General features: G+C 67.6%; 37 protein-coding genes, 2 tRNA genes and 4 pseudogenes (1 of these 43 only partly in view). 20 read left to right on the plus strand and 23 right to left on the minus strand.

What is annotated here, in order from left to right; genetic code table 11:
- Positions 1-1158: the 5' portion of an FAD-dependent monooxygenase gene (locus AB0C33_RS47040; RefSeq protein WP_358301008.1), read on the minus strand. It extends 12 nt beyond the left edge of the window; only the first 1158 of its 1170 coding nucleotides appear in the window; the start codon lies at positions 1156-1158; the stop codon falls past the left edge of the window.
- Positions 1159-1225: 67 nt separating this feature from the next.
- Between AB0C33_RS47040 and AB0C33_RS47045 the strand changes: the two genes are divergently transcribed.
- Positions 1226-1795: a helix-turn-helix domain-containing protein gene (locus AB0C33_RS47045; protein ID WP_358301011.1), complete on the plus strand. Its 570-nt coding sequence runs from the start codon at positions 1226-1228 to the stop codon at positions 1793-1795.
- 24 nt (positions 1796-1819) lie between these two features.
- On the opposite strand, the gene AB0C33_RS47050 is transcribed toward AB0C33_RS47045, so the two are convergent.
- Entirely contained in the window at positions 1820-2242 is a 423-nt protein-coding gene (locus AB0C33_RS47050) for a hypothetical protein (protein ID WP_358301013.1), read from the minus strand.
- Positions 2243-2396: 154 nt separating this feature from the next.
- Between AB0C33_RS47050 and AB0C33_RS47055 the strand changes: the two genes are divergently transcribed.
- A complete protein-coding gene (locus tag AB0C33_RS47055) occupies positions 2397-3059 on the plus strand; it encodes an RICIN domain-containing protein (protein ID WP_358301016.1) in 663 nt (220 codons plus the stop codon).
- Between the two features lie 449 nt (positions 3060-3508).
- Here the strand turns inward: AB0C33_RS47055 and AB0C33_RS47060 are convergent, their stop codons facing one another.
- Positions 3509-4168 (minus strand): helix-turn-helix domain-containing protein, encoded by a 660-nt coding sequence (locus AB0C33_RS47060; RefSeq protein WP_358301019.1) that lies wholly within the window; start codon positions 4166-4168, stop codon positions 3509-3511.
- A gap of 98 nt (positions 4169-4266) precedes the next feature.
- Between AB0C33_RS47060 and AB0C33_RS47065 the strand changes: the two genes are divergently transcribed.
- Positions 4267-5235 (plus strand): NAD(P)-dependent alcohol dehydrogenase, encoded by a 969-nt coding sequence (locus AB0C33_RS47065; protein WP_358301022.1) that lies wholly within the window; start codon positions 4267-4269, stop codon positions 5233-5235.
- A 35-nt stretch (positions 5236-5270) separates the two neighbouring features.
- On the opposite strand, the gene AB0C33_RS47070 is transcribed toward AB0C33_RS47065, so the two are convergent.
- Positions 5271-5798 carry an NUDIX domain-containing protein gene (locus AB0C33_RS47070; protein ID WP_358301024.1) on the minus strand — a complete coding sequence of 176 codons (528 nt, stop codon included), beginning with the start codon at positions 5796-5798 and terminating at the stop codon, positions 5271-5273.
- Positions 5799-5993: 195 nt separating this feature from the next.
- Between AB0C33_RS47070 and AB0C33_RS47075 the strand changes: the two genes are divergently transcribed.
- Positions 5994-6758 (plus strand): SDR family oxidoreductase, encoded by a 765-nt coding sequence (locus AB0C33_RS47075; protein WP_358301027.1) that lies wholly within the window; start codon positions 5994-5996, stop codon positions 6756-6758.
- 41 nt (positions 6759-6799) lie between these two features.
- Here AB0C33_RS47075 and AB0C33_RS47080 read toward each other — a convergent pair whose 3' ends face one another.
- Complete coding sequence (locus AB0C33_RS47080; RefSeq protein WP_358301030.1) at positions 6800-7993, minus strand: MFS transporter; 1194 nt, start codon at positions 7991-7993, stop codon at positions 6800-6802.
- Positions 7990-8454, minus strand: a complete 465-nt coding sequence (locus AB0C33_RS47085) for a GNAT family N-acetyltransferase (RefSeq protein ID WP_358301033.1) — start codon at positions 8452-8454, stop codon at positions 7990-7992. Before AB0C33_RS47085 ends, AB0C33_RS47080 begins: the two co-directional genes overlap by 4 nt.
- A 26-nt stretch (positions 8455-8480) precedes the next feature.
- On the opposite strand from AB0C33_RS47085, the gene AB0C33_RS47090 reads away from it, so the two are divergent.
- Together AB0C33_RS47090 and AB0C33_RS47095 are read left to right on the plus strand one after the other, a co-directional pair.
- On the plus strand, positions 8481-9008 hold the full coding sequence (locus AB0C33_RS47090) for a CGNR zinc finger domain-containing protein (protein ID WP_358301036.1): 528 nt from the start codon (positions 8481-8483) through the stop codon (positions 9006-9008).
- A gap of 363 nt (positions 9009-9371) precedes the next feature.
- Positions 9372-10205 (plus strand): NAD(P)H-binding protein, encoded by an 834-nt coding sequence (locus tag AB0C33_RS47095; RefSeq protein WP_358301039.1) that lies wholly within the window; start codon positions 9372-9374, stop codon positions 10203-10205.
- A gap of 296 nt (positions 10206-10501) precedes the next feature.
- Here AB0C33_RS47095 and AB0C33_RS47100 read toward each other — a convergent pair.
- The 3 genes and pseudogenes from AB0C33_RS47100 to AB0C33_RS47110 form a co-directional block, all read right to left on the minus strand.
- A pseudogene (locus AB0C33_RS47100) lies at positions 10502-10726 on the minus strand (S8 family serine peptidase); the annotation flags it as partial.
- A gap of 25 nt (positions 10727-10751) precedes the next feature.
- A pseudogene (locus AB0C33_RS47105) lies at positions 10752-11513 on the minus strand (S8 family serine peptidase); the annotation flags it as partial.
- A gap of 401 nt (positions 11514-11914) precedes the next feature.
- Positions 11915-12406 carry a hypothetical protein gene (locus tag AB0C33_RS47110; protein ID WP_358301042.1) on the minus strand — a complete coding sequence of 164 codons (492 nt, stop codon included), beginning with the start codon at positions 12404-12406 and terminating at the stop codon, positions 11915-11917.
- A gap of 311 nt (positions 12407-12717) precedes the next feature.
- On the opposite strand from AB0C33_RS47110, the gene AB0C33_RS47115 reads away from it, so the two are divergent.
- Positions 12718-13110, plus strand: a complete 393-nt coding sequence (locus AB0C33_RS47115) for a ribonuclease E inhibitor RraB (RefSeq protein ID WP_358301045.1) — start codon at positions 12718-12720, stop codon at positions 13108-13110.
- A 64-nt stretch (positions 13111-13174) separates the two neighbouring features.
- Here AB0C33_RS47115 and AB0C33_RS47120 read toward each other — a convergent pair.
- From AB0C33_RS47120 to galU, 7 genes are all read right to left on the minus strand, one after another.
- Positions 13175-13248: transfer RNA gene (locus tag AB0C33_RS47120), tRNA-Ala, on the minus strand.
- Between the two features lie 49 nt (positions 13249-13297).
- Positions 13298-13870 carry a hypothetical protein gene (locus tag AB0C33_RS47125; RefSeq protein ID WP_358301048.1) on the minus strand — a complete coding sequence of 191 codons (573 nt, stop codon included), beginning with the start codon at positions 13868-13870 and terminating at the stop codon, positions 13298-13300.
- Positions 13871-13994: 124 nt separating this feature from the next.
- A complete protein-coding gene (locus tag AB0C33_RS47130; RefSeq protein ID WP_352366396.1) occupies positions 13995-14648 on the minus strand; it encodes a GNAT family protein in 654 nt (217 codons plus the stop codon).
- Between the two features lie 58 nt (positions 14649-14706).
- Positions 14707-15186 carry a MogA/MoaB family molybdenum cofactor biosynthesis protein gene (locus AB0C33_RS47135; RefSeq protein WP_352325746.1) on the minus strand — a complete coding sequence of 160 codons (480 nt, stop codon included), beginning with the start codon at positions 15184-15186 and terminating at the stop codon, positions 14707-14709.
- On the minus strand, positions 15183-15659 hold the full coding sequence (gene moaC / locus AB0C33_RS47140) for a cyclic pyranopterin monophosphate synthase MoaC (RefSeq protein WP_358301051.1): 477 nt from the start codon (positions 15657-15659) through the stop codon (positions 15183-15185). The genes AB0C33_RS47135 and moaC overlap by 4 nt, the downstream gene beginning before the upstream one ends.
- A complete protein-coding gene (glp, locus tag AB0C33_RS47145; protein WP_358301054.1) occupies positions 15656-16831 on the minus strand; it encodes a gephyrin-like molybdotransferase Glp in 1176 nt (391 codons plus the stop codon). The genes moaC and glp overlap by 4 nt, the downstream gene beginning before the upstream one ends.
- Positions 16818-17720: a UTP--glucose-1-phosphate uridylyltransferase GalU gene (gene galU, locus AB0C33_RS47150; protein WP_358301057.1), complete on the minus strand. Its 903-nt coding sequence runs from the start codon at positions 17718-17720 to the stop codon at positions 16818-16820. Before galU ends, glp begins: the two co-directional genes overlap by 14 nt.
- Before the next feature lie 24 nt (positions 17721-17744).
- On the opposite strand from galU, the gene AB0C33_RS47155 reads away from it, so the two are divergent.
- The 3 genes from AB0C33_RS47155 (at position 17745) to AB0C33_RS47165 (ending at position 20218) form a co-directional block, all read left to right on the plus strand.
- Entirely contained in the window at positions 17745-18314 is a 570-nt protein-coding gene (locus AB0C33_RS47155; protein WP_358301060.1) for a 5-formyltetrahydrofolate cyclo-ligase, read from the plus strand.
- Between the two features lie 23 nt (positions 18315-18337).
- A complete protein-coding gene (locus AB0C33_RS47160; RefSeq protein ID WP_358301063.1) occupies positions 18338-19843 on the plus strand; it encodes a potassium/proton antiporter in 1506 nt (501 codons plus the stop codon).
- Between the two features lie 69 nt (positions 19844-19912).
- The gene (locus AB0C33_RS47165) at positions 19913-20218 is read left to right on the plus strand and encodes an FmdB family zinc ribbon protein (protein ID WP_352366385.1); all 306 of its coding nucleotides are present in this window, start codon (positions 19913-19915) and stop codon (positions 20216-20218) included.
- Between the two features lie 31 nt (positions 20219-20249).
- Here AB0C33_RS47165 and AB0C33_RS47170 read toward each other — a convergent pair whose 3' ends face one another.
- Entirely contained in the window at positions 20250-22217 is a 1968-nt protein-coding gene (locus AB0C33_RS47170) for an MFS transporter (protein ID WP_358301066.1), read from the minus strand.
- Positions 22218-22349: 132 nt separating this feature from the next.
- On the opposite strand from AB0C33_RS47170, the gene AB0C33_RS47175 reads away from it, so the two are divergent.
- The 3 genes from AB0C33_RS47175 to mscL are packed head-to-tail and all read left to right on the plus strand — an operon-like array spanning position 22350 to position 24169.
- Entirely contained in the window at positions 22350-23159 is an 810-nt protein-coding gene (locus AB0C33_RS47175; protein WP_358301069.1) for an S-methyl-5'-thioadenosine phosphorylase, read from the plus strand.
- Positions 23156-23737 (plus strand): RcpC/CpaB family pilus assembly protein, encoded by a 582-nt coding sequence (locus AB0C33_RS47180; protein ID WP_358301072.1) that lies wholly within the window; start codon positions 23156-23158, stop codon positions 23735-23737. Before AB0C33_RS47175 ends, AB0C33_RS47180 begins: the two co-directional genes overlap by 4 nt.
- Before the next feature lie 33 nt (positions 23738-23770).
- Complete coding sequence (gene mscL / locus AB0C33_RS47185) at positions 23771-24169, plus strand: large conductance mechanosensitive channel protein MscL (protein ID WP_358301075.1); 399 nt, start codon at positions 23771-23773, stop codon at positions 24167-24169.
- Here mscL and AB0C33_RS47190 read toward each other — a convergent pair.
- Positions 24166-25179 carry a D-alanyl-D-alanine carboxypeptidase family protein gene (locus tag AB0C33_RS47190; RefSeq protein WP_358301078.1) on the minus strand — a complete coding sequence of 338 codons (1014 nt, stop codon included), beginning with the start codon at positions 25177-25179 and terminating at the stop codon, positions 24166-24168. The genes mscL and AB0C33_RS47190 overlap by 4 nt on opposite strands.
- Positions 25180-26909: 1730 nt before the next feature.
- Between AB0C33_RS47190 and AB0C33_RS47195 the strand changes: the two genes are divergently transcribed.
- Both AB0C33_RS47195 and AB0C33_RS47200 read left to right on the plus strand, forming a co-directional pair.
- Positions 26910-26982, plus strand: a tRNA-Arg gene (locus AB0C33_RS47195).
- A gap of 634 nt (positions 26983-27616) precedes the next feature.
- Positions 27617-28570 carry an HNH endonuclease gene (locus AB0C33_RS47200; protein ID WP_358301081.1) on the plus strand — a complete coding sequence of 318 codons (954 nt, stop codon included), beginning with the start codon at positions 27617-27619 and terminating at the stop codon, positions 28568-28570.
- Positions 28571-28749: 179 nt separating this feature from the next.
- Here the strand turns inward: AB0C33_RS47200 and AB0C33_RS47205 are convergent, their stop codons facing one another.
- The 4 genes from AB0C33_RS47205 to AB0C33_RS47220 form a co-directional block, all read right to left on the minus strand.
- Positions 28750-29682: a hypothetical protein gene (locus AB0C33_RS47205; RefSeq protein ID WP_358301084.1), complete on the minus strand. Its 933-nt coding sequence runs from the start codon at positions 29680-29682 to the stop codon at positions 28750-28752.
- 66 nt (positions 29683-29748) lie between these two features.
- Positions 29749-31935 (minus strand): hypothetical protein, encoded by a 2187-nt coding sequence (locus tag AB0C33_RS47210; RefSeq protein WP_358301087.1) that lies wholly within the window; start codon positions 31933-31935, stop codon positions 29749-29751.
- Entirely contained in the window at positions 31928-33976 is a 2049-nt protein-coding gene (locus tag AB0C33_RS47215; RefSeq protein WP_358301090.1) for a DEAD/DEAH box helicase family protein, read from the minus strand. The genes AB0C33_RS47210 and AB0C33_RS47215 overlap by 8 nt, the downstream gene beginning before the upstream one ends.
- A gap of 2 nt (positions 33977-33978) precedes the next feature.
- Positions 33979-34371 (minus strand): hypothetical protein, encoded by a 393-nt coding sequence (locus AB0C33_RS47220; protein ID WP_358301093.1) that lies wholly within the window; start codon positions 34369-34371, stop codon positions 33979-33981.
- 773 nt (positions 34372-35144) lie between these two features.
- On the opposite strand from AB0C33_RS47220, the gene AB0C33_RS47225 reads away from it, so the two are divergent.
- From AB0C33_RS47225 to AB0C33_RS47245, 5 genes and pseudogenes are all read left to right on the plus strand, one after another.
- On the plus strand, positions 35145-36992 hold the full coding sequence (locus AB0C33_RS47225) for an ATP-dependent endonuclease (RefSeq protein WP_358301096.1): 1848 nt from the start codon (positions 35145-35147) through the stop codon (positions 36990-36992).
- 808 nt (positions 36993-37800) lie between these two features.
- Positions 37801-40704: a hypothetical protein gene (locus AB0C33_RS47230; RefSeq protein WP_358301099.1), complete on the plus strand. Its 2904-nt coding sequence runs from the start codon at positions 37801-37803 to the stop codon at positions 40702-40704.
- A 339-nt stretch (positions 40705-41043) separates the two neighbouring features.
- The gene (locus AB0C33_RS47235; RefSeq protein ID WP_358301102.1) at positions 41044-41913 is read left to right on the plus strand and encodes a hypothetical protein; all 870 of its coding nucleotides are present in this window, start codon (positions 41044-41046) and stop codon (positions 41911-41913) included.
- Positions 41914-41949: 36 nt separating this feature from the next.
- Positions 41950-43824 (plus strand): hypothetical protein, encoded by a 1875-nt coding sequence (locus AB0C33_RS47240; RefSeq protein WP_358301105.1) that lies wholly within the window; start codon positions 41950-41952, stop codon positions 43822-43824.
- A gap of 11 nt (positions 43825-43835) precedes the next feature.
- A pseudogene (locus AB0C33_RS47245) lies at positions 43836-44642 on the plus strand (IS5 family transposase).
- A 270-nt stretch (positions 44643-44912) separates the two neighbouring features.
- Here the strand turns inward: AB0C33_RS47245 and AB0C33_RS47250 are convergent.
- Positions 44913-45065: pseudogene (locus AB0C33_RS47250) on the minus strand (IS256 family transposase); the annotation flags it as partial.

Here is a 45065-nt window from a genome sequence, read left to right on the forward strand (position 1 = left end):
GCTGTAGTCCGGCAAGGGGCGGGCGGTCCTGGTCCGGAGGCGGCGTTCCACCGCTCCCATGGCCTTCAGCAGCGGGAGGCGGACCAAGGTGTCCCGGACGCATCGGCCGCCCTCGGTTCTCGGCACCATGAGCCGGACGTTCGGGCCGATCCGCTGCTTCCTGGCCACCAGCGGACGATGGACGGCCTCGTACCGCGCGAAGGCGACACGGTGATCACCGCCGGCGGCGGCGAGCTCCCCCGCCAGCCGGTACGCCCCCACCAGGGCCAGCTCCGCGCCCGCCCCGGAAGCCGGCGAGGCGCACCAGGCGGCGTCGCCGACGAGCACGACGCGGCCCTTCGACCACGAGTCCATGTGCACCTGGCCCAGCGCGTCGAAGTAGAAGTCGGGGTCGGCCAGGGCCGAGTCGAGCAGCTCCCGGGTACGCCAGGACGTCTCGTCCCCGAACGTCCGGCTCACCAGCCGCTTGTGCTCGGCGACGTCCCGGTGGTCGTGGTCCAGCGGCGCGGAGCGGAAGATGAAGTACGCCTTGGCCTGCGCGTGGTTGCCCGACCGGTAGATGCCGGCCATGCGGCCGGGCGTGTTGAACATCGTGACCCAGCGGTCCTCCCCGAGCGCGGCGTCGGCGTCGGCGAAGGCGAAGTAGTGGTCCTTGTGCCGGACGAACTCCTCCTCCGGCCCGAAGGCCAGCCGCCGCACGTGGGAGTGCATGCCGTCGGCGCCGACGACCAGGCCGAAGGCGCGGGCGGGCGCGTGCTCGAAGGCGACCCGCACACCGTGCTCGTCCTGGTCCAGGCCGCTGATCGCGTCGCCGAACATGATCTCCACGTCGGTCGCCTCGCGCAGCAGCGCCACCAGGTCGCCGCGCATGATCTCCACCGAGCCGGGGTCGCGGGTGTCGACGCGGGCGACGGGCCGGCCGCCGGCGTCCACGAACTTCATGCCGTGCACGTCGGTGGCCAGCGCGCGCGCCTGCGGCATGATGCCCATCCGCGCGGCCACCTCGACGGCGTCGCCGCGCAGGTCCACACCGTTGCCGCCGGCGCGCAGGCGCGGGGCGCGCTCGACGACGGTGGGCCGGAAGCCCAGCCGGGCCAGCCAGTGAGCCAGGGCCAGCCCGGCGATGCCGGCTCCGGAGATCAGGATGCGCTCGTCCACTGAGGCTCCTCGGGGTACAGTAACTGAAATAAGCGTTCCAGTTAACTATGTGGAATGAGCATTTCAGTTGTCAACACCCACCGAGCCCAAGCGCCGTGCCGACGCCGTGCGCAACCGCCGACTCGCCCTCGACGCCGCCATGACACTGCTGGCCGAACCCGGCGCGACGCTCACCGTCGAGGCCATCGCCAAGCAGGCGGGGCTGGGGGCCGCGACCGTCGTACGCGCCTTCGGCGGCAAGGACGCCCTGCTGGACGCCGCCGTCTCCCGCCTGCTCGAACCGGTCGTCCAGCACGCCCGCGACCTGCTCGCCGAGACCACGGCCCACCAGGCCCTGCAGACCTTCCTCCGTGAGCTGATCGCGTTCCAGACCGCCCACCACGCCGTCAACGACCAGCTGGACGGCCTGGACCTGCCGGCCACCACCGCCCTGCGCGCCGGGCTGGCCGCCGCCGTCGAGGAGATGATCGAGGGGGCGCGGCGCGAGGGCGCGATCCGCACCGACATCGAACCCGCCGTCGTCACGACGCTTCTCGGCCGGACCGCTCTCGCCGTCGCCCGCGCCCAGCCCCCTTCACAGGCCCTCGCCGACGCCTACCTCACCGTGTTGCTGGACGGCCTGCGCCCCACCAGGTGACCGCTCGGCCTGCCTGCCGCATCACTACTTGACGCAGTATTCGATCTTCGCGGCGGCCATCGTGATATTGACGACCCGCTTGCCCAGCCACTTGTCCTGGAAATCGCAGAAGTAATCCCAGGTGCCATCGCTGTAGTCGATGTAACCGGACCAGCCGCCGGGCTCCAGCTTGTAACCCTTGGAATTGAGCGAGTGGTCACCGGCGCAGTTCTGGCTCCAGCGGCCGATGGTGCCGTCCGACTTCCAGTACTTGTAGACCAGGTAGCTCGACTGGCACCAGGCCGACGCCGACGCGGCGGCCGGGCCGGGAGTGGCCACGATCGTCAGGGCCGCGCAGGTGGCGGCCGCCGCGGCGAGCAGTTTCCTCGTCCGCTGTCCCGTTCCGAACATTTCTCGTCCTCTCCGGCCGTGCGGAACCACGGCGACCCGAATGTTCAGCGATTTCACCGGGCCCTGTTAGCCCCGATGACGGAGAGCCTGCCCCACTGGAAACCCGGCCCACAATGCCTTTTAGCCCAGGCTAAAAGGGCCGCCACCTGCCCCCGGAGCCCCACTTGATTGGCGATTCATTGAATACGCCTTGACCCGGACCGAGATAGGCTTGAGCACCACCTCTGCGGATAAGAGCAGTGAGGGGGGAATCGAAATGCCGAATCCCAGAACATTCCTCAACGCGATCGCCGCGGCATTCTTGGCATTCGCCGTTCAACCGCCCGCTCTCGCCGACGCGGACAGCAGTCGCGACCGAGGCCCCGACACCTGGATCACCAACCCGATCACCGGCGGACAGCTCTTCGTCGACATCCCCAACACCTGCCGCTACAACTTCGAGAACCCCGATTGTGTCCTCGGCTCACGCGTTCGGCTGGGTGCCCGGGTCGGCGGAAACTACCACTCCTTCTTCTTCGAAAGCCCGCCCGGCGGCGGCAGCGGTGACCTGATCAAATGGACCAACCTGAACGGCACGAAATGCCTCGACGTCGCGAACGACGGCAGGGGCAACGGCACACCCGTGGTCCTGTGGGGCTGCCACGGAGGCCCCAACCAGCAGTGGGTGACGCAGGCGTTCTACAAGGGCCCGCACAAGGGCTTCAGGATTCTGGTGAACGTCAGCAGCGGCAAGTGCCTCGACGTCGAGAACGGGGCCTACCCCGACTGGCCGCGCCCCGACGCCCCGCTCCAGATATGGGACTGCTTCCACCCCACCGACCTGCGAAAGGCGGCCAACCGCGTCAACCAGGTCTGGGAGTACCGGCGGAGATGACACCAAACTGCTGCCGGCCCCGCTCCGGCGTGCGTGACCTGCGGGCCTGGCTGGTGACCGTGGCCGCCCGCGCGTCCTGCAGCGTGCTCGGGTCGGCGCGGGCCCGGCGGGAGTCCTGGCCGCCGCGGTCAAGGAGCGGCCCAGGGCGTCCAGGGCCGAGACAGAACGCCTGCTGAGGGCGTTCAAGGCGGCCGCCGACGCGGGGAACATCGCTGAGCTGGTCGAGCTGCTGCACCCCGAGGCGGGTTTCGCCGGCGTGTGGAGCGCGGCGGGCGCGGCCCCGGCCCGCGTCCGGAGATCGAGGCGGCACTGGACGAGCTGGGCGTCGAACGCCGTCTCGGGACGACGGTGACCGTCGCGCGGCGGCACGCCGAGCCTGGACCTGGGCGACGCCAGCGGGATCTTCACCCGCGGCTGGGACCGCAGGGTGATGGCCTCGGGTGTCGGCGTCAACGGCCGCTCCGCGCGTTCGCCGGCCTCGCCGCCGAGTGGGCCGTACTGGACGACGTCGGGGCCATGTGACCGAGCGTGAGGGGCGGCGGGGGTGGCAGGGGCTCGGCGTGGTCGGCACGGAAGGACTGCAGCAGATACGCAACCAGCCGCCGCGACGCCGCCGCCACCCCCTCCCCGGCGCCGGCGACGATGCCGCAGTTGGCCCTCAACAGCAGCGCCAGGTCCGCGGAGGCGAAATCGGCCCGCAGCCGCCCGGCGGCCTTGGCCCGCCGCACCACCTCCGCGAAGCCTCGCTCGGCCCGCTCCCGTGTGCGCTCGTAGTCGACCGCGTCGGGGAACGCGGTCAGGAAGGCGTCGGTGAACCCGCGGTCGGCGACCTGCATCGCGCACACCTTCTCGATCGCCCCGCAGAACCCGTGCCAGGGATCCGGGTCGGCCAGCGCCTCGTCCACGACCGACGCGCACGCCGCCAGCTCATCCGCGAACACCTCGGTGATCAGGGACTCGCGTGACGGGAAACGCCGGTAGAGGGTGGCCACGCCGACCCCGGCGCGCCGCGCGATCGCCACCATCGGCACGTCCAGACCGCGCCTGGCGAACGTCTCGCGCGCGGCCTCCAGGATGCGCGCCCGATTGTGCCGCGCGTCGGCCCGCATTTCCCTGCCGGGCGCCAACTGAGAGCGAGGAATGGGCATCTTTCTCACATTAGCCTAAATGGAGAGCCCCGTCCGTTTAGCGGGCTAGCGTCGTCCACATGGAGACGAACGAGATGCGCGCGGCCCTGTTCGACCGGTACGGACCGCCGGAGGTCCTGTACGTGGGCACGGTGCCGAAGCCGGTCCCCGCCCCCGGACAGGTGCTGGTGCGGGTGCACGCCGTCAGCGTGAACGGCGGCGAGGTGCACGGCCGGACGGGCCGGCTGCGCCTGGTGACCGGGCTGATGCAGCGGGGCTTCCCGAAACGGGTCGGGATCGACCTCACCGGCGAGATCGTCGCCCTGGGGGCCGGGGTGACCGGCCCCCGGGTCGGCGACCGGGTGTGGGGCACGCTGGGCCGCGCGTTCGGAAGCGCCGCCGAGTACGTGGCGATCCACCCCCGCCGCCTGTCCCCGGCCCCGGCGTCCGTCGACCTGGTGGCGGCCGCGGCGCTTCCGGCGGGCACGACGGCCATCACGGCGCTGCGCGACCAGGCCCGGCTCAGGCCAGGCGACCGGCTGCTCGTCCGCGGCGGCAGCGGTGGGGTGGGCGCTGTCGCGGTGCAGCTCGGCAGGGTGCTCGGCGCCCACGTCACCGCCCTCGCCGGGGCACGCAACCTCGACCTCGTCCGCGACCTCGGCGCGCACGAGGCGTATGACTACGCCACCGTCGCCCCGGCGGATCTGGGCAGGTTCGACGTGATCCTGGACACTGCCGGCACCGAGCACGCCGCCTTCCGCCGCCTGCTGACACCGTCCGGCCGCATGGTGGCGATCGCCTTCGATCCGCGCAGGATCGCGGGGTCCGTGGCGTACATCGCCGCCTCGGCCGTCCACGGCCGGCGGCGCGTGCGCTTCTTCAGCGGCAACCCCACCACCCGGCTCCTCACCGACCTCGCCCGGTACGTGGACGGCAGCGCCATCCGCCCGGTCGTGGACACGGTCTTCCCCCTCGACGACATCGCCGCGGCGCACCGGACATTGGAGGCGGGCGGCGTACGCGGCAAGGTCGTCGTGCGCATCGCCTGAGAGCCGTACCGGCCCCGGCCGGGCCGGTACGGCTCTCACGAGGGACGAGGGCCGTCACCTGCCCCTGCCTCTTCCAGAGCGCGGAAGGAGATCCGGGTCGCGGCCAGGTCGGGATCGCGGACGTGCTTCTTCGCCTCGGACTCCGGAACCACCCGCCGGTGCTGCACCTCGAACTCCGGCGCCCACTCCCTGAGCCGGACCTCCGCACGCCAGTAGGAGCGGACGAGGACCAGGCCGAGCTCGCGCCCGCGCACGCATTCGCTGCGGGCATACCCGAGCAGGCGGCTGCCGATGACCGTGACGCACGCTTCTTCGAGCATCTCCCGGCGCAGGGTCTCCTCGATGGTCTCCGCTCCTTCGGGCCGCCCGGCGGGGAAACCCCAGTGCTCACCGTCATGGCTGATGAGGACCAGCTCATCGGCAGCCGTGACGCAGATGCCGGCGGCTCCGTGAGACCTGCCTTCCGGCGGGTCGTCGGCCGGGTGCCAGGACACCTGCCAGTCCTGGCCGTTCGAACGCACGGGCATCCGCTCCCCGTCACGGGCAGGGACGACAGCTGCCATACGACTCTCCCCGGACACGTCTGATCGCTCCCAGACATTCAAGACGACATTCGGGCCACTCGGCAGCCCGTTTCGCAGCGGCCTCCCGCCCGGTGACGCACACCACACGGGCACAGCGTCACAGGATCCCGGGGAGCGGAGTCTCCATGGACAACGCGGACACATCACCCGCCCAGCACGAAAGGAAACCCCACCATGAACGAGCACACGTCACAGCCGAAGGTGGCCCTGATCACCGGCGCGAACAAGGGAATCGGCCGCGCGGTTGCCGAACTGCTGGCCGCACGGAAGGTGACCGTCCTGGTCGGCGCCCGTGACGCGCGCCGCGGCGAGGAGACCGCGGCGGCGATCCGCGCCACGGGAGGGGACGCGCACGCGCTCGAACTGGACGTCACCGCCCCCTCCACCGCCCAGGCAGCCGCCTGCTGGATCGACGACCGCTTCGGCCGTCTGGACGTGCTGGTCAACAACGCCGGTATCACCGGATCGGGCCAGGCCGCGCCCCAGGATGCCCTCGACCGCGTCCCCAGCGCCGTGGACGTGGAGCTGGTCCGCGAGGTGTTCGAGACCAACGTCCTCGGAGTGATCAACGTGACCAACGCGGTGCTCCCGCTGCTGCGGCGATCCCCCGCTGCCCGGATCGTCAACCTCTCCAGCCACGCCGCTTCGCTGACGCTGACCGCCGAGGTCGACGGGCCCTTGTCGGGGCTGCCGTCAGCGGCCTACTCGCCGTCCAAGGCCGCGCTGAACGCGCTGACCCTGCAGTACGCGAACGAGCTGCGTAAAGAGAACATCCTGGTCAACGCCGCCGCCCCCGGTTACGTCGACACCGACATCAACGGCCACAGCGGCTTCCTCACCCCGGCGCAGGGCGCGGCCGTGGTGGTGCGCCTGGCCACCCTCGGCGAGGACGGCCCGACCGGCGGATTCTTCAGCGAGGACGGCCCACTGCCCTGGTGACGATCCGGCGAGAGGATGCGGCCGACGACCGTCCGAACTGGTCACGGCCGGGCGGTCGTCGCCATGGTGACAGCGGTCAGCGCGGCGAGCAGGGCCCAGGCGGGCGCGAAGCTGCCGGTCAGGTCAGTGAGCAGGCCGAGCACGGGCGGCGCCAGGACGACCGCCACCTGGTTGACGGCCATGGCCAGGCCAAGAGTGAATCCGGTGTGGTCCGGCGGCGCCGATTCGGCGGCGTAGGCGACCCAGGGGCCGTACCAGCCGATTCCGAAGAAGCCGAGCCAGACGAACAGCAGGCAGGCCGCGACAGGGGATCGGCCGACGGGGGTGGTCAGCAGCGTCATCCCGATGATCACGGCGGCCAGGCAGGTCAGGACGCAGGCGTAGCGGCCGGACCTGTGCCGGTCGCTCCACGCCGCCAGGCAGACGCGGCCCAGCGCGCCCGCGCACTGGACCGCGACGTAGACCAGGGCCGCCGAGGCGGCGTCCATGGACGTCACCTCGTGCAGGTACAGCACGGTGAGAACGCCCACGCCGCTGTGCACCGACACCATGCTCGTGCCGGACAGGACGATCTTCTTCAGGTACGGTTCGCGCAGCAGTTCCAGCCGCACGCGGGACGCGGCCGGCACCGGGCGCCGGTCCGGCGGGCGGCGGTCCGGCGGGCGGCGGTCCGGCGGGCGGCGGTAGAAGGCCATGAAGACGACGGCGCCCGACAATGCGACGAGCGCACCGGCCACGAGCGTCGACCGCCAGCCGAAGCTCGTCGCCAGCGCGGGAAGCGCGAACGCGGCGAGGACGCCGCCGAGCGGAAGCCCCGCCTGACGGATGCCCATGGCCAAACCACGCTTCGAAGCATCGAACCAGGACGCCACCGACTTACTGCCGCCCGGCTGAATGGCGCTGTACCCGGCACCGACGACCAGCAGGACGACGAGCAAGGAGACGTACCCCGGAGCCGCGCTGCCGGCGGCCAGCGCGGCGGCGACCACGAGAGCGCCGATCCCGACGACCCGGCGTTCGTCGTGGCGGTCCAGCAGCCGTCCCGCCACGATCAGCCCGGCCAGCGGAAGCAGCTGGGCCGCCGACTGCAGCAGGCCCAGCTGGGTCGTGTTCAGCCTCAGGTCCCGTTGCAGGTGGACGCTCATCGCGCCGAGGCCCTGCACGAAGAACGCGGCCGTGGCCTGCGTGAAGGTCGCGACCCCCAGAATGATCCAGCGGTATCGCGACGTCCTCACGGCTTCCAGCACAACAGGGGGTCGGGGTGGTCGGCGAAGCCGAGTCGCCGGTAGAGCGGTTCCGCCTCGCGGGAGGCGGTGAGATCGACGCGTACGGCGTCCCGCTCGCGGAACCAGTCGAGCAGACCGAGCATGATCGCCCGGCTGTGCCCACGCCGCCGGTACGACGGGTCGGTGACCATGCCGATGACGTGGCCGATCCTCCCGTTGCGGGAGTGGGGGCCGGGGAACCACTGTTCGATCGTGCCGATGCCGCAGGCGGCCAGGCCGGTGTCGCCCTCCACGACCAGGATCCGGCAGTCGGGTTCGACCAGCTTCTGCCTGAAGACCCGGGCGAGCGCGTCGCGCCAGTCGTCATCGGCGTCCGCGGGGTGGAAGAAGTCGCCGCCGAGGTCGTCGAAGAGCAGCGCCCGGAGGCGGACGAGTTCCGGAACATCCTGCTCCGTTGCTGTTCGCGTCATGACGTACAGGCTGATGTAATGACCTTGTGCACCTCAACCCTTACGGCGCGGACGTGGTGAACTTCGCCGCGGAACTGGCGAACCGCCCACCGGCGAGCGCCGAGGAACTCGCCCACCGCTGCCGCACGGCCGGTTTGGTGCTGGAACGCCCGGTCGAACCGTCGGATCTCGACCAGACCCTCGCCGTCATCGCCGCCTGGACGAACGTCGTCGACGCCACGGGCGAGCGCGAGAAGGCCAAACTGGTCAACGAGATGCTGGCCCGGTCGGCCGCCTACCCCCGGCTGACCGACCACGCCCATGGCTGGCACCTGCACTATCGCGACGACCTGCAGCCGCTCGGCGCGGTGCTGTTCGCCCTCATCTCGGTCGGCACGGCGATGCACCTCGTCAGCCGAGGCATGGACCGGCTCGGACGGTGTGCCGCCGCCGGTTGCGACACGATCTTCGCGGACACCTCACGCACCGCACGTCAGCGCTACTGCTCCCCCTCGTGCGCCAACAGAGACGCAGTACGCCGCCATCGCGCCCGTCACTCCACGCCTGCCGGCTGACTGCCCGGCAGGCCAGCGCAACCGCTGCTCCTGCGAGAGCCCCTCTTCCACACGAGCGAGCCACCCCACAACTGTCCCGGGCCGGCTTGTCCACCATCACGCTCACATCCAGGCCAGTGAGCCGCAGGTCCCGGCTTTCGTCGCGAGGTTGTGGCTTTCGTCGCGAGGTTGTGGCGCGCTCAGCGCCCTGCTGGCGCACGTCCTCGACCGCACGCCCTCATGAGCCTCCTCCGCTCGGCGCCGACCCCCTGGACACAGGCGGACTCCTAGAAAGTCAGTCATCTGACTAACTACAGGGACCTCGATCGTGCTAAGTTCTACTCAGTCAGTCAGCCAACTAACTGTCAGATCGAGGTGTTCATTGTGATCGTCGTAACCGGAGCCACCGGAAATGTCGGCCGCACGCTGGTCCGCATCCTCGCGGAACAGGGCCATGAGGTGACCGCCGCCTCCCGCCGCATCACCAATGGCGACGTGCCGCCCGGCGTCCGCACGGTCGCCGCCGACCTCTCCCAGTCGTCCGCCGACATGCCTTCCGCGGCGGATGCGGTCTTCCTCCTCGTCGGCGGGGACCTGATGATGGCCGGCGACCCCGCTCGGGTCGTCGCCCAGTTCGCGGGCGCCGGAAAGATCGTCCTGCTCTCTTCCCAGGGAGTGGCCACCCGCCCGGACTCCTTGTCACACGGGCAGGCCTTCGCCGCCTTCGAACAGGTCGTCATGGAGTCCGGCGCAGACTGGACCATCCTGCGCCCCGGCGGCTTCGCCTCCAACGCCTACGCCTGGGCCTCGTCCGTCAAGGCGACCCGCACGATCGCCGCGCCCTTCGGCGAGGTCGGCCTGCCGGTCATCGACCCCGACGACATCGCCGCCGTGGCCGCCGCCGCCCTGACCCAGCCGGGCCACACGAAGGCGATCTACGAACTGACCGGCCCCACGCCAACCACCCCACGCCAGCGCGCGGCCGCCATCGGGGACGCCATCGGCGAGCCCGTCGCCTTCATCGACCAGCCCCGGGAAGAGGCCCTCGCCCAGATGCTCACCTTCATGCCCGCCCCGGTGGCCGACACCACCCTCGACATTCTCGGCACCCCAACCCTGCGCGAGCAGACCGTCAGCCCGGATGTCCAGAAGATCCTCGGCCGCGCCCCCGCCACCTTCGCCGACTGGGCCAAGCGCAACGCCGCAGCCTTCCGCTGACGGCATGAACCTGTGAGTTCCGAGGACACGGCTGTGGGCTTGTCGGCCGCATGCCGTGCGGAGCAAGAGGCGTCGAGAAGATCGCTTCCCGAGAAGGCGGTGATCGCTTTGCGGCGCACGCCGTCCAGGTGGTTGTCGTCCCACTTGCCGGTTGGAGTACGCCAGGCACCCGCATACCCCGACCGGCTTATGGTCAACGGCCGGCCATCTCCTTCACCAGCGTTGCGCCGTCGGTCGCCCTTCCACTCGGGGTGCTGCCCCGCCAGCAGCGCGGCCGTGCCCGTCACGTGCGGCGTCGCCATCGAGGCACCGGATTTGGCGACGTAGGAGCCGGTCCTGGGGCTGTCCTTCCCCCGCGCGGCCGTGATGTCCATCCCGGGAGCGGTGATATCCGGTTTGAGCCCGCCGTCGCCCGGCCTTGGCCCCCTGTTGGACAAAGCGGCAAGCCTGTCCGACTTGTCGACTGCGCCAACTGCCAGCGCGGCGTCCGCCGTAGCCGGGCTGCTGACCCCGCGCTCCAGCCCTTCGTTGCTCCGCGGCGATCACGAAGAGGGTGCCGTACTGATCGCTGAGGGCCTCGACCGCCTGCTCCAGCGGGTCCTGCTCGGGCGTGCCCGGCCTGCCGAGGCTCATGTTCACGACCCGGGCGCCCTGCTCCGCCGCCCACTGCATGCCGGCCAGGATCGCCGAGTCGCTGCAGACGCGCGACGCGCACACCCTGCCGTCCAGCAGCGTGACGCCCGCGGCCACGCCACGGTAGCGGCCACCGGATGCCGCGCCGCTCCCGGTGATGACGGAGGCCACGTGCGTGCCGTGCCCGACAAGGTCACGCTCGTCGGGCTCATCCGTGAAGTCCTTCCTGCCGCTCACCCTGCCCGCCAGATCAGGGTGGGTAGCGTCGATCCCGGTGTCCAGTACCGCGACCTTGACCCCTTCCCCGGTGAAGCCCCTCGCCCAGGCCGCGGGCGCCCCGATCTGCGGGACGCTGGTGTCCAGCGACACCTCTCGCAGCCCGTCGAGCCACACCTTGGCCTTCCCGCCGGCGTCCCGCAGGAGCCCCGCCCGCTTCTCCTCCCCTCCGGTGAGGTCCTTCCAGAAGAGGGAGGCGCGCGCCCGCTCCTCCCGCACCGCGAACCCACCGACCGCGGCCAGCTCCGTTCCGTTCGAGGCTCCGGCCGGCGTCCGGGGCTGAACGGCCCCGGTGACGACGAGCGGGAGATCCCTTCGCCGATCGTCGTAGCCGTACTCCAGCAGGGTGGTCACATCGAACAGCCGCGAGTCCAGCCGCCCGGCGTTCAACAGCGGCATCGCGTCACTCGGCACGACGCGCAACCGCCCGCCGCTCTCGTCGGTGACGAAGGTGACTCCCTTCCTCCCTTCACCGGCCTCGATCACCGCGCCGCGCTGCCCGGTGACGGTGACACGGTCACCGCTGATCAGCGTGAGTGCATCAGTACTTCTCTGCCGCTCCGAAAACTTCTTTCATGCCATGCCCCGAAGCCCCTCCAGATCACGCCGAAGACCCTTTTCACCTGCATCTTCCTGGTGGGGTGTGCACGAGTAGGGCCGGCCTGGGACGTGAGAGGGGTTGGCAAGATCGCTTCCCGCTCGGACTCGTGTCGGAGCGGGGCGGTCCCCGAGCTCTGGCGCGGGCAGGTGGCCAACCCTTCCCGCGGAAGAACCGGCGTTCCAGTTCTGGGGTCACAGGCTCACAGGTGCACGCCTATGTAGGCCATGTTGCTCATGGGCAGGCCTGTGCTTATCACCTGCTCACGCAGCTCGCTGCTCATATGCGCATCTTCAAGCTGCTCAACCGCAACAAGGGCATATGGCCATCTGGCCGATTCCAGCCATGTCTCGGATGATTCCCTACGCGATACGTGCCAGCCGCGCTGCTTCAGCCGATACGCGGCCTCGGTGACCACGTCCTCTTTCGCGTTTCCATCGAGGTAGATCACGAGTTCGTTCATCTCGACGTAGTTGTTCTCCCACTGGTGCGCCACAATGCTGTTTTCGCCGACGACCTGCCCGATGGCCCGTAACTCGGAAAGCACGGCCGGGTCAACGCGCGACACCTGGGGGCCGAAGTAGAGGTGCAGCACGGCCCAGCCGAGGCCCATCACCACCAGCGCAGCAGCTAACGAGCCCACGAGCGGGACCAAGACGCCCTTCAGGCGATTTCGTCCGTACGACAACCTCACGCCCCCTGTACTTCCTCGACCAACCGATCACCGCCTGGACAGCTCACCGCCGTCCATCATGGCCTGGCGCTCCGTCCGCGAAGGAGGCGACACCAAAACCAAGAAGCCCTGTCGCACCCTGGCCATGTCGAGACGCTGCGTGGACGTTCCGGACCCCCTCGAGAAGGCCGGCCTCAACCCCCAGGAATGGAGGCCCCGCGAGATGCGGCACAGCTCCGCCCAATGCCCCCCGGAAGGAGCAGAGGCGATGGACCAGATCTTCCCGGAATCACTATGATCATCGATCCGAACAAGAATACGAAGGATGTCGTATGTGGCCGTTCCGGAGAAGGAAGCAAGAGCGGATCGATCCGGAAGAGCGGTCACCGGAGCTTGGCATCAAATACAAGGACGTGATGGTCATGCGTCAGCTCACCAAGGCAGGGGCTGATCTCGAGCAGCCTCGTCATGTGATCTTCCACCTGTACGCCCCGACCCTCGATGCCGCTCAGAGCATCGCCAAGGAGGCCAACAGCGCCGGCTATGGCCTACGCCCCGAGATCGGGAAGCCTTCCCCGGAATCTCCTGACAGCTGGCCGGTGACCTGCGAGGCGAACGTGGTGATCTCACCCGACTTCGTACGGGAGACAGGCAACCTGTTCGACGACCTGGCGGCTCGCCACCACGGCGAATACGACGGATGGCAGGCCGCAGCCACCCCATGAGGCATAGTCACTCAGGAACGCGAAAGGCCGCCTCCCACAACGGGGAAGCGGCCTTTGGCCTGGGTGGAGATGAGGGGATTCGAACCCCTGACCCCTTCGATGCGAACGAAGTGCGCTACCGGACTGCGCTACATCCCCAAGGACTCGACCAGATTAGCAAACTCCCAAGGGTCCTCGCGCCATCCTCTCAGTCCCCCACCGCCCGTTTGGGTGGTTCGGCGTACTGGTCGAACAGGACGTCGGCGTGCAGCGCGGTCAGGTCGATCACCTCGGCCTCCACCTCGGCCGCCGCCCGGCGCCGCTCGCGGGCCCGTCGCAGCCGCTCAGAGCGCGCCTGGAGGGCCCGCTCGCGGCGTTCGCGATCCACCTGTACGGCGATCCGCAGAAAGGCCATGTACGACAGCATGACGACCACGGACGGCGCCACACCCCACCACGGGATCATCTCGACCCCGGCCGTGACCACCGAGGCGAGGACGAGCAGCGCGGTGAAGAACAACAACCTCCGGCGGCGCGCTACGATGATCGCCCTACGCCGAAACCGGAACTGCCGGACATCGACCTTCTCGACCTCCGGCGCGTCCTCGTCGCCGAGGGTGGCGTCGAGGTTGTCCAGGTCGGGCAGGGCGTGCTCGCCGGTGTAGTGCTCTTCGAGTTCGGCCAGCTCCTGGAGGTTCGTCTTGTCCCGGCGCAACCACATCGGGATCAGGACGCACAGCCACATCACCACAATGGCGACATAGAGGAAGGCGCTGCTCACGACCACCTCCGGGCAGCACGAAAGCGCGTCTGTGCTCGTCGCGCCTTCATTGTGCTCACGTCACGCACCGTAAGACCGTGTGTCACTGATTGACGAGCATTCGGTGCGGTGTGTCGCGAGATCGTCAAACCTCTTCGATCGGAGAACCGCCGTGAGCGGCCGCCTCACGGGCGCGCCGCCACTGTACGAGCAGGCCGCCGGGGACGTCCTCGACGGTCAGCGCGTAGCAGATGTGGTCGCGCCAGGCCCCGTCGATGTGGAGTTGGCGACGCCGAATGCCTTCTTCCCTGAACCCGAGCTTCTCCACCACCCTACGGCTGGCCTGGTTCTCAGGACGGATGTTCGCCTCTAGCCGATGCAATCCGGTGGTGAAAAAGCAATGATCAACGGCCAGGGCCAGGGCGGTGGGGATGATGGCCCGCCCGGCCAGCGCGCCGTCCACCCAGTAACCGACCTGGGCGGAACGGGCAGATCCCCACACGATGGCCCCCACGGTGAGCTGCCCGGCGAAGCGGCCGCCGTAGGTGACCACCCAGGGCAGCGCCAGCCCCTGCCGGGCCTCGCGGCGCAGGGTGCCGACCATGGAGATGTACGGGCCGAGCCCCGTCCTGAACAGCGGGGTCTCGGGGTTGCTCGGTTCCCAGGGACGCAGCCAGTCGGCGTTGCGCAACCTGGTCTCGCGCCAGACGCGTACGTCGCTCAGCCGCAGCGGCCGCAGGCCTACCGGGCCCTCGTTCAGAATCGCCGGCCAGCCACGAAGTCGATCCACGCCTCTCATCATCCCCCCATCGGGCTCGATGTCGCCACGGATCATCGATCGGCAGACCGAAACCTGGTCAGCGGGGGTGGTCGCCGCCCTTCATCTGCTCGACGGCGTGCCGCAGGACGGGCGCGAGCACCGCGACCCCATCCCGGACGCCCCCGGACGAGCCGGGCAGATTCACGATCAACGTGTCACCCGCCTGACCGGCCAGCCCCCGGGACAGGACCGACGTGGGCACCTTGTCGCGATTCGCCAGGCGAATGGCCTCCGCTATACCGGGAATTTCCCTGGTGATCACGCGGGCGGTCATCTCCGGCGTCAGGTCGAGGGGTGTGAGCCCGGTGCCGCCGGTGGTGACGATCACGTCGTAACCCTGCGCGACGCCGTCCCGCAGCGCCGCCTCGACCGCGTCACCGTCGGGGACGACCACAGGCCCCGAGACCTCGCAGCCGGCGTCGGACGCCAGCAGCTCGGCCAGCAACGGCCCTGACTTGTCGGCATAAATCCCGGCGGACGCGCGGTTCGACACGGTCACCACGAGCGCCCTGATCACGTGGCTTCCCTGGTCCACAGGCCGGTCTTGCCGCCCACCTTCTCCTCCACCCGGACATCGGTGATCACGGCGGCCGGATCGACCGCCTTGACCATGTCGATCAGCGCCAGCGCGGCCACGGTGACGGCGGTCAGCGCCTCCATCTCCACCCCGGTGCGGTCGGCCGTCCTCACCCGGGCGGTGATCGCCACGCCCCAGTCCTCGACGTCGAGCACGACCTTGACGCCGTGCAACGCGATCGGGTGGCAGAGCGGGACGAGGTCGGGTGTGCGTTTCGCCCCCATGATCCCGGCGATCCTGGCCACCCCCAGCGCGTCGCCCTTGGGCACCTCGCCCGACCGCAGCAGCGCCACCACCTCGGACGACAGCAGCACCCGCCCGGACGCCGTCGCGGTACGGGCGGAGACGTCCTTGGCCGAGACGTCGACCATGCGCGCCGCGCCCGTCTCGTCGAGGTGCGTGAACTCGCTCAAATCCGGATCACCTCCACCTCGGACCCGCCGGGCACCTCGGTCACGTCCTCCGGCACCACGATCAGCGCGTTCGCCGAGGCCAGGGCCGCGAGCTGGTGGGAGCCCTGCCCGTGGACCGGCGCGACCGTGCCGTCGGAGGACAGCACGCCGCGCAGGTACGAGCGCCGGCCCGACGGCGAGCGCAGCGCCGCGGTGACGTAGGCGGTCACCGGGGCCGTGTCGGTGGGCAGGCCGCGCATCTTGTCGAGCGCGGGGCGGACGAACAGCATGAACGACACGAAGGAGGACACCGGGTTGCCCGGCAGGGCGAAGATCGGCACCCGGTCGTCGCCCAGGACGCCGAAGCCCTGCGGCATGCCGGGCTGCATCGCGACCTTCTCGAACCGGACCGTGCCGAGCGGCGACAGCGCCTCCTTGACGGGCTCGTAGGCCCCCATGGAGACCCCGCCGCTGGTGATGATCGCGTCGGCGCGCACCAGATGGGTGTCGAGCTGGTCGAGCAGCACGGCGGGATCGTCGCCGACGGACCCCGCGCGGAACCCCTCGGCGCCCGCCTCGCGGACCGCGGCCGTCAGGGTGAAGCTGTTGGAGTCCCAGATCTGCCCGCGGTTCAGCGGCGCCCCCGGCTCGACCAGCTCGGCGCCGGTCGAGATGACGACGACGCGCGGCTGCGGACGCACCCACACGCGCCGCCGGCCCACACCGGCGATGATTCCGAGCTGGGCCGGCCCGATCACCGTGCCGGCCTTGAGCACCACCTCGCCCGCCTGGACGTCCTCGCCCGCCCGGCGAATCGCGTTACCGACCGGGACATCCCGATTGATCCGGACGGAGACCGTGCCGCCGTCCGTCCACTCCACCGGTACGACGGAGTCCGCCCCGGCCGGCATCGGCGCCCCGGTCATGATGCGGACGGCATGCCCGGGGCCCACCGCCCGCAGCTCGTCGGAGCCGGCGGCGACGTCGTCGATCACCGGCAGCGTGCCGGGGACGTCCTCGGCCCTGACCGCGTAGCCGTCCATCGCGGAGTTGTCGAACGGCGGCAGCGGCACCGACGAGGAGACGTCCTCGGCCAGCGTCGTGCCTAGCGCCCGCTCCAGCTCCAGCTCCAGAGGCGCCAGCGGACGCACAGTGGCCAGGATCTCGGCCAGATGCGCGTCAACCGATCTCATCGAGGAACTCCCGCAGCCACGGCACGAACTCCGGCGCCAGATCCTCGCGATCGGCGGCGAACTTCACCACCGTGCGCAGATAGTCGAGCTTGTCGCCGGTGTCGTACCGCCGCCCGCGGAACAGCACGCCGTGCACCGGCCCGCCCTGCTCGGAGCCGCGGCCGGCCAGCGTGCGCAGCGCGTCGGTGAGCTGGATCTCGTTGCCGCGCCCCGGCGGGGTGTTCTCCAGGACCTCGAAAATGGCGGGATCGAGCACGTATCGCCCGATGACCGCCCATGTGGAGGGCGCCTCGTCCACCGGCGGCTTCTCCACCAGGTCGGTCACGCGCACGACGTCGTCCTCGACGGTGCCTGCGATGGTGGCCACGCCGTAGAGCGAGACCTGCTCCCTCGGCACCTCCATCAGCGCCACCACGCTGCCGCCGTACGTGTCACGCACCTCGATCATGCGCTTGAGCAGCTGGTCGCGGTAGTCGATCAGGTCGTCACCGAGCAGGCAGGCGAACGGGTGGTCGCCGACGTGCTGCTTGGCGCACAGCACCGCGTGCCCGAGCCCCTTCGGCTCGCCCTGCCGCACGTAGTGCAGCGTGGCGAGCGAGGCGGGCTCGCGGACCTGGGACAACCGTTGCTCGTCGCCCTTGGCCTCCAGGGCCTCTTCCAGCTCGAACGCGCGGTCGAAGTGGTCTTCGATGGACCGCTTGTTCTTGCCGGTGACCATGAGGACGTCGAGGAGCCCGGCGGAGGCCGCCTCCTCGACGACATACTGGATCGCGGGCTTGTCGACGATGGGCAACATCTCTTTGGGTGTCGCCTTGGTCGCCGGGAGGAACCGGGTGCCCAGACCCGCGGCGGGCACGACGGCTTTCGTCACAGGGTCGAAGTCAGCCATGAGTAGACCCTAGTGGAGGTACCTGTGGACAAGCTGAACCTGCGTCGCCGACTGCTCGCGGCGCGTACCGCTCTCCCCCCCGAACAACTGCGGGCAAACGCCACCAAGGTCCGCGAGACGCTGCTCGAACAGCCGTGGGTCCAGATGGCCGGTCTGGTGGCCTGCTACTGGTCGGCGGGGTCGGAGCCGGAGACGCACGGTCTCGTGTTCGCTCTGTGGAAACACGGCGCGACGGTGATCCTTCCGGTGCTGAAAGAGGACAATGACCTGGATTGGGCGGTCTACGACGGCCCGGACACGCTCGCCCCCGGCCGCTTCGGCATCATGGAACCGGTCGACACGCGCCGGGGCGTCGACGCCGTCCGCACGGCCGCGCTGGTGATCGTGCCCGCCCTCGCGGTCGACCGCCGCACGGGGGTGCGGCTCGGACGCGGCGGCGGTTCGTACGACCGCGCGCTGGCCAGGGTGGGGCCCAACGTCCCCACGGTGGCCCTGCTCCACGACGGCGAGCTGATCGACGACGTGCCCGCCGAGCCGCACGACCACCGGGTCCGTTTTGCGATGACGCCGCGCGGACTCACTAGGCTTATGTGACCGAAGGGACGAGAGGGGGCTGGATGACGCTTGATGTCTGGCTCCTGATCGGCGCCGGAATTGTCATCGCGGCCATCGCGTCCGTACGCATCACACATCGCAGCGGTCTGCCCAGTCTTCTCCTCTTCCTGGCCCTCGGTCTGGTTCTGGGGGCCTCGGGGTTCGGCGCCAAGCTGGAGAGCCCGCAGGCCGTCCAGCAGATCGGCCTGATCGCGCTGGCGGTGATCCTGGCCGAGGGCGGTCTGACCACGACCTGGTCGCACGTCCGCAAATCGGTGCCCCTCGCCCTGATCCTGGCCACCGTCGGCGTGGCGGTGAGCATCGTGGTCGTGGCGCTGGCCGTCCAGGGGCTGCTCGGCATGGATCCGACCGCGGCGCTGGTCCTCGGCGCCGTGCTGGCCTCGACGGACGCGGCCGCCGTCTTCTCGGTGCTGCGCAGGTTGCCGCTCCCGACCCGGTTGGCGGGGGTTCTGGAGGCGGAGTCCGGATTCAACGACGCCCCCACGGTCATCGCCGTCGTCCTGCTCAGCGGGGCGTCCCGGCGGCCGGCGTCAGTGGGAACGTTCCTGCTGGAGACGGCCATCGAGCTGGTCATCGGCGCGACCGTGGGCCTCGCGGTCGGACCGGCGGGCGCGTACGCGCTGCGCCGCGTCGCCCTCCCCGCCTCCGGCCTCTACCCGATCGCCGTGCTCGCCCTCACCTTCGTCTCGTACGGCGGCGCGGTGCTGCTGCACGGCTCCGGCTTCCTGGCCGTCTACCTCACGGCCCTCATCCTGGGCAATTCACGCCTGCCCCACCGCGCCGCGACCAGAGGGTTCGCCGAGGGCGCGGCGTGGCTGGCACAGATCGGGCTGTTCGTCATGCTCGGGCTCCTGGCCACCCCCAAGGAGCTGCCGTCGGCCATCGTGCCGGGCGTGATCGCCGGGTCCGTGCTGGCGATGGTGGCCCGCCCGCTGTCGGTGCTGGTCAGCTCGACCGTGGCCCGGGCGTTGCGGCTGGATCGGGTGAGCTGGCGCGACCAGGCGTTCCTGTCGTGGGCGGGGCTGCGCGGCGCGATCCCCATCGTGCTGGCGACCATCCCGTGGGCGTCCGGCGTGCAGGGCTCGAAGGAGATCTTCAACCAGGTCTTCGTGATCGTGATCGTGTTCACGCTGCTGCAGGGGCCCACCCTCCCGTACGCGGCCCGGCTGCTCGGGGTGAGCGCGCCGGGCGAGGCGCACGACCTGGAGGTGGAGTCCGCGCCGCTGGAGGAGCTCAAGGCGGACCTGCTCCAGGTCAAGGTGCCGGTCGGGTCGCGCCTGCACGGCGTGGAGGTCTTCGAGCTGCGCCTGCCCGCCGGAGCCGCCGTCACGCTCGTGGTCCGCGACGGCAAATCGTTCGTACCGGACAACAGCACCCGCGTCCGGGCCGACGACCAGCTCCTGGTGGTCACCACGGCCGCCTGCCGTGACCAGGTCGAACGCCGCCTGCGCGCGGTGAGCCGCAGCGGCAAGCTGGCCGGCTGGTACGGGGAGCGGGGGTTGGAATAGGTGTTTGGCCCAATCGGTTAGCATTAGCAGTCGCATCGCTCGAGTGCCAGAACGTATAAGGAGGAGCGCGTGCCGACCTACCAGTACGCCTGCAACGACTGCGGCGAGCAGCTCGAAGTCGTGCAGAAGTTCACCGACGATGCGCTGACGGTGTGCCCCAACTGTCAGGGCAACCTGCGGAAGGTGTTCTCCGCCGTCGGCATCGTGTTCAAGGGTTCGGGCTTCTACCGCACCGACAACCGCTCGTCCTCGACGTCCTCCGCCTCTTCGACCACCCCGTCGAAGCCGGCCGAGAGCAAGTCGAGCGAGTCGTCGTCCGCGTCGTCCTCGTCGTCGTCCACCCCGGCGCCGGCGCCCGCCGCGGCTTCCAACTAGGCGTGTCACCCCGCCCGCACGGGCGGGGGCCTCATCGAGGCCGGTCGGCGTACGCGCCGAGCAGTTCCGGCGCGATGCGATCGACGAGCCGCGTCAGCTGTGGATCGGGCCCCCAGTCGGCCACGAGCCTGCTCAGCCCCTCGCGTGAGCAGCGCACGAGCCCCAGGGCCGCCCGGTCCCCCTTCGGCGTGAGCCGCAGCCGCTCGCCGTCCTCAGAACGTTCCACCAGCCCCTCGTCCACCAGCCGGTCAAAGTGGGGCCGTCCGTGCGCCCTGCTCACCTTGGCGCACTCGGCCAGCTCGCCCGCGCCGACCCAGCCCTTGCCGTTGAGCCTGGCGAGCACCCACACCCCTTGCGGCGCGAGGCCGCTCAGCCCGGCCAGCGCCCCGAGCCTTTCGTAGTAACCCCTGCGCAGGTCGGCGTCGGCGAGCCGCATGAGCCCCCGTTCGACCTCCTCCAGCGACGACCGCTCGGCCGACGTGGCGCCCAGGCCCTCGCCCAGGTCCGCCGCCTTGGTGGTCTCCCTGAGCCGCGTCTGCGGGATGAACCAGCTCAGCGCGAACGCGCCGAACATCACCGGCGCGGCCACCCGGAAGACGGTGGCGATGGCGTCGGCGTACACATGGAGGAACTGACCGGCCAGCGCGGGAGGCAGCCGCTGGATGACGGTCGGGTCGCGCTGGATCCTGGACGGGTCGAACCCCGCCGGCAACCGGGCCCTGGCCAGCACCTCCCGCAGGTCGCCGTTGAGCGTGCCGGTGAAGACCGCCCCCAGCGTGGCGACCCCGAAGGAGCCGCCGATCGACCGGAAGAACGTCGCCCCCGAGGTGGCCACGCCGAGGTCCTTGAAGTCGACGGCGTTCTGCACGACGATCACCAGCACCTGCATGGTCATCCCGAGCCCGACGCCGAGCACCAGCAAGTAGCCGCCCATCGTCAGCAGGCTGCTGCGCTCGCTCAGCCCGGACAGCAGGAACAGCCCCGCCGTCGCCACGGCCGTGCCCGCGATGGGCAGGAAGCGGTATCTGCCGGTCTTCGAGATCACCAGCCCGCTGACGATCGACATCGTGAGCATCCCGGCCATCATCGGCAGCAGGTACACCCCGGACAAGGTGGGACTCACCCCATGCACGACCTGCAGGAACAGCGGCAGGTACGTGAGCGCCCCGAACATCGCGAACCCCACCACGAACCCCACCGCGGACGACATCGCGAACGCCCGCACCCGGAACAGCCCCAGCGGCAGCACCGGCTCGGCGGCCCGCCGCTCGACGGCCATCCACGCCGCGACCAGCGCCGCCGCCCCCAGCGCCAGGCCGGCGATGACCGGGCTCGCCCAGGGATAGGTCGTGCCGCCCCAGGTCGTGATGAGCACCAGGCACGAGGTCGCGCCGCCGAGCAGCACCACCCCGGCGTAGTCGATGCGATGGCTGGTGCGCGTGTCGTCGCCGGGCAGCGCCGCCGCGATCACGCCCAGGGCGATCGCGCCCAGGGGAAGGTTGACGTAGAACACCCAGTGCCAGGACAGATGGTCGACGAACAGCCCGCCGAGCAGCGGCCCCACGATGCTGCTGACGGCGAAGACGGCGCCGAAGAAGCCCTGGTAGCGCCCTCGTTCGCGGGCCGAGACCACGTCGCCCACGATCGCCTGCGCGAGCACCATGAGCCCGCCGCCGCCCAGCCCCTGGATCGACCGGAACCCGATCAGCTCCCCCATGTTCCGGCTCAGCCCGCACAGGGCCGATCCGAGGAGGAAGATGATGATCGCGGCGATGAAGAGCTTTTTGCGGCCGTACTGGTCGCCCAGTTTGCCCCACAACGGCGTGGAGACGGTCGAGGCGAGCATGTAGCCCGTCACCACCCAGGAGAGCTGCTCCAGCCCGCCCAGGTCGCTCACGATCGTCGGCAGGGCCGTGGAGACTATGGTCTGGTCGAGGGAGGCCAGCAGCATGCCGAGCATCAGCGCGAGGATGATGAGGCCCAGCCCTTTTTGCCGCATGCGGCGATCCTACTCTTCGTACTGGTGTGCGTACGCTCCGCGTTCACCGGGTGATCTCGCGCCCGTGCGGTTGTCCACAGAACGGCGTTCGGCGTTCTCGCTGCCCTCGGCCGTCCGGCTACTCTCGGCGCCATGGTCACTCGCGCAGACATCGGCGTCCTCGGCGGCTCGGGCTTCTACTCCCTGCTCGACGATGCGGAGGAGATCGAGCTCTCCACTCCCTACGGCCCCCCCAGCGACGTCGTCACCGTCGGCCGCATCGGCTCGCGCTCGGTCGCGTTCATCCCCCGGCACGGCCGGGACCACCGCTTCCCTCCCCACCGCATCCCCTACCGCGCCAACCTGTGGGCGCTGCGCTCGCTCGGCGTGACGCAGGTGCTCGCCCCCAGCGCCGTCGGTTCGCTCAAGGCCGAGTACGGCCCCGGCGCCATCGTCGTGCCCGACCAGATCGTCGACCGCACCTCGGGCCGGCCGCAGACGTACTACGACGTCTCGGGGGCCGTCCACGTCTCCTTCGCCGACCCCTACTGCCCGTCCGGCAGAGCCGCGGCCGTGGCCACGGCCCGCTCCACCGGCTGGGGCGACGTCGTCGACGGCGGCACGCTGGTGGTCATCGAGGGCCCCCGCTTCTCCAGCCGGGCCGAGTCCCAGTGGTTCGCCGCCAACGGGTGGTCGATCGTGGGCATGACCGGTTATCCCGAGTCGGTGCTGGCCCGCGAGCTGGCCCTGTGCTACACCTCGCTCTCCCTGGTGACCGACCACGACGCCGGGGTCGAGGCCGGTCAGGGCGTGACCCACGACGAGGTGCTGGAGTTCTTCGCCCGCAACGTCACCCGCATGCGCACGCTGATCGCCGAGACCGTCCAGGCCCTGCCCACCGACCGCACGTGTCCCTGCGGCTCGGCCCTCGACGGCATCAAGCTGCCCTTCGAGCTGCCGTGAGCAGGCAGCCGGCCTGGCTGCGGCCGTGGGCCCGGCGGCGTCGTCTGATCGCGGCGGTCCTGGCCGCGGTGGGCGTCCTGTCGGCTTATGTCGCGCTCCGTCCAGCCGCGGGGCCCGAGGTCCTCGTCGCCGCCCGCGACCTCGCCCCCGGCCCGCTGCGTCCCGGTGACCTCCGTCCGGCGCCGCTCGCCCGTCCGCCCGACGGGGCCATCCGGTCGTACGCGGCGGGCCGCTACCTCGCCGGGCCCATGCGCCGGGGCGAGCCGCTGACCGACGCCCGCCTGCTCCATCCCCTGCCGCTGCCGCCGGGCACGGTGGCCGCCCCTGTCCGCATCGCCGACCCCGACGCCGTCGCCCTCATCTCCCCCGGCTCGACCGTCGGCGTCCTGGCCGCCGGGGAGGGCGGTCAGCCGGCCCAGCTCATCGCCGACGACGTCCGCGTGATCACCATCCCGCGTCCCGCCGACGACTCCCGTACCGGCGGCGCGCTGGTGGTGCTGGCGGCGACCCCGTACCAGGCGGCCCAGCTGGCAGGCGCCCAGGCATCGGGCCGCCTCTCCATCACCTTCAAGAGTTAGCTGAGAGTAATCATTCGACTACGATTCTCGGCCATGAACGGATTCAAGAAGTTCCTCATGCAGGGCAACGTCCTCGACCTGGCGGTCGCGGTGGTCATCGGGGCGGCCTTCAACTCGATCGTGCAGTCGTTCGTCGCCGACCTGCTGACCCCACTGATCTCGGCCTTCGGCGGCCTGCCCGACTTCTCCTCGCTGAAGGTCACCGTCGGCGCGTCCCACTTCATGTACGGCAAGTTCGTCAACGCGGTGATCTCGTTCCTGATGATCGCGGCGGTGATCTACTTCCTGGTCGTCAGGCCGTACACGCATTTCAAGGAGCGCGCGGCGACCCGGGTCGAGGCCAAGACCCGCGACTGCCCCGAATGCCTGTCGGAGATCCCGAAGGCCGCCTCCCGCTGCGCCTTCTGCAGCGCCGAGGTCGTGCCCGCCTAGAGCTGCGAGTCGATCTTCGGGTCGTACTCCCAGTGCCACGGCTCGAACGGGCTGCTGTAGGCCCAGGCGGGATGGAACCACCCGTACCGCTTGGAGTTCTTCTCCATCCACACGAACTCCGTGGACCGGAACCGCTCCACGCCGCCGCACAGGTCCACAGCCAGCCCGAGACCGTGGTTGCTTCGCCCCGGCACGGCCGCGAACCCCGGCCGCCGGTAGTAGACGGACTGCTGCTCGGCCAGGCTCCGGTAGGCGTCCGTCACGCAGATCGCCTTGCCGAACCGCCTCCGGTAGGCCTCGTTCAGGCTGACGAAGGCGATGGTGGCGTCCGCCCGCAGACTGAAGCCCTTCTGCTGCAGCGGACAGAGCATGCTCTTGGGGATGAGCCCGTTGGGGTAGTTGTTGGCCGTGGCGGCCTGGAGGGGGTTGCAGCCCAGCGCCGCCCGTCCGACCTTGTCGATCTTGATGCCCAGCTTCACCAGCGCCGCGGTGAGCGACTTGACGATCTTGTCCGAACGCTGCCTGAGCGTGTCGATCTCGGCCGCCATCTGGGCCTCGGCCAGCAAGTTGCCCGCCCTCAGCTCCTGAGCCTCGGCGGCCAGCCGCTCGGCCTCCTTGTACAGGGTGCTGGTCTGCTCCACGGCCTGCTGCCGCACCCGGACCATCTCCGTCGAGTCCGAGAGCGCCCGCAGAGTGCCGACGCCGGCGTCCCCCGACAGGAACGGCACCACGCCGTCCGCCCCGACGGGCTGCTCGTAGAGCAGCTCCGCCAGCTGCGAGACCGGCTGCCGGATCACCGCGAGCCTGCGCTCCAGATCCTGCAGCCCGTTCAGCTTGGTCTTGAGCTCCTTCTCGGACGCCGCGATCGTGGCACGCCGCTTCTCCAGCGCCTTGGTGGCGTCCTCAAGCTCCTTGGCCGACTTCTCGGCCTCCTTGCGCAGCTCCGCCAGATTGCTCGGATCCCGCCGCTCCATCTGGGTCCGCGCCTGCGCCTGAACCGCTGATGGCACGAAGAGAGAAGCCATCGCCATGACGACCGCGATCAGACCCGCTGATCGAGGGGATGGCACGTTCGACTCCTCCGTTTGCACACTCGTTACCCGGGTCAGGCACGCACGTTACTACAGCCCCCTGAGTGTCCGGACCGAACTCTGAAGAGCTGCTATGAGACAAAAAGCGCACTATGTACGGCTCCCCCTCCCCACCAGCGACATCGCATCCCTACCTCCACGCTCGCCACCGAACAGTGCGCCTTGACCTCTCTGTCGGTGTTCAGGCGGCCCGTGAGGCGCTGTCACTGCGCAACCCCGAAAGACGGCTGCGAAAGCGCGCACACTGGCCACCCGTACCAACCGCACCCCTGCCTGTCATGGAGGGTTGTGCCCCTCATGCACCGCCGCCCGGCACGCACCCAGACCTCCAGCCGCCCGGGCACGGCATTGCCCCCGCGACTCCACCTGGGCTCTCTTGCGATGGTTCGTCTCCGCCGTCCGCTACAGCACCCTTTCTCACCTCTCCGAGGCCTTCGGCGTCTCTTGTCACGAGGACCGCGACCCCTTACAAGGACCCGCGACGCCCCCTTGCGGACTCCTCCGCCCTCTGAGCTTCGGCGGCTTGTCCTCCTCCAGGAACGGTGCTCACCAGACCCTTGCGACCAGTCCCTCTAGAGATCACCGCCGACAGCGTCTCCAGACCTCCGAGTCTGTCGCGGCCTGTTGGGCACGACGGGAGGTCATCCCAAGAGCTGCGACACTCGGCCCACAGTCCTCCACACGCTGCAACGTCGCCGAGCCATTCCTGACCTCGCCTCAGCCCTTGGCTTCAGAACCTTCGCTCCAGCCACGCAGTCCCACGCGGGCCCGCCACCAAGAGTGACCAGGCCATGCGCGACGGCCTCCAGCGTGCCCACCGAAGTCGACGCCCCCTGCCCCAGCAGTGCAGTGCCCCCTGATCGGGAAACCCCAACCGCAACCACACCAACCCCCAAGCCACTCCCGCGCCTAACCGCCCCGAGACACCGCAACACGGGGAGAACGTTCACTGGCCTAGCCGGCCGCCGGCCGCCTGGGGCGCCGCCGTACCCCGCGACCACACCCTCCTCAGCCAACGCCCCTCGTCAACTTCACAAACCCGACAACCAGCCATAGCGGGCATTCTGGACTGCCTCCTGTTCCCGCTCCCGGCACATGTCCCACAGCCAGGTGTCCTCCCACTCCCCCGCACACCCAGGCGAGGACCGCGAAGCCTCAGGCGCGTACGGCTCCTCCTCAACCACAGGATCCGGCTCCGGCGCAGGCGCGGGCACCGAGGACCGCACCTCCAACGCCTCAGACACCTCGGCGACCTTCCGCACAGGCGCCGGAATCACCCCTTCGTACCGCCGATCAGGATGCGCAGGCGCGGGCATCCACACGGGCTCGAACGCCAACCGCACCGCCCTCCGCTCCTCCATCCCCACCGGCGCACCAACTCCCTCGAACCCCCGCATCTCCCCCGCCAACAGTCCGCCGGCAAGAATCGCCGGCGCCAGCAACGCCCCGAACAACACAACGGGCCGCCTACGAGCTTGCGTGGATCGCCTCCTGGTCACACGCAGAAGCTAGCCACGCACGAAGCACCGGAATCCGACCGCTTGCCATGCCTTTACCGCAGCTCAGAGCACCCATAACCAACCTCACCAAACTGACCCCGGCCCGGCGGCCCACGCACTGCCCAACTTTCGCTAGGCTTACGAGGGTCCGCCTCCGTAGCTCAGGGGATAGAGCACCGCTCTCCTAAAGCGGGTGCCGCAGGTTCGAATCCTGCCGGGGGCACTCATCTCCACCAGGCGTTTGGGCCTCTGACCTGCGGTTTCTCGACCGCAGGTCTTTTGTTTCGCCGCCCTCGATAGGTAGCCAACAGTGCCCATACGCCGCCATGCGACCATGATCAGGGGACATATGGGGGATGATCTTGATAGCGTTTCCCCAGCTCAGGCCCTGATTCTCCCGTCATCCCGCCTCAGACATCCGCCACGGCCAACCGGCATCACACGAACGCCACGGGCGTTCGTGTAGGTAGGCGCGCACTACTGCGTCCTTCGACGCCAACTCGAACAGCTCCTTCGGCACGTGCCCGGACTGCTGTGACACCAACGCCAGCCCCATCCAGCGCTTGCGCGCCACGACGGCCGATGACCTTCACCTGGCCCAGCACCGCGCGCGGCCCGCACTGGCGCGAGACGAACGGGTGACCTCCTCGATCATCATCAGCACCGGCGGGCACGGCCAACCCTCCTTGTCGATGGGTTTATCGCTGGCCACCGCGAACACCCGGTCGACCATGACCGGCAGCAGGACAGCGATGGCGACGCGACCTGAGAATCGGACATTAGGACGCGACGATCGGCCTGCCCTCTTCAGGTATATCCACTAGCAGAAACGATCTTCCAGCTGCACAATTCCGTACGTGAAGGCATATGTCGGAGTCACCGACGGCGACTGGTACCAATTCATCTCAGCGCGCCCAACCTTGACGGAAGCCAACTTCTGGCGTCCCTCGGGAAGCACGAACTTCCGCGCACTGCGTCCCGGCGAGCCGTTCTTCTTCAAGACCCACCATCCGAGTAGGAACCCGATCAACGGCTTTCCGTACAACCAGGTGGTCGGCGGCGGCATCTTCGAAACCTTCCAGCCGCTTCCCCTGTCGGAGGCATGGGAGACCTTCGGCGAGGCCAACGGCGCCGACCATCAGGAGCAGATGAAGGAGAGGATCAGCAAGTATCGTCGAAGTCCCATAGAAGCAGGTGAGGACCCGACCATCGGCTGCGTCCTGCTCCGAGACACTCGATTCTTCGAGCTTCCAGCGGGCCCACCCCCTGACTTCGCCCCCAACATCGTTCAAGGCAAGGGCTACGACATGGCCACCCCGCCTTACACCGACTACTTCACCGACCTCATGACCCGCCTACTCGGAAACGACACCACCGACGTGTCACAACCATGGCGGCTCGAAGGCCCCGTCTTTGGGGACCCCCGCTTGAGTCCCCGCCGGCTTGGCCAGCGAGCCTTCAAAGCTGTGGTCCTCAACGCCTATGAGGGACGCTGCGCCGTCACCGGCTCGACGATCCGCCCAGTACTGCAAGCAGCCCACATCCGACCAGTGACACGCGGAGGCGAACACCGGCTGGACAACGGCATCCTGCTGCGATCGGACGTGCACATCCTGTTCGATCATGGATATCTCGCGATCGGTACGGACTACCGGCTACTAGTGAGCCCGCGCTTACGCGAAGAGTTCGGTGACGGCGACGAGCTCTACCGACATGCAGGAAGTACGGTCACCATGCCTTCCAACGTATCCGACCGACCCAGCCAAGCCTTCCTGGAATGGCATCTGAACGAGGTGTTCCTCACAACGTAGAGGCACGCCCGAACTGTCGCTTACGGGTGCAGCGCGGTGCAACGGCGCCCGGGTTGTCGAGTATGGCGTCGCCGAGCAGGCCCCGGCCGGATGCCGTGGTCGAAACGGTCCATCACCCGATCGGCCACGAGCCTGACCCTGAGTGGTGGCAGCGGCGATGCCGTCACAAGGCCAGCAGATCAGCCTTTCGTCCACGTACAGGTGCCACTGAAATTGATGTAGGCGTCTGATTCTATGAGGGTCACAAAGCCCTGCCCCCGCAGGTTGTCGTTGGCGATGATGCTACCAATTCCCCCAGTCGCGTCCTTTAGTCGAGAATAATAGCAACTATCACCACCAGCCGTACGATACGTACCGGGCTCAATCTCACTTCCCACCTTGTACATGCCCGACGCGTACTTACCGGCGGGGGGCGAAAGCTTTGCAGCGTGGACTGGTTCCCACAGACAGTCGCCACTGAAATTGATGTAGGCGTCGGATTCCTGGAGGGCCACATATCCCTGCCCCTGCAGGTTGTCGTTGGCGATAATGCTACCAATTCCCCCAGTCGCATCTCTGAGCCGAGAGTAGTAGCAACGTCCACCGCCAGCCGTACGATACGTACCTGGTTCGATTTCGCTTCCCACCTTGTACATTCCCTCGCCGTATCCCGCCGTGGAACGTTCCGGCGTTAGTTGCGACGAAGGCTCTGGCGCAAGCGCCTGCGAAGCCTCCGAAGGCAGCACAGACTCTGCCTGGCTGGACTGGGGTTGAGTGGGGAGGATTAGTCTCTCACGGCCGTCCTGCGAGATAACCGCGCTCGAATTCGGTTCGCTCAAGGCACTGCCCCAGAGCACGGCCTGAGCGAAGAAAAGTATGATGGCGACGACAGACGTCACCAAGCCCGTGATCGTGAATCCGGTACTCGTACGGCCCGCCATCATGGCCTTCACGGTCACCAGCCCCAGGACCAGGCCGGTTAACCCCAGGGGAAGTGAAAGCAACCCCAGGACGGGGATGAATCCGAAGAGTGTGCCGATGATGCCGAGCACCATGGCGCTGATGGAAAGCCCATTCTGCTTCTGCTGGGGCATGGGCCTATAAGGGTCCGGATGACGCATCGACATGGACATGAAGGGCCTCCTTACTTCAGCGCTGCCTGGCTGCGCTGCTTACTCACGCGGAATCTCTAAAGCCGCTCAGCGATGTGGAGGCCCAGGAAAGTTTCTCCCTGCACCGTTCCGCATGAGCACCTGTTCGATGGCCTGTTGATACGCGGGCCATCCGTGCTCGCAGCCGTCGGCCCAATCCCATTCGTGACGATCTCCCCCGAATTCTTTGATCTCAGGTACGCGACCTAGAGCCTCGGCGATCTGAAGGTAAGTAACACTTGCGGCGGCCAGGTGAGCTTTATGGCGGCACGAGTTTGCCAGCGGCGACCCCGGATTCTTCATGACCTCATCGAACGGAAGCCCGCCCAGAGCGGCGTAGACGGCATCGACGAAATCGTGCGCGGCGCCGGGAAGTAGATCGACTCGCCGTGACGTGGCTGGTGCCCGTTCCCCGATGGCCGCGTAGAGGCTGGCCAGATCGCCGTTGAACCAGTGGTTGGCGGCCGCATCGGCGAACCGCGCGAATTGCTTGTACGTCGGGAGCCTGCCATGAGCGGCGACGAACTTGTTCAGCTCGTAGGAGACCTCGGTCAGCTCGGTCTTCCATCGGTTTTCGAGATATTCGGCCAGGTATCGATGGCTCCATCCCTGCCGGTGACGCGTGATGATGTCCCTCAGGATTTCGAAGCCAGCCCGGCGCTCACCGATGACGACGCCCATGGAGATGCTCGTTCGGCCCCCGTTCGCGTTCTGCTGGTGTGCATACACCGGCTGGGGCTCCCCAAGATGGCGCTCGGCGTGTTCGAGTTCGTCGAAGAGGCTGAGGTGGACGGGCGTACCGGCCTGTTCAAGTTCCTTCAGGTGACGACGGTAGTAGGAGCGCAAGCCCGAAAGGGGTGTACGAGAGGTCGGGCCCTCACACACGAACCAGGCCGTGAGCGCGACACCGTGCCAGAACGTGCCGGCGATGCCCAAGGTCTCGGCCATGAGCCGGTGCGGGTAGGGCTCGCTCACGATCGTCTCCGGCCAACGCGGCAGGGTGACGCCGTCCCAGAGGCGATCCACTTCCTCCACCAAATCTGGTGACAGGAGCCAGCGGTAGAGCTGCCGGGTGGGTCCCATGCCGGCCCTGATCGCATACGGGCCGTCTTCGATCAGACCCCACAACGGATGCATACCGGGTGCCTGGCGGGCATGGACAGCGTCGAATTGCGACCACCATCGCCGCAGGACATCAACGCGCTGTTCCACGGGAGACACGGAGCTCCCCTGGCCCAGAAAGGCCGCGAGCATGGCTTGAACGTCGCTGACGTCGATACCCTGCTGCACCGCGACGGCTTCGGCTTTGGCTGACCCGCCGACAAACAACTTCGCCTCCGGCAGAGCGGTGACAATCTCTTCGCCTGACCCTGGCGGCATCTCCACATAGTCCAGGTAGGACAGCCAGTCACCAGCGAAGTAGGCGCTTAACACCGGCTGAAGGGCCTTGGTGAGCACCTTGCGCGCCAGCGGTGTCCCGCTCCGCGTTTTCTTCAGTGTCGCGCTGATCAGCGCCTGAATGCGTGCGGCGCGGAATCGTGAGGCCACCTGGAGCGGATCGGCTCGGGTCAGCTCATCGAGCAGGGCGAGTCTGGCCCGCACCTGGCCCCCACGATCGAGGCGATGCCAGCCCGCGCCGTAGAGGAAGATGCGGCTCTGCGGGGTGAAGACCAGGCCCATGGTGGCGTACCTGGCCGTGATCTGGCCCCAGGTCTCCTCCTGCTCCGAGTCCTGCTTCGACGAGCCCGCCGCCCGGACCGTGATCGGCGCCATGAGGTCGTCGAGCAAGGGAATGAGCAGTGACCATGCTGCTATGGCATCCGGGGTGGCACCGAGATGCACGCGGGCCACCTCGTCAGTGGAGAGCGTCATGGCATGCCAGGGATGGTGGCGAAGGTTCGCGGGCAGGTTGAGTACGCCCGCTTTGAGGGACATCTGCTCAGTCAGGTACCAGGCGCCTCTTTCCTGCTGCTTGGAGAGGCTGTACGCCTCCCTTACGAGGGCCTGTTCCTGCCGGCTCAGCCCACTCAGGGCCAGTGTGTCGCTGTTCTTGGAACCTTGCGGTCCTGCGACAACTGATACCGGGCGGTGTCCCGCAAGAGCGGCCACGAGTACGTTCGCCACCAGCTGATCGACGTCCACGAACCTCGAACTCCGACCCGTGTCACGTTCCAGTCGCAGGAACTGGTCGGGCTCGGCCGTCGCGAGCGCGGATGCGAACGGGTGCTCACCCATGGGTGCTCCTCATGACCGCCACGAACTGCTCGAATGGTCGTGGTTCCGATGTTTGCTCTACATATCTGGCGTAGGCCTGGGCCATCGCATGCAGCCGCCGCTCCTCCACGCGGACCTCAAGGCTCACCGGCGTGTGCAGGAACTGCTCTCGCGTGTCTCCCTCCTCATGGACGACGCTGGCCTGCGGACGTTCCTCAGCCGGCCATCCGCCCGACGAACTGCTGCCACGATCGGGAACCGGCGCGTCGCCGAAGTCGTCGGCATCGGGCGGGCGGGGATCCATGTCGTTCTCGACTCGCAGGGTCTCGAGGTGCTCATCAAGGCCGAGTTCTCCGTGGTACACCAGGTCCAGATGCTGTTCCGGGCATCGCGCGCGTAGCTCCGGATGCTGTACGACCCGGATGCCGCGCCCCACGAGCTGATAGAACTCGCCGAAACTGCCGTAGGGCCGCATCGGGACCACGATGGCGATGGGCGGCAGATCGTAGCCCTGGCCGAGCATCTTCATCTGCACTACCGCTTGCAGCGTCCCCGCCTCGCCTTCGTAGCGGGCCCTGACGGCGGCTATCTCGGAGTCGGACATTGAGTGGTGAAGCACACTGGCGGCGATGCCGTAGGCGTTCGCGATGCGTGCGACCTGCTCCGCGTGCCGCTTGCCCAGCGCGGCGAACAACACCCGAGGACGGACAGGCGCAAGGGCTCGGATCTGAGCCTCCAGGCACCTGCGGACACTCTCCATCACTTTGCGTATCGGCTCTTCCGAGGTCGCGGTGATCTGAGCGACCTTGCGCTCGTCCTCCAGAACCTCCAGCAAGGCATCCTTGCCGACGACGCGCTCGCGAAGGCCGTCCGGCCAGACGATCTCGTACTCCGTCTGTCCCACCTCCGGGCTGAAGCGCTGTGCGCGCAGGTGCTTGGCGTGCCCGTCCACGATCGAATCGATCAGCCGGTAGCGATAGACCACGTCAGCGGTCACCGGCCGTCCGTCACCGCGGCTGAAGCAGGCCGACATCAGCAGCCGACGGGCATGCGGGAAATGCGCGAAGAGCCGCCGATACGACTCCGCGGCCGCGATATGCGCCTCATCGACCACGATGAAATCGATGTCGTCCGGGGCAAGTTTGCCAAGCAGCCCGCTCTCGCCCTCGCTCTCGCCAAGAGAGTGAAAGTTCGTGACAATAACCTCGGCCCGTAGCAGGCGTTCCCGGGAAACGGCGCGAATGGCACCCTGCGCCCGGTCGAGCACCTCGACGACGGGCGGCCGGAGGCCAGAGACGAGAGGGCCACCCGGAAGCGTAAACAGCACGTTGCCCGCCATCGACGCGTCAAGCGCCCGGGCGAAGGTGCCTCTGATCACACGCCCTGGTGTGACGATCAGAGCCCGCCGCCGGGCGAAGGCAAGCGTGGCGGCGACGCCCAGCGCCGTCTTGCCGGCACCCACTGACATCACACAGGCGGCGTTGACCTGCCCCCGCCGGTAGTAGTTGGCCAGCGCCACAATGGCCTCGCTCTGGCATGGGCGCAACGGCTCCAGCGTCAGGCGCTCCCGGACCTGGTCGAAATAGTTCCGCTCGACCACCTGTGGCCGGGCGGGGGGCGTGATGATTGCCAGTGGCGTCGTGCCCATGTCGTCAGGGACCGGAACGATGGGCTGCGCGATGAGGTACGTCGCCAAGAGAGGGTCATCACGAAGAACGCGCTGAAGCTGCTCGACACACAACCTGGCGTCTCGGCGAATCATCTCGTACGAGAACCGCAGCACGGTATAGCGCAATCCGACCAGGTGATTCTGCCGGATCCTGTCGTGCAGGAAGGCCGTCCTGTCGCTGTGGTACGCGAACCCGTCCAGTTCGATCGCAACACGCAGTCGTGACCCCGTCAGCAGAAAGTCCAGGCGATAGTCATGTCCATCGGCCGTCACCGGGTGCTGCCCGCTCACGTGCTGTGCGATTCCACTGGTCGCTGCGAAGCTGAGCACCCACCTGACGAAGGCGTTCTCAAGGAAGGATTCACCCCGGATCAGATCGACCAGACGGGCCACCTTCACTGCCCCTCTGCGTCGAGTGCGGCCACTTTCGCTTCCAAGTCCGCGCGCCGGTAACTTTCCCCGAACCGCTGAGCCCGTCGGCTCACCGCAACGGCGTCGCGAAGCGCGCCCTCGGTCTCCAGAAGCTTCATCCAGACCTCCACTGACGCGAGCCGAGCAAACCCTCGTGTCAGATCCGCTTCATCGATCGCGACAGCATGCGGGACCGCCTCTATCAGACCGAGGTCGAGGGCAGCGAACACCTCAACGAACTGCAGCCCCTCAGGCGCCGACCGGCGCCGCGACCACAACTGCTTGATGGCACCCTGCAAGAGGAAGTGGTAGTCCGACGCGATGCCCGGAAGTTCCACTCCTTCCCACACCCAGCGAACGAGCCCGTTCGTATCCATGTGTCCGGTGTCAGCGAAAGCTCGGCGGTGAGCCGGGGAGGCGCTGCTACCGCCCTCTGGAGTCGGCCAGTACAGATACCGGGAACCGCGCTCCTGGCGAGGCCGTACATGAGCATCCGGCAGCCGGGAGCGGTCGATGTCAGGGCTGCCGGCAAACCCAATGCCCGAGATGTCCGCCATCCGCGTGTACCACCGTGTCACCGGCCTCCCCCTCCGCCTGCGTCTGAGCAGTCAGCGAGAAGATCATCGCCGGACAGGCGTCAAGTGTTACGGCGGCGGTAGCCCTACTCGCCACCCAGAGTGCGTTTGTGAGACTGCGTCCGGTGTGATGTTGGGTGGCGGCAGCTATGCGACACCGCCCACCCTCAGCCATCAGGGGCTGAACACAGACAGCACGGTTGACATACGGCCTGTCGCCCCAAGAGGCGAACGAGCCATCCACCCCCTGACCGCGCCTCGCGAACCCATCCCCACCCAAGGTCTTCCACGACGCCTCTCGGCGACGCAGGTTGAGCGCGCTGATTCCTACAACAGACCCGCACCCGCCCCGGGGACTGAACCGCCCCGGGTTCAGTGGAGACCTTTGGTGTGCCCCGCTACACGGGAAGAAGCGCCCGAGAGAGGGTCTCCCAAGGACATCTCTGCGATCATTCCTCGCCTCGACGAATCGGCATAAAACGACACGAAAGCTCGGGGTGCCGACCTTGGGCATGTTCTGACCAACCTCCGGATTCCGGTTGCGATGAGGCCCATGTGTCCGATGAGGTTCATGGGTGCGCATACGACGAGTCGCGATCAAGAACTATCGGTGCCTAAGGGACGTCGACATCCGCTTCGAGGACATCACGACCTTCATCGGGCCCAACGGAGTTGGTAAGTCGGCAGTCTTGAGGGCTTTGGACTGGTTCTTTAATGGAACGAGCCAGACGCTGACCGAAGACGACGTCTGGGCCGGAGCGCAGGAGAAACAGATCAGCGTCGAAGTCGAGTTCTCCGATCTCACTGACGTGGATCGGGTCGCGCTGGGCAAGTATGCAGCGGGCGGCGTCCACACAGTGAGGTTGTGGCGCCGCTGGGAGAACGGCAGGGACAAGCTGTCGGGGCACGCTCTCACCTATCCGCCATTCAACGACATCCGGCAGGTCTCCGGTGCAACCGACCGTCGCAAGCGGTATCTGGAACTACGGGAGACCCGGCCGGAGCTCGGCCTGCCGCCGGCCGGGAGCGCGAAAGCGGTGGACGACGCGCTGATTGCGTGGGAGCGGGAGCATCCAGACGAACTCCAGGGGGCAGAGCTGGCCGCAGACACGCACTTCTTCGGGTTCGCCGGTCAAGCAAAAATGACGGGACTGTTCGACTACGTGTTCGTCAGTGCCGACCTGCGCGCGGGCGAGGAGGGTCGCGACTCCAAGGGCTCCATCATTGGCCGCATCCTCGACCAGGCCATCAACCGCAGCGAAGCCGAGGCCGAGATCGCCGGTCTTCAGATGCTCGTCAACGCTAGCCGCGAGAGCATTCAGAGCAAGCACTTCGGAGAGCAGCTCGACACTCTGTCGAACCGGCTGACCGATGAGGTCAAACAACTCACCATGGGCCGCAGCGTTCAGGTCAGTTCACTGGTGCCAGAGCTTCGCCTGCCACAGGCCCAATTCCAGGTTTCGATCCAGGACGGCGTAGCGCGGACCCGCATAGATCAGCAAGGACATGGCTTCCAACGCGCCCTGCTGGTCACGGCGTTGCGGGTATTGGCGCAGAGCGAAGCTACCGAAAACGAGCGCACCATTCTCCTGGCCATCGAGGAGCCGGAGTTGTTCCAGCACCCGGTCCAGGCTCGGGCTTTCGCCGCGGTGCTCCGCAAGCTCGTCGGTGACGTCGGGCACGGAATCCAGGTCGCATATGCAACGCACAGCCCGTACTTCCTCGAAGCGGAGGGCTTCAGCGAGATCCGACGCATGACCCGCGCCTTCGCGGGAGGAGCACCGTCGGTCGAAATCAACGCAACCACGGTCGATGCCATCGCGAACCGGCTGAGCCCACTTATAGACCGTTCCAAAGTTCACAGGCGACTGACCAGCATGTGCCTTGCCAATCTTCCTGAGGCGCTCTTCGGCCACGTGGTGATCCTCGTGGAGGGCAACACCGACAAGGGCGTCTTGGAAGGGTGCGGCCTTCGCATCGACCCACTAAACAGGCACGGCATCGTGGTCGCCACCGTAGGTGGCAAGGACAACGTCACTCTCGCGCACGCCATCCTCACCGAACTAGGAGTACCTTGTTACGTCGTTTTCGACGGCGACGCCGACTGCACGCCGGACAACGTACAGGACAACAAGAACAAGAACCGTACGCTCCTCAGCTACCTCGGCGCAGTTCCCGAGGACTTCCCCATGACCAAGGTGTACGACTCCTACGCTGTCGTACACGACAACATGGAGAAGTATCTGCAGAATGAATGGCAGGATTGGGAAGATGCACGGCGCACTCTCATCGGGGAGGGGCGTGGCGTGGACGGCAAGAACGAGGCCACCTACCGACAGGCCGCCGTCGAAGCAGTTACAAACCCGCCAGCCTGGCTCAGCGACCTACTCGCCAGGGTGATCGATCTCACGCCTGACAGCTGAGCAAACGGTGGCTCGCCGGGGCTTCAGCGGGGTGGGGCGAGGCGGAGCAGACGATGTCGCCGATGGCCAGCAGGGACGATGAGCCAGGTGGCCGACCTCCACGGCTTATAGGCCGACCGTGACGTCCTGCAGAAGGCTCCACACCCAGCCGAGCGGGGCCCGATCGCGCTGCTTAATCCGTTCCTTCGAATACAGGCCAGCACAGGTCCCCCGTGCTGGCCCTCGCGACATAGGAGACGGCGAGTCTCTTGTACGGTTGGGATGAAGCTCCTCACCGAACACCCAGCGCACATGCTCACGCGCGGAACACCGCCACTCCAAGGTTCAACGCTTTCGTGCGCCTGCGGACCGGCGGGCGTTCTTGTTCGGCGGGGAGGCCGTACGACGTTTGCGGGACCGATGACGGCAAGGTCCAGGCGTTGTCCACGGCAGCATCCGGAAGGCACGATCACTGATGAGATTCGGCGCATACAGCGCAGTTGCGATGACGGTGGTGGCCAGTACCGCCTCCAAGAACAGAAGGATCACGGCCACGGCGGGTGCGTTCAACCAGAGTACGGCGTGAACACTAGCCAGGGTCCAGGCTGTCACGGCTCTGGCCTCAGAGAGTCGGCGGCGGGCGGGGCGGGCAAAGGACATGACCGCAGGATGCGGCCAGTGACAGCAGGTCCGGAACAGCCTTTGGACAGATTCAGACTGGGAAGCAGTTTCCGCGCATGTGGCGCGAATCCCTGTCCGAGTGCGACAGGATCCGAAGGGTTCGGACACGATGGGTCGCTGCGGGCGGCTTGAAGATGGGGGTCCTGCGATGACGTCGCCGCGTACACCGGCGAATTTCGGAGCGGCCTTTACCGCGCTGCTAGCCGCCGCGGGGCTCAGCGTCGATCAGGTGTTACGCCGCCGACCGGTAGCCAGCCGTAGCACTCTGTTCGAATGGAAGAAGGGTGTCCACCTACCTGAGGACGTCGGTCCACTCATGGCGGTTGTGGAGCTGTGCCTGGCGGAGGCCGTCGTACGCAACACCGTTCTGAGAACGGCACCTGCCGATATGACAGGGTGGCTCGAGTTGTTAGCTGAGGCCAAGCAGTCCCGTGACTCTCGCGTCGCGCATGCCCGCAGCCGACTATCGCCGAATCAACACAGCAGCAGACAAGAATCTGCGGCCGGAGTGGGACGTTTGATCGGCCGGTGGGATCCGGTGGTACTGGGAGTGCATCGGGCGATCGGTGGTGGACTGCTGCCACCGTACGTACGGCGTGACCATGACGAGTTGCTGGATGCGCTTCTCGATCCGGCCGTAGCCGCCAACCGGCTGGTGGTGCTGCGCGGAAGCTCTTCCACCGGCAAGTCCCGCGCCGCTTACGAGGCGGTGGCGGCACGCCTGCCGCATTGGCCGGTGCTCTATCCACGTTGTGCGGCCGCACTTGGCCGGCTGCTGCAACAAGGGACCGCCAACCATACCGTGTTGTGGCTTAACGAGTTACGCCACTACGTCGATGACCCTGATGGAGGAATGCCTCTGTTCGACCTGGCTGAGCTGCTGCACGGACGCGACCACATCGTAGCCGTCACCACGCTGTGGCCACACCATTGGTCCGCCTATAACGCCGCTCACCACGACCGAGCAGCTACCGCCGGTTCCGTCCGCGCCGCCCACGAACTGCTCCGTGTCCTGCCCGACCTGACAGGTGTCGACCCCGGGCATTTGGACGCCGAGCGTGGCGGTGTCATCGACATCCCTGACGCCTTCACCGATGAACAACTCGGCCAGGTCCGCCGTCTCGGTGACTTCGTGCTCGACCAGGCCCTGGGGGCCGCCCAGGACGCCGGTACGGCGGGGCGGTTAACACAGTATCTAGCCGGTGTTCCAGACCTGCTGGCCCACTATCAGGGCCCGGGCGCAGACCCTTACGGCCGAGCGCTGATTCTCGCAGCCATGGACGCTGTCCGTTTGGGACACACCCAGCTGCTGTCTCAGGATCTGCTCCAGCAGGCCGCCGTCGGCTATCTGGCAGCTCAGGACCGTGTTCGCCTTGCTGCGGAGGAGGCTTGGACAGGCGGCTGGGAGTACGCCGCCCGCGTTCTCAAAGGCGCCATCCAAGCCTTGCAGCCGATGCCGCCGGAGCACGGCGTCGGGATCGCCGGCTACCGCCTGGCTGATTACCTCGATCAGCTTGGCCGCCACTGTCGCGCCGACCAGATGCCGCCTGCCACCTTCTGGGCCGCCGCAGCACGCTATGCCCACCCTGCAAACCTAGGAGAGCTTGGCTTCGCCGCTCGCGATCGGGGCCTGTACCGCTACGCCGCCCAGTTGCTTAAACGCTCCGCTGCTCAGGGCGACACGGACGCCGCACTCGGCCTCATCACATTGCTCCACCCCCTGCATCAGACCGACAGCTGTCCCGCCCGGCATGCCGCCACGCATGCCGCGTTCGATAGGCCGGCCCATGTGTCCAGCCTGCTGAACTGCCTGGACGAGATGGAGGCATGGGAGCAGCTTGCCACGCTGCTGGCCCGAGATCCCGCCGCGCACACGCCACTGGACGACCTGGTGCAAGTGGCCTGGCTGCTGGAGAGCCTGTGGGCGGTGGGAGCCGAGAAGCAGGTTGAGGTTCTGGCCGAGCGAGCCGTCGCGCAAGACTCATTGAACAGTCATGCACTGGCCGTCCTGCTGAACCACTTAGGAGAGATTGGGGCCCATGACCAGATCGCTGCGTTGCTGGCTGGTAACCCCGCCGCGCGCGTCCTGCTTGATGACGCACGAGGGGTGGCCAACCTGCTGGCGAGCCTCTGGACGGTGGGAGCTGGGAAGCAGGGTGTCATTCTGGCGAAGCGAGCCGTCGCACGTGTGCCCCTCAGTAGCCCGGACGAGGTAGCCGTCCTGCTGAACAGCCTGAAGAAGATAGGGGATCGCAAACAGGCCATTGCGCTTGCCGCCCTTGACCCCGCCGCACGTGTCCCTCTCGACAATCCGTACTCGGTGGCAGCCCTGCTGCGCAGCCTGCGAGAGGCAGGAGCTGACAAGCAGGTCGCCGTGCTGCTGGCTCGTGATCCCGCCGCACGCGTCTCAGTCGACAACCCGCACTCGGTGGCAGCCCTGCTGCGCAGCCTGCGAGAGGCAGGAGCTGAGGAGCAGGTTGTCGTTCTGGCCGAGCGAGCCGCCACAGATATCTCCTTACATAACCCGCACGTTGTGGCGAACCTGTTGGACGCTCTGATGGAGATGGGTGCCCTAGAGCAGGTCGCTGCGCTGATCGCTCGTGATCCCGCCGCGTACGTCGCGCCTGACGACGCACCTGCGGTGGCCGCACTGCTGCGCAGGCTGGGGAAGCTTGAGGCCCATGACCAAGTCGCTGCATTGCTGGCCCGTGACCCGGCCGCACACGTCCTGCTCGATTACCCGGGAGAGGTGGCCGCTCTACTACGCAGCCTGCACGAAGTGGGGGCACGCGAGCAGGTTGCTGCGCTACTGGCCCGCGAGCCGGCCGCGCACAGTCCTCTACTTGACGATATGTTCGGGCTTCCTGACCTGCTCAGAGTGCTGCGGAAGGTGGGGGCGGTTGAACAGGCCAACGTGCTGATAGATCGACTACCTGCCGCAGGGTTGTTCGATGAGTTCGTCAAGTTTGGGGACCATCGGAACCGGTTCACGTTCGGGCTGGAACCTGATGGGAGCCCCGCCGCCCAATGGGGGTGGAAGGACCTCGAGTGACCGTGTTCAATGAGGCTTCACAATCTGATCGCGTCACTGCGCCGGAGCCGACTCCAACGACGCTGGCTTTCCCACCCGACACCCCATCTGAAGAACGTAAAACACCTTGCGAGGCTCTCGCCACGGATGCTGTTCTGACCCGGCCAGACAGCGATCAGGTAACGAATGGCAGGAGGTCGTGCTTGAGGATCCGATTCAAATCCAGCAGCCCTCCTCCTCACAACGTTTTGTCGGTGGTCCCGTTTACGCTTCTCATCATTGCGTTACTTCCAAAGATTCGGGCGGGTGGTCTGGGTGTCTGGTGGTGCAGTCTCCCCGGAAGCGACGGGCGGCGCTGGTGTGATCTTCGAGTACCGGCTCGCGGCCGTGCTGCTGAGCCGAATGTTGCGGCGGGCGCACGTCCCGATCGGCATTGAGCTGCCCATCCAGCGCGTCGCCCTCCAGCAGAGGGTCGCCGGTCACTCTTTCGACGACATAGTGGTGGAAACGGACGCGGCAGGTCAGGGACCCACCATCGAAATCCAGGTCAAGAAGCGCCTGCCGATCACTGGCCGCAACCCGGAGTTCGTCAAGGTGATGTCGACCGCGATCGAGGCGTACCGCTCCCACGCGGAGGAGCTGAAGGACGGCCGCCTACTCCTTGGCTTGGCGGCCGGTGGCCCCGTCAGCGACTTGGAAGCTCTCGCGGAGCTGACCACTATGGCCCGCGCCCATCCGGACGCGGTCTCCTTCGGCCAGCTGCTGAGTGAAGGGGTGACCCGCTCCGCCCTGCGAACCCGTCACGACCATGTCGTGACGGGTGTGACCACCGCAGCGACGACCGGTGACCGCTTCGAGGCGGAGGCCCTGACCCACCAGGTCCTCTCCGCCCTGCACGTGTGGCCGGTGCAGGTGGGTCGCGACGGCCGTGATTGGCGTGCGGAACTCGACCTGATCGCCGACCTCGCTTCTGCCGCGGGTCAGCCGGCGGACACCGTCCTTGGACGGCTCTACGATCTGGCCCAGGAGGCGGGGCCTCGGGCAGGCGACCTTGACCAGCAGATGATCTGCGCTGAACTGCTGCGAAGGTACGGGCTCGATCTCGCGTGTGCGGTCCGAAGTGCCCCCGACACCAGGACAACGACCATCAACATCACCAATTCCGGATCTGGAACGGTCTTTTCCGCCGCCAGAAATCAGGTGTTCAACGGCCTGCGCATCGGTCGGTGACGTCGCCGTTCATTCGAGTTGCCGAGGATAGAGTCGATGACGACGCTAGAAGTCTCTGTTAGTGACAGAGCCACGGCATTCGTGGCCGGGGTCCAGCACTTCAACAACTACGGCGATGAACTGGTTGAGGTCCGTGCGATCACGGACGACGAGCTTGCGGTTTGCGACGACGGCCGCTTCGTCGCTCCCGACAGTGAGGAATGGGACCATTTCGGTCCTCTGCTGAGTACGCACCGAGTCGTGGTCCTGCTCGGCGACGCCGGTACGGGACGCCACACCGCTGCCCTGCGGCAGTTGCTGGCCTGTTCTTCACGCGAGGCGCTCCACGAGCTGGAACCCACGTGGTCGCGGCCACAACGACGTCTCCTGCCTCCGGCCGAGGCAGGCCATGGCTATGTCCTCGATCTTTCCAACGCGACAGAGGATCCCGCGGAGGAGTTCGGCAAGGGGTTGCTGTCCTGGGTGCGGGAGAGCGAAGCCTTCCTCGTCGTGCTGGTGACCGGTCGCGTCTGGGCTGGGCCGTGGACCCAGCACCTCAAACATCTGCTAGTGCCGCTGCCGTCCCCGGACGCCCGCGACTTGGTGGAGCGCCAGCTTGACGCCTTCGGCCTCGACGACCGTGTTCACCTGCTCGACGAGGAGCCGCTGGCCAAGATCTTCGGCTCCTCGCCCCGAGCCGAGGACGCCGCCCGGCTCGCCGAGATCATCAGGAAGTCCACCAGCCTGAAGGCGGAGGACATCGCCGACGAGTACAGCGGTTGGGAGGGCTGGCTGGAGAAGGAATTTCCCGGGCCCCTCGGTACTCGTACCCTCCTCTGGTCCGCAGCGCTTTGCGACGGCGGACGCACGCTGTCGATCCTTCAAATGTCCGAGGCCCTGCGCGTAAAGCTCGGCGAAAATCGGGGTCCAGCGGCCGTTATGGCCGACACCATCACTTCGAAGCGACTGGAGGAGGCCCACATCGTCCGGCGCGGATATAGGGCCTACCTGGCGCCCAACTATCATGGCCTCGCAGTCGCCGCGCGCCGGCATCTGTGGGACGAGTTTCAGTTGTACCGGCAACTGCTGACCGAGTGGGCCGTGCAGCAGGCGGCAGAGCTGCCGCCCGACGACGCCGCTAGAGTTATCGACGCCCTCATGGATCTGGCGCTGCACTTCCGGGACGGCGAGATCATCAAACGGCTGCGGCGCGTGCTCCTCGCGAACAACCGGTCGTTCCTGGCCCAGGCTCTCTCCAACGCAGCCATCGACACGAGGTTCGGACCATACATTCGCGCACGCCTGTACACCTGGCTGGCCAAGAACCCGCCGCAACAGCTGGTCGAACTGGTCGCCGAGGTATGCGGCGGCGTGTTCGGCGAGAAGGAGCCCGCCATGGCTCTCGTACGTCTGCAGCGGGCCTGTCTCAAGACCAAGGATGTGGACAGCGAGATCCTCGCGAAGGCGTTCACCTCACTGGCCGGAAAGCACCGCCGAATCGTCTTCGACACGGTGATCGCTGGATGGTTCGACAAGCCAGCGACCGAGCGTGCGGGCATCGTGGCCCTCTTGGGGCTTGCGTCCACCGACGACGGCATAACCGCCCTGTGCGGCCCGGACGGAGCCGACATCTCGGATCCACGCGACCGATTCGGGCTCGTTACCACCTTCAGGCGAGCGCTGAAGCGTGAAGATACCAGAGAAGCAGCTGGCCGGGTCCTCGGGACGTGGAAGGGGGTGGCCGCACGAGGGCTGCTCCCGGAAGACCTCGTCATAGACGTTCTTGGGGCGTCAATCGCGCCCAGTCTCGAGGACAACATCATGCAGCGCTACCTGGAGAACGGCGCCCTGGACGTCACAACATTCTGGGGCAAGGTCTTCGTTAAAGCAGCGCAGTGCCTCGCGCAGCAAGAGGAGTATCAGGCGGTCTAAACCGTGACTGGATGTTGATCGTTGAATCGGTCGTGGGTGCGTTCCTTCGACGGCTGGTGCCCGATAAGTTGTGGGAGTTGCTCCAGCGGGTGGCCCCGCCGGCGCCGACGCGACCGCAAGGTGGCGGGCGATGGCGGGGCGACGATCGGACGATCCTGGCGGCGATCGTGTACGTGGCCACCACCGGATGCGCCTGCCGGCAGTTGCCGCCAGTCTTCGGCGCCTCCTGGCAGACGGTGCACCGCCACTTCACCGAGTGGAGCGCCGCGCGAGTGTGGCCCAAGCTGTACCGGATCCTACTGGACGAGCTCGGCGCCCGCGGCGAGCTGGACTGGTCGCGGTGCGCGATCGATTCGGTCAGCGTCCGGGCGGTCAAAGGGAGGAGCTGACAGGCTAGAATCCTGTCGATCACGGGAAGAACCGGCCGAAGACCCACCTCATCACCGAACGGACCGGTCTGCCCCTCGCTGTCGCGATCAGCGGGGCCAACGTCCACGACAGCCTGGCACTGGAACACCTGGTGCGGTCGATTCCGCCGATCCGTTCCCGTCGCGGGACCCCGACGGCGGCGACCCGGCAAGCTCCACGGCGACAAGGGCTACGACTACCCGCACCTGCGCGCCTTCCTGCGCGGCCGGGGCATCATCCCCCGCATCACCCGGCGCGGAGTCGAGTTCGGCCAGCCTCTGGGACGCCTTAGCTGGGTGGTGGAGCGAACGGTTCCGTGGCTGGCCGGCTGCCGCCGCTTATACCGGCGCTACGAACGCCGGGCCGACCACTGCGCAGCCCTCATTTACTACCGCTGGCTCACCCTATGAGTCACGGTCTAAAGACACCCGCATCCGAAGAGCGGGAGCGCCTTGCGGTCTTCCTGCTACCAATATGGCCCTGACCAGCCTGAACACCCGTCGTGCGGCGAGCCGCAGGAGGCCTACGCCGAAGAGCCCAATAAGCGTCGAGTACCGCCCATATATCCCAACATCAGTAGACAAACTGGACTCGTAGTTGCTGGAGCTCTCCTAAAGCGGGTGCCGCAGGTTCGAATCCGGGAGTGTCAACTTAACGGCTGATCTTGGTTGTTGAATTGTTCAGAGGTTGGCAGGGGTAAGGCGGTCTTCGAAGGCGATCTGGAAGGCGTTCAACGGTGCCTTCCAGCGCATGGTCCATCTCTTGCGGCCCTGCCCGGTGGGATCGAGGCTCATCAGGGCCATGAACACACACTTCAGGGCGGCGGTCTCGTT

The organism is Nonomuraea sp. NPDC048881 (assembly GCF_040649795.1).
Classification (GTDB): domain Bacteria; phylum Actinomycetota; class Actinomycetes; order Streptosporangiales; family Streptosporangiaceae; genus Nonomuraea.

What these genes read in the sequence shown, in the direction of transcription:
- AB0C33_RS47060 (WP_358301019.1), bottom strand. Translation starts at nt 4,168, where the DNA reads ATGCGGGCCGACGCGCGGCACAATCGGGCGCGCATCCTGGAGGCCGCG.
- AB0C33_RS47065 (WP_358301022.1), top strand. Translation starts at nt 4,267, where the DNA reads ATGGAGACGAACGAGATGCGCGCGGCCCTGTTCGACCGGTACGGACCG.
- AB0C33_RS47070 (WP_358301024.1), bottom strand. Translation starts at nt 5,798, where the DNA reads ATGGCAGCTGTCGTCCCTGCCCGTGACGGGGAGCGGATGCCCGTGCGT.
- AB0C33_RS47075 (WP_358301027.1), top strand. Translation starts at nt 5,994, where the DNA reads ATGAACGAGCACACGTCACAGCCGAAGGTGGCCCTGATCACCGGCGCG.
- AB0C33_RS47085 (WP_358301033.1), bottom strand. Translation starts at nt 8,454, where the DNA reads ATGACGCGAACAGCAACGGAGCAGGATGTTCCGGAACTCGTCCGCCTC.
- AB0C33_RS47115 (WP_358301045.1), top strand. Translation starts at nt 12,718, where the DNA reads ATGTGGCCGTTCCGGAGAAGGAAGCAAGAGCGGATCGATCCGGAAGAG.
- AB0C33_RS47130 (WP_352366396.1), bottom strand. Translation starts at nt 14,648, where the DNA reads ATGAGAGGCGTGGATCGACTTCGTGGCTGGCCGGCGATTCTGAACGAG.
- glp (WP_358301054.1), bottom strand. Translation starts at nt 16,831, where the DNA reads ATGAGATCGGTTGACGCGCATCTGGCCGAGATCCTGGCCACTGTGCGT.
- galU (WP_358301057.1), bottom strand. Translation starts at nt 17,720, where the DNA reads ATGGCTGACTTCGACCCTGTGACGAAAGCCGTCGTGCCCGCCGCGGGT.
- AB0C33_RS47160 (WP_358301063.1), top strand. Translation starts at nt 18,338, where the DNA reads ATGACGCTTGATGTCTGGCTCCTGATCGGCGCCGGAATTGTCATCGCG.
- AB0C33_RS47170 (WP_358301066.1), bottom strand. Translation starts at nt 22,217, where the DNA reads ATGCGGCAAAAAGGGCTGGGCCTCATCATCCTCGCGCTGATGCTCGGC.
- AB0C33_RS47175 (WP_358301069.1), top strand. Translation starts at nt 22,350, where the DNA reads ATGGTCACTCGCGCAGACATCGGCGTCCTCGGCGGCTCGGGCTTCTAC.
- mscL (WP_358301075.1), top strand. Translation starts at nt 23,771, where the DNA reads ATGAACGGATTCAAGAAGTTCCTCATGCAGGGCAACGTCCTCGACCTG.
- AB0C33_RS47205 (WP_358301084.1), bottom strand. Translation starts at nt 29,682, where the DNA reads ATGTCCATGTCGATGCGTCATCCGGACCCTTATAGGCCCATGCCCCAG.
- AB0C33_RS47210 (WP_358301087.1), bottom strand. Translation starts at nt 31,935, where the DNA reads ATGGGTGAGCACCCGTTCGCATCCGCGCTCGCGACGGCCGAGCCCGAC.
- AB0C33_RS47220 (WP_358301093.1), bottom strand. Translation starts at nt 34,371, where the DNA reads ATGGATACGAACGGGCTCGTTCGCTGGGTGTGGGAAGGAGTGGAACTT.
- AB0C33_RS47230 (WP_358301099.1), top strand. Translation starts at nt 37,801, where the DNA reads ATGACGTCGCCGCGTACACCGGCGAATTTCGGAGCGGCCTTTACCGCG.
- AB0C33_RS47240 (WP_358301105.1), top strand. Translation starts at nt 41,950, where the DNA reads ATGACGACGCTAGAAGTCTCTGTTAGTGACAGAGCCACGGCATTCGTG.